At 66.1% G+C, this 54,492-nt stretch carries 61 protein-coding genes (1 of these 61 only partly in view); 32 read left to right on the top strand and 29 right to left on the bottom strand.

Features of this window, described 5'->3' with window-relative positions:
* Together CG716_RS15545 and CG716_RS15540 are read left to right on the top strand one after the other, a co-directional pair.
* On the top strand, positions 1-625 hold the 3' portion of the coding sequence (locus tag CG716_RS15545) for a glycosyltransferase (RefSeq protein ID WP_094481281.1). It extends 512 nt beyond the left edge of the window; 625 of the gene's 1,137 nt are visible here — the last part of the coding sequence; its start codon lies beyond the left edge, outside the window; its stop codon occupies positions 623-625.
* A 40-nt stretch (positions 626-665) separates the two neighbouring features.
* Entirely contained in the window at positions 666-1,025 is a 360-nt protein-coding gene (locus CG716_RS15540) for a hypothetical protein (RefSeq protein WP_094481111.1), read from the top strand.
* A 46-nt stretch (positions 1,026-1,071) separates the two neighbouring features.
* On the opposite strand, the gene CG716_RS15535 is transcribed toward CG716_RS15540, so the two are convergent.
* On the bottom strand, positions 1,072-2,403 hold the full coding sequence (locus tag CG716_RS15535; RefSeq protein ID WP_094481109.1) for a cytochrome P450: 1,332 nt from the start codon (positions 2,401-2,403) through the stop codon (positions 1,072-1,074).
* A 42-nt stretch (positions 2,404-2,445) separates the two neighbouring features.
* On the bottom strand, positions 2,446-3,726 hold the full coding sequence (locus CG716_RS15530; protein WP_094481107.1) for a cytochrome P450: 1,281 nt from the start codon (positions 3,724-3,726) through the stop codon (positions 2,446-2,448).
* A gap of 70 nt (positions 3,727-3,796) precedes the next feature.
* Between CG716_RS15530 and CG716_RS15525 the strand changes: the two genes are divergently transcribed.
* Positions 3,797-4,465, top strand: coding sequence for a YoaK family protein (locus CG716_RS15525; protein WP_094481105.1), 669 nt, complete (start codon positions 3,797-3,799; stop codon positions 4,463-4,465).
* Positions 4,462-5,523, top strand: a complete 1,062-nt coding sequence (locus CG716_RS15520; RefSeq protein ID WP_094481103.1) for a pyridoxal-phosphate dependent enzyme — start codon at positions 4,462-4,464, stop codon at positions 5,521-5,523. The genes CG716_RS15525 and CG716_RS15520 overlap by 4 nt, the downstream gene beginning before the upstream one ends.
* A gap of 11 nt (positions 5,524-5,534) precedes the next feature.
* Here CG716_RS15520 and CG716_RS15515 read toward each other — a convergent pair whose 3' ends face one another.
* From CG716_RS15515 to CG716_RS15505, 3 genes are all read right to left on the bottom strand, one after another.
* Positions 5,535-6,038 (bottom strand): nuclear transport factor 2 family protein, encoded by a 504-nt coding sequence (locus tag CG716_RS15515; protein ID WP_094481101.1) that lies wholly within the window; start codon positions 6,036-6,038, stop codon positions 5,535-5,537.
* Positions 6,039-6,079: 41 nt separating this feature from the next.
* The gene (locus tag CG716_RS15510; RefSeq protein ID WP_094481099.1) at positions 6,080-6,535 is read right to left on the bottom strand and encodes an SRPBCC family protein; all 456 of its coding nucleotides are present in this window, start codon (positions 6,533-6,535) and stop codon (positions 6,080-6,082) included.
* A gap of 84 nt (positions 6,536-6,619) precedes the next feature.
* Positions 6,620-7,444 carry a polysaccharide deacetylase family protein gene (locus CG716_RS15505; RefSeq protein WP_094481097.1) on the bottom strand — a complete coding sequence of 275 codons (825 nt, stop codon included), beginning with the start codon at positions 7,442-7,444 and terminating at the stop codon, positions 6,620-6,622.
* Positions 7,445-7,574: 130 nt separating this feature from the next.
* Between CG716_RS15505 and CG716_RS15500 the strand changes: the two genes are divergently transcribed.
* Complete coding sequence (locus CG716_RS15500; RefSeq protein ID WP_094481279.1) at positions 7,575-8,450, top strand: TIGR03854 family LLM class F420-dependent oxidoreductase; 876 nt, start codon at positions 7,575-7,577, stop codon at positions 8,448-8,450.
* A 75-nt stretch (positions 8,451-8,525) separates the two neighbouring features.
* Positions 8,526-9,536, top strand: a complete 1,011-nt coding sequence (locus CG716_RS15495) for a DUF4331 family protein (protein ID WP_094481095.1) — start codon at positions 8,526-8,528, stop codon at positions 9,534-9,536.
* Here CG716_RS15495 and CG716_RS15490 read toward each other — a convergent pair.
* A complete protein-coding gene (locus CG716_RS15490; RefSeq protein ID WP_094481277.1) occupies positions 9,533-10,102 on the bottom strand; it encodes a chorismate mutase in 570 nt (189 codons plus the stop codon). The genes CG716_RS15495 and CG716_RS15490 overlap by 4 nt on opposite strands.
* A gap of 53 nt (positions 10,103-10,155) precedes the next feature.
* Between CG716_RS15490 and CG716_RS15485 the strand changes: the two genes are divergently transcribed.
* The gene (locus CG716_RS15485) at positions 10,156-10,926 is read left to right on the top strand and encodes a class I SAM-dependent methyltransferase (protein WP_094481275.1); all 771 of its coding nucleotides are present in this window, start codon (positions 10,156-10,158) and stop codon (positions 10,924-10,926) included.
* 2 nt (positions 10,927-10,928) lie between these two features.
* On the opposite strand, the gene CG716_RS15480 is transcribed toward CG716_RS15485, so the two are convergent.
* Complete coding sequence (locus CG716_RS15480; protein ID WP_094481093.1) at positions 10,929-12,002, bottom strand: S1C family serine protease; 1,074 nt, start codon at positions 12,000-12,002, stop codon at positions 10,929-10,931.
* 186 nt (positions 12,003-12,188) lie between these two features.
* On the opposite strand from CG716_RS15480, the gene CG716_RS15475 reads away from it, so the two are divergent.
* The 6 genes from CG716_RS15475 (at position 12,189) to CG716_RS15450 (ending at position 17,010) form a co-directional block, all read left to right on the top strand.
* Positions 12,189-12,440, top strand: coding sequence for a hypothetical protein (locus CG716_RS15475; RefSeq protein ID WP_094481091.1), 252 nt, complete (start codon positions 12,189-12,191; stop codon positions 12,438-12,440).
* Positions 12,441-12,611: 171 nt separating this feature from the next.
* Complete coding sequence (locus CG716_RS15470; protein WP_094481089.1) at positions 12,612-13,466, top strand: cyclopropane mycolic acid synthase family methyltransferase; 855 nt, start codon at positions 12,612-12,614, stop codon at positions 13,464-13,466.
* Positions 13,467-13,756: 290 nt separating this feature from the next.
* On the top strand, positions 13,757-14,326 hold the full coding sequence (locus CG716_RS15465; RefSeq protein ID WP_133066951.1) for a lipoprotein LppJ family protein: 570 nt from the start codon (positions 13,757-13,759) through the stop codon (positions 14,324-14,326).
* 86 nt (positions 14,327-14,412) lie between these two features.
* Positions 14,413-14,754: a ferredoxin gene (fdxA, locus tag CG716_RS15460; RefSeq protein ID WP_094481085.1), complete on the top strand. Its 342-nt coding sequence runs from the start codon at positions 14,413-14,415 to the stop codon at positions 14,752-14,754.
* 242 nt (positions 14,755-14,996) lie between these two features.
* A complete protein-coding gene (locus CG716_RS15455) occupies positions 14,997-16,157 on the top strand; it encodes a DUF7159 family protein (protein WP_133066950.1) in 1,161 nt (386 codons plus the stop codon).
* A 97-nt stretch (positions 16,158-16,254) separates the two neighbouring features.
* Entirely contained in the window at positions 16,255-17,010 is a 756-nt protein-coding gene (locus CG716_RS15450) for a L,D-transpeptidase (protein WP_094481081.1), read from the top strand.
* On the opposite strand, the gene CG716_RS15445 is transcribed toward CG716_RS15450, so the two are convergent.
* From CG716_RS15445 to CG716_RS15425, 5 genes are all read right to left on the bottom strand, one after another.
* Positions 17,000-17,689 (bottom strand): sterol desaturase family protein, encoded by a 690-nt coding sequence (locus CG716_RS15445; protein WP_094481079.1) that lies wholly within the window; start codon positions 17,687-17,689, stop codon positions 17,000-17,002. The two genes, CG716_RS15450 and CG716_RS15445, sit on opposite strands and share 11 nt — an antisense overlap.
* Positions 17,686-18,408 carry a FadR/GntR family transcriptional regulator gene (locus tag CG716_RS15440; protein ID WP_094481077.1) on the bottom strand — a complete coding sequence of 241 codons (723 nt, stop codon included), beginning with the start codon at positions 18,406-18,408 and terminating at the stop codon, positions 17,686-17,688. Before CG716_RS15440 ends, CG716_RS15445 begins: the two co-directional genes overlap by 4 nt.
* A gap of 86 nt (positions 18,409-18,494) precedes the next feature.
* Positions 18,495-19,040, bottom strand: a complete 546-nt coding sequence (locus CG716_RS15435) for a YceI family protein (RefSeq protein WP_094481075.1) — start codon at positions 19,038-19,040, stop codon at positions 18,495-18,497.
* A 22-nt stretch (positions 19,041-19,062) separates the two neighbouring features.
* A complete protein-coding gene (locus tag CG716_RS15430) occupies positions 19,063-20,310 on the bottom strand; it encodes a cytochrome P450 (protein ID WP_094481073.1) in 1,248 nt (415 codons plus the stop codon).
* 107 nt (positions 20,311-20,417) lie between these two features.
* A complete protein-coding gene (locus CG716_RS15425; RefSeq protein ID WP_094481071.1) occupies positions 20,418-21,200 on the bottom strand; it encodes an MmyB family transcriptional regulator in 783 nt (260 codons plus the stop codon).
* Between the two features lie 75 nt (positions 21,201-21,275).
* On the opposite strand from CG716_RS15425, the gene CG716_RS15420 reads away from it, so the two are divergent.
* A complete protein-coding gene (locus CG716_RS15420) occupies positions 21,276-21,566 on the top strand; it encodes a hypothetical protein (RefSeq protein WP_094481273.1) in 291 nt (96 codons plus the stop codon).
* Here CG716_RS15420 and CG716_RS15415 read toward each other — a convergent pair.
* Together CG716_RS15415 and CG716_RS15410 are read right to left on the bottom strand one after the other, a co-directional pair.
* Positions 21,563-21,751 carry a ferredoxin gene (locus tag CG716_RS15415; protein WP_094481069.1) on the bottom strand — a complete coding sequence of 63 codons (189 nt, stop codon included), beginning with the start codon at positions 21,749-21,751 and terminating at the stop codon, positions 21,563-21,565. The genes CG716_RS15420 and CG716_RS15415 overlap by 4 nt on opposite strands.
* A complete protein-coding gene (locus tag CG716_RS15410) occupies positions 21,748-22,998 on the bottom strand; it encodes a cytochrome P450 (protein ID WP_094481271.1) in 1,251 nt (416 codons plus the stop codon). The genes CG716_RS15415 and CG716_RS15410 overlap by 4 nt, the downstream gene beginning before the upstream one ends.
* A 141-nt stretch (positions 22,999-23,139) precedes the next feature.
* On the opposite strand from CG716_RS15410, the gene CG716_RS15405 reads away from it, so the two are divergent.
* Positions 23,140-23,724 (top strand): TetR/AcrR family transcriptional regulator, encoded by a 585-nt coding sequence (locus CG716_RS15405; protein WP_094481067.1) that lies wholly within the window; start codon positions 23,140-23,142, stop codon positions 23,722-23,724.
* 54 nt (positions 23,725-23,778) lie between these two features.
* The gene (locus CG716_RS15400; RefSeq protein WP_094481065.1) at positions 23,779-24,489 is read left to right on the top strand and encodes an SDR family NAD(P)-dependent oxidoreductase; all 711 of its coding nucleotides are present in this window, start codon (positions 23,779-23,781) and stop codon (positions 24,487-24,489) included.
* 7 nt (positions 24,490-24,496) lie between these two features.
* On the opposite strand, the gene CG716_RS15395 is transcribed toward CG716_RS15400, so the two are convergent.
* From CG716_RS15395 to CG716_RS15385, 3 genes are all read right to left on the bottom strand, one after another.
* Positions 24,497-25,192, bottom strand: coding sequence for a hypothetical protein (locus CG716_RS15395; RefSeq protein WP_094481063.1), 696 nt, complete (start codon positions 25,190-25,192; stop codon positions 24,497-24,499).
* Between the two features lie 100 nt (positions 25,193-25,292).
* Positions 25,293-26,108, bottom strand: a complete 816-nt coding sequence (locus CG716_RS15390; RefSeq protein ID WP_094481061.1) for an ANTAR domain-containing protein — start codon at positions 26,106-26,108, stop codon at positions 25,293-25,295.
* 8 nt (positions 26,109-26,116) lie between these two features.
* On the bottom strand, positions 26,117-26,428 hold the full coding sequence (locus CG716_RS15385; RefSeq protein WP_094481059.1) for an STAS domain-containing protein: 312 nt from the start codon (positions 26,426-26,428) through the stop codon (positions 26,117-26,119).
* Between the two features lie 370 nt (positions 26,429-26,798).
* Here CG716_RS15385 and CG716_RS15380 point away from each other — a divergent pair, with 370 nt between their 5' ends.
* Positions 26,799-27,242 carry a hypothetical protein gene (locus tag CG716_RS15380; protein WP_094481057.1) on the top strand — a complete coding sequence of 148 codons (444 nt, stop codon included), beginning with the start codon at positions 26,799-26,801 and terminating at the stop codon, positions 27,240-27,242.
* A 53-nt stretch (positions 27,243-27,295) separates the two neighbouring features.
* Here the strand turns inward: CG716_RS15380 and CG716_RS15375 are convergent, their stop codons facing one another.
* Positions 27,296-28,429, bottom strand: coding sequence for a nitronate monooxygenase (locus CG716_RS15375; protein WP_094481055.1), 1,134 nt, complete (start codon positions 28,427-28,429; stop codon positions 27,296-27,298).
* A 203-nt stretch (positions 28,430-28,632) separates the two neighbouring features.
* On the opposite strand from CG716_RS15375, the gene CG716_RS15370 reads away from it, so the two are divergent.
* Entirely contained in the window at positions 28,633-28,932 is a 300-nt protein-coding gene (locus CG716_RS15370) for a hypothetical protein (protein WP_234817863.1), read from the top strand.
* On the opposite strand, the gene CG716_RS15365 is transcribed toward CG716_RS15370, so the two are convergent.
* Positions 28,929-29,273 carry an aminopeptidase gene (locus tag CG716_RS15365; protein WP_094481053.1) on the bottom strand — a complete coding sequence of 115 codons (345 nt, stop codon included), beginning with the start codon at positions 29,271-29,273 and terminating at the stop codon, positions 28,929-28,931. The genes CG716_RS15370 and CG716_RS15365 overlap by 4 nt on opposite strands.
* A gap of 119 nt (positions 29,274-29,392) precedes the next feature.
* On the bottom strand, positions 29,393-30,469 hold the full coding sequence (locus tag CG716_RS15360; protein ID WP_094481051.1) for an NAD(P)H-dependent amine dehydrogenase family protein: 1,077 nt from the start codon (positions 30,467-30,469) through the stop codon (positions 29,393-29,395).
* A gap of 107 nt (positions 30,470-30,576) precedes the next feature.
* Between CG716_RS15360 and CG716_RS15355 the strand changes: the two genes are divergently transcribed.
* Positions 30,577-31,320, top strand: coding sequence for a glucose 1-dehydrogenase (locus CG716_RS15355; protein WP_094481049.1), 744 nt, complete (start codon positions 30,577-30,579; stop codon positions 31,318-31,320).
* A 13-nt stretch (positions 31,321-31,333) separates the two neighbouring features.
* Here the strand turns inward: CG716_RS15355 and CG716_RS15350 are convergent, their stop codons facing one another.
* Positions 31,334-32,158, bottom strand: a complete 825-nt coding sequence (locus CG716_RS15350; RefSeq protein WP_094481047.1) for an HAD family hydrolase — start codon at positions 32,156-32,158, stop codon at positions 31,334-31,336.
* Positions 32,159-32,301: 143 nt separating this feature from the next.
* Here CG716_RS15350 and CG716_RS15345 point away from each other — a divergent pair, with 143 nt between their 5' ends.
* The 6 genes from CG716_RS15345 to CG716_RS15320 all read left to right on the top strand — a co-directional run bounded on the left by CG716_RS15345 (position 32,302) and on the right by CG716_RS15320 (position 39,288).
* Complete coding sequence (locus CG716_RS15345) at positions 32,302-33,090, top strand: DeoR/GlpR family DNA-binding transcription regulator (RefSeq protein ID WP_094481045.1); 789 nt, start codon at positions 32,302-32,304, stop codon at positions 33,088-33,090.
* Positions 33,091-33,192: 102 nt separating this feature from the next.
* A complete protein-coding gene (locus CG716_RS15340; protein WP_094481043.1) occupies positions 33,193-34,713 on the top strand; it encodes an amino acid permease in 1,521 nt (506 codons plus the stop codon).
* Positions 34,710-36,140 (top strand): FGGY family carbohydrate kinase, encoded by a 1,431-nt coding sequence (locus CG716_RS15335; RefSeq protein ID WP_094481041.1) that lies wholly within the window; start codon positions 34,710-34,712, stop codon positions 36,138-36,140. The genes CG716_RS15340 and CG716_RS15335 overlap by 4 nt, the downstream gene beginning before the upstream one ends.
* Positions 36,137-37,555, top strand: coding sequence for an NAD(P)/FAD-dependent oxidoreductase (locus CG716_RS15330; protein ID WP_094481039.1), 1,419 nt, complete (start codon positions 36,137-36,139; stop codon positions 37,553-37,555). Before CG716_RS15335 ends, CG716_RS15330 begins: the two co-directional genes overlap by 4 nt.
* Positions 37,552-38,805 carry an NAD(P)/FAD-dependent oxidoreductase gene (locus CG716_RS15325; RefSeq protein WP_094481037.1) on the top strand — a complete coding sequence of 418 codons (1,254 nt, stop codon included), beginning with the start codon at positions 37,552-37,554 and terminating at the stop codon, positions 38,803-38,805. Before CG716_RS15330 ends, CG716_RS15325 begins: the two co-directional genes overlap by 4 nt.
* 57 nt (positions 38,806-38,862) lie before the next feature.
* Positions 38,863-39,288 (top strand): PPOX class F420-dependent oxidoreductase, encoded by a 426-nt coding sequence (locus CG716_RS15320; RefSeq protein WP_094481035.1) that lies wholly within the window; start codon positions 38,863-38,865, stop codon positions 39,286-39,288.
* Here CG716_RS15320 and CG716_RS15315 read toward each other — a convergent pair.
* Both CG716_RS15315 and CG716_RS15310 read right to left on the bottom strand, forming a co-directional pair.
* Complete coding sequence (locus tag CG716_RS15315) at positions 39,285-40,181, bottom strand: DMT family transporter (RefSeq protein WP_094481033.1); 897 nt, start codon at positions 40,179-40,181, stop codon at positions 39,285-39,287. The two genes, CG716_RS15320 and CG716_RS15315, sit on opposite strands and share 4 nt — an antisense overlap.
* Before the next feature lie 94 nt (positions 40,182-40,275).
* Entirely contained in the window at positions 40,276-43,032 is a 2,757-nt protein-coding gene (locus tag CG716_RS15310) for a glycoside hydrolase family 2 protein (protein WP_094481031.1), read from the bottom strand.
* 242 nt (positions 43,033-43,274) lie between these two features.
* On the opposite strand from CG716_RS15310, the gene CG716_RS15305 reads away from it, so the two are divergent.
* A complete protein-coding gene (locus tag CG716_RS15305) occupies positions 43,275-43,940 on the top strand; it encodes a GNAT family N-acetyltransferase (protein WP_094481029.1) in 666 nt (221 codons plus the stop codon).
* A 34-nt stretch (positions 43,941-43,974) separates the two neighbouring features.
* Positions 43,975-45,243 (top strand): competence/damage-inducible protein A, encoded by a 1,269-nt coding sequence (locus tag CG716_RS15300; protein ID WP_094481027.1) that lies wholly within the window; start codon positions 43,975-43,977, stop codon positions 45,241-45,243.
* Here the strand turns inward: CG716_RS15300 and CG716_RS15295 are convergent.
* The gene (locus CG716_RS15295) at positions 45,240-45,473 is read right to left on the bottom strand and encodes a hypothetical protein (RefSeq protein ID WP_094481025.1); all 234 of its coding nucleotides are present in this window, start codon (positions 45,471-45,473) and stop codon (positions 45,240-45,242) included. The two genes, CG716_RS15300 and CG716_RS15295, sit on opposite strands and share 4 nt — an antisense overlap.
* 224 nt (positions 45,474-45,697) lie before the next feature.
* Between CG716_RS15295 and CG716_RS15290 the strand changes: the two genes are divergently transcribed.
* The gene (locus tag CG716_RS15290) at positions 45,698-45,925 is read left to right on the top strand and encodes a hypothetical protein (protein ID WP_094481023.1); all 228 of its coding nucleotides are present in this window, start codon (positions 45,698-45,700) and stop codon (positions 45,923-45,925) included.
* Positions 45,926-45,985: 60 nt separating this feature from the next.
* A complete protein-coding gene (locus tag CG716_RS15285) occupies positions 45,986-46,516 on the top strand; it encodes a hypothetical protein (RefSeq protein ID WP_094481021.1) in 531 nt (176 codons plus the stop codon).
* A 91-nt stretch (positions 46,517-46,607) separates the two neighbouring features.
* On the opposite strand, the gene CG716_RS15280 is transcribed toward CG716_RS15285, so the two are convergent.
* From CG716_RS15280 to CG716_RS15270, 3 genes are read right to left on the bottom strand one after another with little or no spacing between them, the layout of a single operon-like run.
* Positions 46,608-47,525, bottom strand: a complete 918-nt coding sequence (locus CG716_RS15280) for an alpha/beta fold hydrolase (RefSeq protein ID WP_094481019.1) — start codon at positions 47,523-47,525, stop codon at positions 46,608-46,610.
* A gap of 56 nt (positions 47,526-47,581) precedes the next feature.
* The gene (locus CG716_RS15275) at positions 47,582-49,051 is read right to left on the bottom strand and encodes an amidase (RefSeq protein ID WP_094481017.1); all 1,470 of its coding nucleotides are present in this window, start codon (positions 49,049-49,051) and stop codon (positions 47,582-47,584) included.
* A gap of 54 nt (positions 49,052-49,105) precedes the next feature.
* Positions 49,106-49,540, bottom strand: coding sequence for a hypothetical protein (locus CG716_RS15270; RefSeq protein WP_094481267.1), 435 nt, complete (start codon positions 49,538-49,540; stop codon positions 49,106-49,108).
* Between the two features lie 213 nt (positions 49,541-49,753).
* On the opposite strand from CG716_RS15270, the gene CG716_RS15265 reads away from it, so the two are divergent.
* Entirely contained in the window at positions 49,754-50,452 is a 699-nt protein-coding gene (locus CG716_RS15265) for a hypothetical protein (RefSeq protein ID WP_094481015.1), read from the top strand.
* A 200-nt stretch (positions 50,453-50,652) separates the two neighbouring features.
* On the opposite strand, the gene CG716_RS15260 is transcribed toward CG716_RS15265, so the two are convergent.
* Complete coding sequence (locus CG716_RS15260) at positions 50,653-51,513, bottom strand: AraC family transcriptional regulator (protein ID WP_094481013.1); 861 nt, start codon at positions 51,511-51,513, stop codon at positions 50,653-50,655.
* A 25-nt stretch (positions 51,514-51,538) separates the two neighbouring features.
* Here CG716_RS15260 and CG716_RS15255 point away from each other — a divergent pair, with 25 nt between their 5' ends.
* A complete protein-coding gene (locus CG716_RS15255) occupies positions 51,539-52,801 on the top strand; it encodes an amidohydrolase family protein (protein ID WP_094481011.1) in 1,263 nt (420 codons plus the stop codon).
* 56 nt (positions 52,802-52,857) lie between these two features.
* Here the strand turns inward: CG716_RS15255 and CG716_RS15250 are convergent, their stop codons facing one another.
* Positions 52,858-53,715, bottom strand: coding sequence for a type IV toxin-antitoxin system AbiEi family antitoxin (locus CG716_RS15250; RefSeq protein ID WP_094481009.1), 858 nt, complete (start codon positions 53,713-53,715; stop codon positions 52,858-52,860).
* Positions 53,716-53,911: 196 nt separating this feature from the next.
* Here CG716_RS15250 and CG716_RS15245 point away from each other — a divergent pair, with 196 nt between their 5' ends.
* Positions 53,912-54,409 (top strand): lipoprotein LpqH, encoded by a 498-nt coding sequence (locus CG716_RS15245; RefSeq protein WP_094481007.1) that lies wholly within the window; start codon positions 53,912-53,914, stop codon positions 54,407-54,409.
* Positions 54,410-54,492 lie beyond the last annotated feature (83 nt).

The raw sequence follows: 54,492 nt of genomic DNA, 5'->3' as shown, positions 1-54,492 counted from the left end.
GGTGCCGCTGGGCGTGGACCTGGACATGTTCCACCCCAACCGATTCTGCACGCGCACCCGCAACCTCTGGGCCGCACCGGAACAGGTTCTGCTGGTGCACTGTGGCCGGCTGTCGGTGGAGAAGCGCGCCGACCGCAGCATAGACGCCCTTGCTGCCCTGCGTGATTCGGGTGTCGACGCCCGGTTGGTGATTGCCGGTGACGGACCGATGCGCGCCCGCCTGCAGCGGCACGCCGCACGACTGCCAGTTGACTTCACAGGATTCATCGAGTCCCGCAACGCGGTCGCCACGCTGCTGGCCACCGCCGATGTAGCTTTGGCGCCCGGCCCCCACGAAACGTTCGGCCTGGCGGCGCTGGAAGCGCTGGCGTGCGGCACTCCGGCGGTCGTGTCACGCACGTCGGCATTGGCCGAGATCCTGACCTCAGACAGTGGCGCCTGCGCCGACAACGACCCGGCTGCCATCGCCGAGGCGGTCGCCGGCGTCATCGACCGCCCCGAGCAGCACAGGCGGTTCTGCGCACGGCGACGAGCCGAAACCTTCACCTGGCCGCGGTCGGCGGCAGGAATGCTGAGCGCGCTGAGCGGTTTGGCACACGGCAGGGACGGGAACGCCGTGAATTGACGGTGCCGTATCCGCGGCCCGCTCACTGAAGGAGCCAAGGATGGCCACGAACACTGTGTGGATCGTCATCGCCGTGATCGCCGCACTGATCGTCATCGCAGCGCTGGTCTGGGTCGGACGCAACCGCCAGGTCAAGCGCCGAACGGCGCAAGCCGAGGAACTTCGCGAGGAGGTCCGCAACGAACACGTCAAGGTGCAGCGCCGCGAAGCGCTGGCCGACGAAACCGCGGCGAAAGCCCGTGCGGCACAGGCTGAAGCCGAAGCCAAAGCTGCCGAGGCCGCACGCCTTGAGGAGAACGCCGCCAAGCATCGCACTGAGGCGACCGCCCGCCGCGAGGAGCTCGACGAGAAGTGGTCACACGCCGACGAGCTCGATCCTCACGTCGAGCACAAGGCCTAGTCTCGGTCGAAAACTCGCTCGAACTCGACGTTTTGCCGGGAACGACTCACACTGTTTCGGCGAAGTGTCGGTTTGGGCGACCGGGGGAGGCGGCCGAGCCGAGGCTGACCGGTAGCTCGGCCCAACCCCGCAGCACCCGGGTATCGCGGCGGTTGCCGAGGCCGGCCAGCTGGACGTCGGGGAAATGAGTGAAGAATCGCCGCAACCCGACCTCACCCTCCGCTCGGGCCAGCGCCGCACCCAAGCAGAAGTGCCTGCCACCCGAAAAGGCAAGGTGCTTACCGGAATTGGGCCGTCCAACATCGAAGCGATGCGGGTCGTCGAACACCGCGGGATCACAATTGGCCGCGGCGAGATAGATCACTACCATCTCACCGGCCTTGACCGATGTACCGGCGACCTCAGTGTCGCGCAACGCCAGTCGCGCGGACAGCTGCACTGGCGACTCCAAGCGCAGGATCTCCTCGACAGCGTTCGGCCACAGCGTCGGATCCTCGGCCAGCCGAGCCAGCTGGTCGGGGGAGTTCAGCAACAGTCGGATCCCGTTTCCCAGCAGGTTGACTGTCGTTTCGAAGCCCGCCGCGAGAACTAGGCCGGCCACCCCCTGCAGCTCAGTCTCGTCGAGGTGGGTGCCGTCCTCGGAGGCTTCGATCAGCTGGCTCATCAGGTCATCGCCGGGATGCTCGCGCAGGTGGCGCAGGTGCGCGGACAGCCACAGGTTGAACCCGGCCAGGCCCTGCTGCACCCGCCGGTACTGCGGCCAGGACAACCCGACATCGAGACTGGGCGCGGCGAGCTCCCCGAACTCCAATATCCGGGGCCGGTCGGCCTCGGGCACGCCGAGAATATCGCCGATTATCGCGACCGGCAGCTGCGAGCAGTACCGGTCGACGATGTCGACCACACCGGGGCCCGCGGCCAGCCCGTCGAGCAGGTCGGCCGCGCTGTCCTCGACCCGATCGCGCAGCGCGGCCACCGCACGGCTGGTGAACACCGACGACACCGTTTTGCGGTAGCGGGTGTGCTCAGGCGGCTCGACAGCCAGCAGCGACGGCGGGCGCAGGGGGTGCAGCAGATCGTCGCGGGTCTGCCGCTCCAGCCAGCGCACCGGCGCAGGCAGATTCGCGCCGAGCACGATCACCCGGAAGTCGTCGGAGCGCAATAACTCGTGGGCCACGGCGTGATCGACGGTGATATAGCCGACCCGGGTGCGGATCATCGGCCCCCGGGGCCGCAGCTCGGTATAGAACGGCACCGGGTCGGCACGCACCGCCGGATCGGCCACCATCCGGGCTTGCGGATCGCCACGTCGTGCCGCGACATTCGCGACCGTGCGAACCACCCCGTGCATCGCCAGCCAGTGCAGCCGTTGCCTCATGCTCACCAACGCTACGAGCGCGACACTTCTCGCGCCACCACCTCAGGCCGGGTTCCAACTGACCGGCAACCGTTTGATGCCATGGATGAACGCCGAGAGCAGCATCGACGGCTCCTCGGTCACGTGGAGATCCGGGATGCGACGGTGCAACTCCTCGAACACCACCGCGATCTCGCGGCGAGCGAGATTGGCGCCCAGGCAGAAGTGCGCGCCGCCGCCGCCGAACCCGACGTGGTGGTTGGGGGTCCGGGTCACGTCGAAGCGCCACGGGTCGACGAATTTGTCCTCGTCACGGTTCGCTGACGCGTACCACATCGTGACCTTGTCGCCTTCGGCCATTGTGACTCCGGACAGTTCGACGTCACGGGTCACGGTGCGCCGCATGTAGATCACCGGCGACGCCCACCGCACCACCTCCTCGACGGCGGTGTCCGTGACATTCTCGAAGTCGTCCCACCAGATGCGGCGCTGTTCGGGATAACGGGTCAGCGCCAGCACGCCGTGGCTGATCGCGTTGCGGGTGGTCTCATTTCCGGCGACGGCGAGCAGGATGAAGAACGACGCGATCTCCGCCGACGTCAGCCGCTCCCCGTCAACCTCGGCGGCCACCAGCGCGGTGGTCAGGTCCTCGCGGGGGTTGGTCCGCCGATCCTCGGCCAGCGCGGTGGCGTAGGCGCCGATATCGAACGCCACCTTGAGGAAGTCGTCGAAATCGGTGGTCAGGTCGGGGTCACCGAAGCCGAGGATGATGTTGGTCCAGTGAAAGATCCGGTCGTGATCATCTTCTGGGATGCCCATCATGTCGCAGATGACCTGCAGGGGCAGCGGCCCGGACAGCTCGGACACCAGTTCGGCGTTGCCGTCTGTGTGGTTCTCGAGCATCGCCGACACCAGCTGCTGCGCTCGGTCGCGCACCGACTCTTCGGTGCGGGCCACCACCTTCGGTGTGAAAGCGCTGCGCACGATGTTGCGCAGCCGCGAGTGCCGGGGATCGTCCAGGGCGATCATCGAGCCGAAGTATTCGGCGACCTCCGGGATCTGATCGCCGATCGTGATGTTCGGATACGAGCTGAAGATCTCGGGATGGCGGCTGGCGTAGAAGATGTCGTCGAGCTTCGTCAGGGCCCAGTGCCCCTTACCGTGGGGAACCCCCTCCATCTCGACCTCGTGGAAGAACTTGATCGGGGCTTCGCGGCGAAGCGTGGCGAAAGCCCCGTCGCGGACGGCGTCGTCGAAACCCCAGAACTCGAAGGTGCCGAGGTTGATCTCATCGAGCGCCATCTCGGGCGGGCGTTGACCGTTGACTCGAGTCGCGATTCCCATGCCGACGACAGTAGAGTCTCACCGCCCGCGGTCGTGATCGTTTCCGGATTCGGGCAAGCTGACTGACACGATGACGCGCACCTCGACGACACTGCGATTCGGCCTGCTGCTCACCATGGCCAATGGGTTCCTCGACGCCTACACCTACCTGGCCCGCGGCGGCGTATTCGCCAATGTGCAGACGGCCAACGTCATCTTCTTCGCGCTCAACATGAGTCAGGGCAAAGTCACCAGCGCCCTGGCCCATGTCTGGCCGCTCATGGCGTTCATCGCCGGCGTCGGCTTGGCCTCCCATCTGAAGTCCGGCCGGGTGGATCACATCCTGATACATCCGCTGCGCTGGACCATGCTGCTGCAAGCTGTCGTGCTGGTCGTGATCGGATTCGTGCCCACCACGGTCGCTCATACCTACGTGACGGTGCCCATTTCGTTCGTCGCCGCGATGCAGATCGGGCTGTTCCGCAACATCGGGGATTTCGTGTACCTGCCGGTGGCAACGACCGGAAACCTGATGCGACTGGTGGAATCGGGCTATACGGGGTTCGTGGACCACGACGCGAGGGCGCGACGCGCCTTCCGCATCTACGCCGCGCTCACGCTGTTCTTCACCTGCGGGGCACTGCTCGGCGCCTTCGCCACTCACGTCTGGACGGTGCACGCGATCTGGCTGCCGGCCGGGGTCCTGTTCGTCACGCTGATCTTGTTCATCGTCGACGAGCGAAAGGGCATTGAGCCGTGAGTCTTCCGCCGCTGAAATGCCGCTCGTGCGGACGCGAATTCGACGTCGCGGAGCTGGTGTGGCGTTGCCCCTGCGGCGGACTGTTCGACGTCGGCGGGCAGTGGCAGCCCGTGGTCGAACCGTCGATCGCCCTCGGCGAGGGCAACACCCCGATCATCTCCTCGCAGAGTTTGCCCGCGGCCCGGTTCAAGCTCGAATTCCAGAGTCCGACATTGTCTTTCAAAGATCGGGGTGCCGTAGTGCTGGCATCGCTGGCCGCCCGCCTCCAGGTCGGCACGGCAGTAGTCGACAGCAGCGGCAACGCCGGGACCGCGGCCGCGGCGTATTTCGCCAGGGCCGGCGTCGACTGTCAGGTGCTGGTCCCCGCGTCGACCTCACCGGAGAAGCTCGCCCAGATCCGGGCACACGGCGCGCAGCTGACCCTGGTGCCGGGGAGTCGTGCGGATACCGCCGCGGCCGCCGCGGAGATCGCGCAGCGCCCCGGCGTGTTCTATGCCAGTCACGTCTACCACCCGTACTTCATGCACGGCGTGAAGACCTACGGTTACGAGATCTGGCAGCAGAGCGGGCGCAGACTGCCCTCGGCGGTGTTGGTCCCTGTTGGCAACGGAACTCTGCTGCTGGGTTGCTATCTGGCGTTCTCCGAGCTCGTCGCCGCCGGCCTCGCCGACCGGATGCCGGCGCTGCTGGCTGTGCAGGCGGCGGGCTGCGCACCACTGGCGACGGCCTGGAACGGCGAACAATATCCCGCTGCGCCGACCGTGGCCGAGGGTATCGCGATCACCGCACCGCCGCGTGCCGAGCAGATCCTGGCGGCCGTGCGGGATTCCGGCGGGACGATCGTCGCGGTCGACGACGAAGCGGTTGTCACCGGCCGTCGCGCGCTGGCCGAGCGCGAGGGCCTGTTCGTGGAGCCGACGGCCGCGGTCTGTTACGCCGCCGCGGCCGGCGCCGCAAGCCGAACCGGATCGGGCTGGCAGCAGATGCGCGACCTGCTGGCCAACGGCGATGTGGTGATCCCGTTATGCGGCGCCGGACTCAAACATCCCGGTGAGTGAGACTTCCAGTCTCAGGCCAGATCCCAGCCCATGTTCTTGGCGAACGTGACCGCATCATCGGAGATGGTGCCCAGCTTTTTCGACGCCTCGATGTAGCCCTTCACCATCGGCATGAAGTTCATCGGGTTGTAGGCGTCTTCCTCGTAGCTCCACAGCCCGTCGCCGGCGTACTTGAGCACCGAGATATTGGGCTCCTCGTGGATGCTGCCGTCGCCAGGATCGCGCATACGGTTCTGGAATTCGCAGATCACCCAGCCCTTGTCCACGTCAATGGAATGCCAGGTCGCAGGGAAGAACGGCATCTCGGTGCCGGGAAAAGTGTTCATGGTGTTGACGATCCACTTGCGGATCGCTTCACGGCCCTGGAACGTGCCGTAGGAGTGCTCGACGTAGACGGCGTCTTCGGTGAACTGATCGGCGAACCGGGACCAGTCCCAGCTCTCGCCGATCCCGACGACGACCTGCTTGTGTTCTTCGAACGCCGACTCAAGTTCTTCGCGTGACCATTGACCCATGAACCGGTTCTATCAAACCGGTCGAGGGCCACGTCCGAAATTCACTCGTTCTCAACGACTTTCTTGATTCGTTCCAAAGTGGTGCGCATATCTCGCCGGTTGCGACGGCCCCGCAGATATCCACCGAACAACCAAAAGATCCGCATCGGCGCGGATTTGGCGAGCCGAAACGACTCTGTCACGTCGGTTCCGTCTCCGTTGGGATCGAGACGGTAGTGCCAGTTGTTCAGCGCACGATCGCCGGCCAGCACGGCGAACCCGAATTCACGGCCCGGTTCGCACGCGGTGACACGGCAGGTGGTCCAGTACACCGGGCCGATCTCGTTGCGGCGGACGTGGCCGCGGAATTTCGCCCCGAGCGCCGGTCCGGTGGCACCGCCGAGCCACTCGGACTCGAACACCTCCGGCGAGAATTCGCCCGTCTTGGTGATGTCGGCGATGAGATTCCAGATCTTGTCGGCCGGTGCGGCCATGTGCACTGTCACGGAGCCTTCCATGACGGTGATCCTAGATCCGGCGGGCCGGAGCGTAGCGACCCGGGGAACTAAATCCGGCGGGCCGGAGCGTAGCGACCCGGGGTATTAAGCCGAGGTGACGTGCGGTATCTCCGGCTGCAGGAATACGTCGTTCAGCGTGACCGTGCGTAGGTTGCGCGACCGGATGATGTCCACCAGAGCGGGGTAGACATGGGTGACCGGCAGATGGTTGAGATGGCCGATGACGATGTTCTGCTGGATGAAGTATTGGTCGGCCATCTTCACGATGAAGTCCTCGGCCACCGGTGTGGAATCGGCCAGCGATCCGGCCCACAGGGTGGGGACCCGGTACCCGAGATCGGCCGCGACGGCATCGACGTCGTCGTTGTGACTGCCGTAGGGCGGCCGGAAATAGGGTGTGGCGTCGGCACCGAACGTGGTGCGCAGGAATTGATCGTTACGCCGCAACTGGTCTGCGATCTGATCCTTGGGCAGCGTGGTCAGATCGGGGTGCGACCAGGTGTGGTTGCCGAGCTGGATCTGGCCGGAATCGACCAGAGGCCGCAACAGTGCGGCATTGTCGCGCCAGGAGTCGTAGACCCCGTTGACGAAGAAGGTGAGCCGGATCCCGGTGTCCTTGGCCAGCTGGGTGTAGAGCCGCACCACGTCCGAGTTCACGCCGTCGTCCACGGTGAGTGCCAGCAGGTCGCCCTTGCCGGGCAGCTTGGTCAGTTCACCGCCGCCGGGCAGCGGCACCCGGTCGATCGGCGGCGGCGGGGGCAACAACGGCGCCGCACCGACCGGCGGGGGCGGGCTCTTGGCGGCCGCCGGCGGGGGAGTCTGCGACATCGCGATCGCGCTGGATGTCCCCACCAGGCTGGCCGAGGCAAGTAGCCCGACGACGAACTGGCGCCGGGTTACCTCGGGCACTTGCCGGTCCCAGAAACCACATCCGTAACATCCGTCACAACCACAGATTAAGGTCCGCGAGTCTCGAAACGTGGCACATCCGTGGCTGTGTCGCGACATCCGGCAGGGTTACCGTGGCGGGATGGGCGACGTGAAGATCCGGTTCGGCATCAGCTTCGGCAACGCGATTCAGGACCTGCCTCACGTCGTCGACCGGCTGGAGTCGGCGGGCATCGACTCCCTGTGGTTCTCCGAACTCGTCTACACCCCGGCCGTCGACCCGTTCGCCGGTATGGCGTACACCCTGGGCCGCACCGAGCGCCTCAAGGTCGGCACCTCGGTGGCGGTGCTGCCCGGCCGTAATCCGGTTCTGGTCGCCAAGGCACTTGTATCGCTGGCCGCGCTCGGCCCCAAGCGGGTGCTGCCGGCGTTCGGACTGCGGCCCGCGTCACCGGCGGAGTGGGATCTGTTCCCGGTCCCCGACGGCCAGCGCGCCGCGGTGTTCGACGAAGCGCTGGAAGTGCTGCGTACATTGCTGACCGGTGACGAGGTGAGCTTTGCCGGCCGATTCTTTCAGCTCGCCGACGTGTCGCTGGGCATCCGGCCGCCCGTGCCAGTCGACATCTGGCTCGGCGGCTCGGCCCCGGCGGCATTCCGCCGGATCGGGCGCCTGGCCGACGGCTGGCTGGGCAGCTTCCTCACACCCGCTGAGGCTCACGTAGCGCGTGAAAGCATCGAGCGTGCGGCCGCCGAAGCCGGCCGTGTGATCGAACCGGATCACTTCGGCTTGAGCCTGGCCGTCGGCGACGGTGGCCTGCCTGCACAGGTGGTGGCCGGAGTCCGCGCGCGGCGGCCCGACGCGGATCCGGCCGATCTGCTGGCCGGCGACTGGCCGCAATTGCACAGGCAGCTCGACGGTTTCATCGCCGCGGGTCTGAGCAAGTTCGTCATCCGCCCGCTGGGTGGCACGCCGGCCGACGAGTTCATCGACCGTTTCATCGATGAGTTGTTGCCGCGACAGAATTGATCCGGCAAAGTGCAGTTGGCGGGTATTTGTGCCCACTGGTGTTTTTCCACAAGACCGCGTCTGAGGAGTTCTGCCATGTCGAATCATTTCACCGGTCTGAGCCTCGGCCCGCCTCTGGGAGACCAGCGTTTGGATCTCTGCGACCTGTACGCATTCCAGGCCCCGGCCGACCCGACCCGCACAGTGCTGATCCTCAACGCGAACCCCAACGCCGACGCGTTGCACCCCGACGCCATTTACCGGCTGGCTGTCGACAACAACGGCGATCTGCTCAACGACATCGCGTTCAGCTTCGTCTTCTCTGAGCCCGTCGACGGCCGTCAGACCGTCGACGTCTTCAAGGCAGTCGGGGACGAAGCGGAGTCTCCACTTCCGCTGGGCGAGAAGATCTTCGACGCGGTCGAGGTGTCATTTGGCACAGGCGCCAACGTTCACCGGTCGGGGGAGTACACCTTCGCCGCCGGTGCGCGCAGCGACGCGTTCTTCTTCGACTTCGACGGCATCAAGAACCTGTTCGACATCACTGGTGGACGCAACTTCACCGCGCCACACCTGGGTAGCACGTCGCCGTGGACCGGAGTGGACTCCAACCTCACGGCCAACGTGTTCTCGATCGCCATCGAACTGCCGACCACCGAACTCGGGGCCAACCCTGACATCCGGATCTGGGGCCGATGCAGCCTCAAACAAGACGGCGAGTTGCTGCACGTCGACCGCGCCGGCCATCCGTCGGTGAGCAGCTTCTTCAACACCGACGACACCAAGCTGGAGTACAACGCCAGCGTGCCGGTCAATGACAAGGCGCGCTGGACGGCGCAATTCGTCCACCTCATGGGGCACACCGGCGGCTACACCGAAAAGGAGGCCGTCGCGGAGATCGAGCGCGAGGGCACCCTGCCCGACATGCTGCACTTCGACCCGAGCAAGCCGGCGAAGTACCCCAACGGGCGGGTGACCACCGACGACGTCATCGACTACCGGCTGGCGTTCCTGACCAAGGGCGACTGCCCGCCGAGTGGTCTGGCTCCGCACACCGACACCCTCAGTGAGTTCCCGTACCTGGGCAACCCGCACCCGGCCAGTTAGCCTGCAGGACAATACGACCGGGTCGCGGTATCCAGCGCCGTGCGGTAGAGATCGTCGAACTGTCGCTCGCCGGCGACGACGGTCTTGGCGGCAGCCAGCGCGGGACCGCAGCCCGGTGAATTCAGCAGCGGCCACTGCACGGCGAATTGCTCGACAATCTGGTGGTTGAGCCCGTCGATGATTGATCGCGACGCCGACAGGTCCGGTGCCGAACTTGGTGCGCCCGCCCCGTCGAACTTCCAGCCGGCGAACCTGGCGTACTCGATCGCCTCGGTCGCGTTGATCTGATTGGTGAACGCACGGGTCGCGTAATCGGTTGTCACACCGCGAGATTCAGCATCTTTGGACACGGCGTCCAGCACGACCTTGACCCGGGCGGGATCGGTGATCGGGCCACCGGTCAGCCACTTGTTGGCAGCCACTGCATCGGCCGTCTGCAGGCGCTGAGCAGCGGCGTCGACCAGGCTGTACAACGGTTCTGCTGAATCGGCCTGCACCGGTGCGGCCGTCACCACGGCAAAAATCGTCATCATCGCTGCGGCGCCGCGCGCCCGGGCAGTGGTCATGGGTTCCATCCTCGCTATTGCCGCCGATATCACCGTTGACGTTAACTGTGTCGGTGGCGGACTGGAGTGGCCGGGACTACAGCCGGGTCAGCAGCCTGCAGCGGTCAGTGGCCGCCGAGACCCTGGCCGAACTCGTCGTCGACGGCGGTGAATGGGTGCTCGACATCGGCTGCGGCGACGGCTTCCTCACCCGAGAGGTCGCCGCTCGCCTTCCGCGCGGATACATCGTCGGCGTCGATGCCTCACCGCGGATGGTGGCCGCCGCGGGACAGACCGGCGCCACCGCGCCGGCCGGTCCGGTGTTCGTCTGCGCTGACGCGCGCCGATTGCCGTTCGGCCCCAGCTTCGACATGGTGATCTCGTTCAACGCGCTGCACTGGGTGCCGCGGCTCGGTGAAGCACTCCGCGGTATCGCTGCCGCGGTCCGCCCGGGCGGCAAAGCCCTGATCCAGATGGTCTGCGGAAGCGCCCGGCCGAGCATCGAATCCACTGCGATGCAGGTGACGCGCGGTCAGCGATGGGCACCGTACTTCGCCGCGTTCAGCGCGCCGTTCAGCCACCCCGACCCAGCGGATTTCCGCGAGCTGGCGCAGGACTGCGGCCTTCAGATCGATGCGCTGGCCGTGCGCGAGCGCGAATGGGATTTCGAGTCCACCGATCAGTTCACGGCATGGTGCACGGTGGGGTGCACAGCCTGGACCGACCTGCTACCCGAGTTCGAACGTGCCGCGTTCATCGACGAATTGGTCAGCACCTACCAATCGGTGGCGGGCCGGCCCGGCCTGTTTCGCTTCATGCAGCTACGAGCCGAACTGCACACCTGAGCTCAGCCGACCGGTCCGGCACCGAGCACCACGCTCGCGTTCTGTGGAGTGCCCTCCCGGTCGATCCAATTCAGCACAATGGTGTCACCGGGGCGGTGGGCGTCCATGACGTTGGACAGATCGGTGGCGGTGTTGATAGTGACACCGTCGACCCCGACGATGACGTCGCCGCTTGCGATGCCGATTCCGCCGGCTGGAGCGCCCGGAAGCACTTGGCGCACAACAGCTCCCGTGTTGCCACCGTCTTTCGCATCGGCAATGCCGACGCCGATGAAGGCGGTGTCACCCATGTGCACACCCGCGCCGCCACCGGATCGGATTGCGTTCGCCACGCCGAGCGCACGGTCGATCGGAATGGCGAAGCCCTCGCCGCCGCGCACATTGCCCATCCGGTAGGTGAGAGTGGCCGCCACATTCACGCCGATCACCTGACCGGCGGCGTTGACCAGTGGGCCGCCCGAGTCGCCGGGCCGCACATCGGCGGCCACCCGAATGAGGTCGGTGAGTTCGCGGGAACCGCCGCCGGACTCGTCAGAGGCCCGCACTGATGCACCCACCTGCGTGATGTTGCCCGGCGAGAAACTCGGTGCCCCGCCGGCCCCGCCGGCGTTGCCGATCGCCGCGATCTCGTCGCCCACGGCGATCGACGAGGAGGTGCCCAGCGCCGCGACCGGCAGATCGCTGGCGCCGCGCAACCGGACCAGGGCGATGTCGTTGGTGCGGTCATAGCCGATCACGTCGACGGGATAGGTACGTCCGTTGGCCAGGCTGGTGGCGGTGATGCTGGTCGCGCCCTCGATGACGTGGTTGTTGGTCAGCACCTCGCCGCCTGCGTCGAGCACGATGCCGGTGCCGGCGCCGACCGCGCTCTGATAGTTGAGCGTCGTGTTGATATCGACCAACCCCGGAGTGACCTGCCCCAGCACCGCGGACCGATCCAGCGGAGCCAAAGGCAGCGGCCCGGCGGCCGCCGGGGTGGCATGTGCGGGCCCGGCCAGCAGGCCCGGCACCAGCAACAGGGCCGCCAGCAGGGTCAAAAGCCGGCGGCCGTGGCGAAGCGGGAGCTTTGCGTCCATAGCTCAACTTTGCCTGAAAAGCGGTGAGGACGGTGCTCGGACGCTGTTTTGGCCACTCGTGTCGTTGCTCAGCGAAATGTCACTGTTTGGTGGGTCACACAACTGGGCAGTCCCTTGCACAGTGCGGCAAACCCTCGCCGACCACACCGTCACCATCGCCCTAACGGACGAGAAGGGAGCGCCCTCGTGAGCACTCCGGAACGCCCCGAAAGGCACTCTGAACAGGGATCACAGCAGCAAGGCCACACCGAGAAGCCGGAGCCGGACGAGAGTGCGCGGGCCAAGGCCAAAGAGATGATGAAGGCGTACGAGGACCGGCCCACCGCCGTTTTGCCCGGTTCCCACAACACCGTCACCGGCACCGCCGTCAACGACTGGCTCGACGACGACGGCCAGCCGATCTATGGCAAGGAGAAGGGTGCCGGAAATTCGTCCTGAGGTGACACTCAGCTGCCTCACAGTTTGCTCAAGTGGGGACTTATCAACCGGTCACGTACGCTACCGGGGTTACAGAACTCGGAGAGAGTGGTCGGTCTTGCGGGGGTGGGCCGTTGTGCGAATGCAAGAACAGGACTCAAATTGCTTAATTCAACGGCGAGGGCAGTAGCTATGGAACCGCACTTCGACGACGTGCAGCACCATTACGACCTGTCCGACGACTTCTATCGTCTCTTTCTCGACAGGACGCAGACCTATAGCTGCGCCTATTTCGAGCGCGAGGATATGACGCTCGAGGAAGCACAGATCGCCAAGATCGACCTATCGCTGGGCAAGTTGGGCCTGCAGCCCGGTATGACGCTGCTCGACGTTGGCTGCGGCTGGGGTGCGACGATGATGCGGGCCTTGGAGAAATACGACGTCAACGTCGTCGGGCTGACCCTGAGCAAGAATCAGGCGCTGCACGTCCAGCAACTCTTCGACGAATCGGACAGCCCGCGATCCAAGCGGGTACTGCTGGAGGGCTGGGAGCAGTTCGACGAACCGGTCGACCGGATCGTATCCATCGGCGCGTTCGAACACTTCGGATACGACCGTTACGACCCCTTCTTCACAATGGCTTACGAGGCGCTGCCCGCCGACGGAGTGATGTTGCTGCACACCATCGTCAAGCCGAGTGACGAAGAATTCGTCGCGCGCGAAATGCCAATCACAATGCGGCATCTGAAGTTTTTCAAGTTCATCATGGACGAGATCTTCCCCGGCGGTCGGCTGCCTAAGGTCACGGTCGTCGAAGAGCACGCCACCCAGGCCGGCTTCACCGTCAACCGGGTCCATCCGCTGCGGCTGCACTACGCGCGCACCCTGGACCAATGGGCCACCGCGCTAGAAGCCAATGAAGAAGAGGCCGTGGCCTTGCAGTCGCGCGAAGTCTACGACCGCTACATGCGGTACCTGACGGGCTGCGCTGAACTGTTCCGCGACGGCTACACCGACATCTGTCAGTTCACCCTGGCCAAGAGCTGACGGTCGCCGCCAGCCCTCGGCCTCACCGCCTGTGGGTGAACGGGCACACCTCCGACGCATCCCCCGGCGTGCGCCGCGTCATGATGTCGTGTTCGACGCTATGGGCTGCGCGCCGGTCGCGTCACGAGTCCAAGGCCCACATCTCGTAGGGTCTTTGGTCCTTCGCCGGTTGCTAACATGTGCGCGTCGTCGGCATCGGTGAGGAGACGCAATGGTGACGATCGGTGCCGCGACGCCGGGCGTGCACTTCTTCGACCAGCACCCCGACAACTGAACGCCGTTGTGATGTGATGCCTGCCGCGACCGGCCTCCGCTCCAGACCCGCAGTGCTGCTGATCGCGGCCGCACTGCTCGTCAGCCTGATACTTGGCTTGAGTTTTATTGCGCTGCACCAGTTTCGGGATCTTCGGGGAGCAGCCGTCGATCCGGTCGCGCAACCGTTGACCGACGAGCAGGCCCGGCTCCAGGTGCTGGCTCCGGCCCGGGAGATCGCCGGCGCCGGCAAGCTCACCGGTGTCACCGCCAACTATCTGCTGATGTCGTGCAAGAACGCCGACGAGCCGCCGTACCAAGGCGCGATCTACCTCAACTTCAACGTGCCCGCGGTGCTGGACACCCCGAAGTACTTCAGCTCGATCGCGGCGGCGATGACGGCGAACGGGTGGACGGAGGCGATGCCACCGAGCCGCCATCCCGGCGGCCGCACCTTCACCCGCAGCGGGGTGACCGTCATCTACTTCCGCAACACCGACGCCGGCGACCGGGGCACGATGCAGATCTACGGCGAATGCCGCGACACCGCCGACCACCGAAGCGACACCACCGGATGGGTCGACGTGACGGCCGCATTGCCCCGCTGAGTCCCTGCGGATCGGGACTTTGGTCCCCGGCGCCGCGGGCCTTCTGCCCGTGTCTGCGACGACTGGTCACACATAAGCTGTCGGTCATGACCTACGTGATCAGCAGTGCGTGTGTCGATATCAAACACAAGGCCTGCATGAAGGAATGCCCGGTCGACTGCATCTACGAGGGCGACCGGACCATGTACATCAATCCCACTGAGTGTGTGGAGTGCGGGGCCTGCAAAATCCTGTGCGAGGTCGACGCCATCTACTTCGAAGCAGATCTGCCCGACGGCGAAAAGAAGTTCCTCGCCGACAACGCGGCCTTCTTCAATGAGATCCTGCCAGGCCGGGCCGCCCCGATCGGGAATCCGGGCGGCGCCTACGAGCTCGGCCCGGTCGGCATAGACACCCCGATGGTCGCCACGCTGCCGCACCGGGGCTGACCACCAGACCTCCGCGCCGGGAGGAAGGTGTTCACCGTTATCACTTCGTCTCCATAGCGGGACCCCACGGTGCTCATTCGCCGGTATAGGCGACTGCGGGTAGGCTCCACGGAGATCGAAGACGACCACGCTGTCCCGGTTCGCTTCCGGCGCGTCCAGCGCGAAGTAACGCACCAGGCGTTTGTGCCTCGGTACGTGCTGCGTGACGCCGGCGAAGTCAGGACCGGAGAGGAGTGCTTCAGTTGGACACCGTCCTGGGGCTGTCGATGACGCCGACCACTGTCGGACTCGTCCTAGTCGAAGGTGATGGAATCGACGGCGCCACGAAGGGCCACGACGCATTCGAGGTACGCCGGGGCGGGTTCAGCCCCGTGACGACTTCGGAGTTCGTCGCCGAGGCGTTGTCGCGCACACAAGCCATTGCGGGTGGTCAGCGCCTGCAGTCCATCGGCGTGACCTGGAGCGACGACGCGTCGGTCGAGGCCTCGCTGCTGCTGGACTCGCTGGCCGACAGCGGATTCGACAACGTGATCCCCATCAGGCTGCCGGAAGCCACCGAAGCGTTCGCGCGCGGGATAGGGCAGGTGATCGGATCCGACGTCACCGCGGTATGTGTGGTGGAGCCCGAGGCCGTCGTCACCCTGATCGTCGACGCGCACGAAGGTGCGGTGCAAACCGCCATCAGTCACGAGCTGCAGACCGACCACGATCTGATCGGCTGGCTGTCCGACCTACTGGGCAATAGCGAATGGCAGCCCGACGGGCTGGTGTTGCTGGGTTCGGGCGACGGCCTCGAGTCGATCGCTCGCCGCCTCGAGCAGGTCGCGGGCATCCCGGTCTTCGCCCCGGCCGAGGCGGAGCTGGCCTTGGCCCGGGGTGCGGCCCTGGCCTCAGTGAACGGCATCGGCGCATTCGACGATCCACTGTTCGCCCTTCCCGCGCTGCCGGTCGCGGCGCGGCGCGAATCGAAGGCACTGCGCAGCGCCACAGTGCTACTGGCCGGCGGTGTGGTGGCGTTCGTGGCCTCGGCATCGGTGGCAGTGGGCCTGGAACTGCTGCCGGATCGCGGTTCCCAGGTTCAGCACCGCGACGTCGTGAACACCGCCGAAACGCCCGCGCTGCGACCAGAGACCGCGCCTGAGGCACCGGCACCTCAGGAGCTCACGGCTCCCGAAGGAGCGCAGACCTCGACAGCCCCGCAGCCGGAAGCCAAGCCGACCTTTGACTACGTTCCGGTGGTGGCGATGACGATGAATGTGCCGCCGCCACCCGCGGCCCCGCCTGCCGACGTGCCAATCGCCCCCGCCGACGCGCCGCAGCTTCCTGCCGTCACCGACCCGCCCGCCGTGCAGCCAAAGGAGTCGCTGCGCGAGCGCATCTGGGAGCGGTTGCACGGCGGATAACCCGCACTTGCGGCATGTCACCGCATGTTTGGCGAGCGCATCGGCGGCGACCATTTAGACTGGCGCTTTGCTGATCGCCCACGCTAGGACGGGATCCATGGCCAGAGCAGTTCGACGAGCATTTGCCGCCGCGGGGATCGCGATGCTGGCGATGGCAGCTTCGGTGCATACCAGTATGGCCTCCGTCGCCCCCTCGATCGACGGGGCGACAGTCGCTTCTGTGCAGCCCACCAACGGTCAGGTCGTCGGGGTGGCCCAGCCGATCACCGTGATGTTCACCAAGCCGATCGTGGATCGCTGGCAGGCCCAGCAGTCGATCAGCGTCGTATCACCGGCGAACGTCGCGGGGCGCTTCGAGTGGCTGGACGACAAGACGGTCCAGTTCGTCCCGGCCCAGTACTGGCCGGCGCACTCCGAGATCACCATGATGGCCGGCGGCATTCCGCGGACGTTCGACACCGGCTCCATTGTGCTTGGCGTGGCCAATATCTCGGCTCACACCTTCACCGTCAGCATCGACGGACAGGTGGTCCGTCAGATGCCGGCATCGATGGGCAAGCCCAAGCACCCGACTCCGGTGGGCAGTTTCAACGTCCTGGAGAAGCAGGCCTCGGTGGTGATGGACTCCCGGACCATCGGCATCCCGCTCAGTGATCCCGAGGGCTACAAGCTCACGGTGGCCGACGCCGTCCGCATCACCTGGGGCGGGGTGTATGTGCACTCCGCGCCCTGGTCGGTGGGTTCGCAGGGCAACGCGAATGTCAGCCACGGCTGCATCAATTTGAGCCCGGACAACGCCGCCTGGTACTTCGATCAGGTGCACGTCGGCGACCCGGTCGTCGTCAACGCCTAACTGCACCAGCACTTTTCGTATCGCCCATGGCGTGCAGGTTTTTCGCGGTCGGGGAGGCCGGCATGGTTGCCGGGTCCGGGTAGGTGCGCATCACTCGATCGGCGGTGCCCGGGGTGGTCACCCCGAACCAGTAGTGCTCGTTCTTGAAGTGATGCAACCGGTGGTCGCGCCAGATCACCCGGTAGACAACGGTTTTCGGCTTGTAATCGGTGTGCACCAGGTAGTGGCACCATTCGTAGGCCACGCCACACGTCAGCATCACCACCAGGAACGTCAACCCCATGCCCGTGCGGGGGAACAGCACCAGTGCGATCGCCACCGCTGCCACCACGGCACCGATCGCGGACTGCAGCGGGATGAACACCAGGTCCACGTCGCGTGGGGCGATGTGATGCTCGCGGTGCTTTCGAGCGAGCAGTGGGTCCAGGGTGACCCGGCCTAGCCGGCGCGGGCGCCAATGCAGCACGAAGACGTGAATAGTCCACTCCAGGAACGGAAACGCCGCCGCGATGGCGAAGGGCACCACGGCGTCACCGATCTGCCAGTCACCGATCATGATCCTGGCGACGACGGCTGCGGTTAGCGCTATGACGAACAGCCACGGGCTGGGATGCCGCCAGAACTCCCGGGCCGCATCGGCGAGCGTGAGTCCGCGGCGGGCGTTCGTCGATGCGCTCATTGCTGTCCCTCCAGCGCGGCCAATGCCGCAACCAGCGCGGTGGTCGCGGGCTCCAGGAGCTCGCGGGCGGCGGCGGACGCCGCTGCGGGTTTGCCGGCCACGATCGCACGGGCCAGCGTGCGGTATGCCTTCGGCTGCCCGACTTCGGCGGCCATCAGCGTGGCCAGCGCGGACAGCGCCGGCTCGTAGGCTGCCCGTAAGGTGTTGAACATCAACCGGAATGCGATGGAGTCGGCGCCGTCGACCACGTGATCCCAAAACGTCAGAGCGTGCCGCTGCTGCTCGACGGGATCTTCCGCGACGACCAGCGCGGCGATCGATTCCTCCAGCAGATCTCCCAGCCCCGCAGAATGACGCGCAGCGGCCAGCTCTGCCACCTTAGGCCCGTTGTGCAGGCGGGCCTCGAGGATGCTGCGGGCCACCGAGACGTCGAGTTGGCCGTTGCGCAGCAGCAATTGGGGGAGCAGATCGAGTCCGGCGTGGCGGCGGAAGTCGCGCACGGTGGTTGAGTCACCGTGGCGCACCTCGACCAGTCCGACGGCCGCGACCCGCTTGAGCGCCTCGCGGACCGCAGGGCGGGAAACGCCGAGCACCTCGGCGAGCCGACGCTCGCTGGGCAGCGGCTCACCGGGCTGCATCTCACCACTGAGCACATCGGCGAGGATCTGCTCGAAGACGTCTTCAGGTACGGAACGCCGGTTCACCGGCTGCAGCGCCATGTCCCCACCATGCCCACGCAGAGGGCAGAGGTCAAGTGGTCAGACCAATTCCGTGGGCACCCGGCCGGCAATCGACCGCACAGCGGCTACTTCGGGTAGCGCGCCGTGAACCGAATGTTCACTTCGTCGGCCACCTTCAGCGATCCCACGAACAAGGAATACGGCTTGATCCCGAACTGCGTCTGGCGCACCGGCGCTGAAGCGGTCAGCACCCACACGCCGCCGGTATCTTCGACCGCCAGGTCGACCGTCTGTGGCCGCGACGTGCCGTGGATGTTGACAGTGCCATCCAGCCGGTAGCCGCCGATGGCCTTGGTGATGTCGGTGGCAGTGAACGTGATCTGCGGGAACTTCTTGACTTCCAACGCTTTCAAGGCGTTGGACCGCACCACACCCTTCTCCGGCCCGGTCAGGGGCGTGACGCCACCCTCACCCTTGACCACCTGCAGCGAGTCGACGTCGACCACCAGCTCCGCCGCGGTGGGCTGCTTGCCACGCCACTGCACGTCGGCGCGCCACGATGCCATGGCAATGGTAAGCCGGTGGCCCATCATGGCGGCCGGACCCGCCACCCCGGTGAGTATCTGCAGTTCGCCTTCGGAGGCAGTCAGTGTCCAGCCGGTATCCGTCACACCTCGACTGTATCGACGGCTCCTACGCGCCGGCGCTGGCTCCGGTGTAGTCGACCTGCCAGTGCTTGATGCCATTGAGCCAGCCCGACCGCAACCGCTCCGGTTTGGCCAGCGCGGTCAGATCCGGCATGTGGTCGGCGATCGCGTTGAACATGAGATCGATCGTCATCCTGGCCAGGTTGGCGCCGAGGCAGTAGTGAGCACCGGTACCGCCGAAGCCGACATGCGGATTGGGGTCGCGAAAGATGTTGAAGCTGAACGGATCCTCGAAGACCTCTTCGTCGAAGTTTGCCGATCGGTAGGACATCACCACCCGCTGGCCCTTCTTGATCGTGACCCCACTGAGCTCGGTGTCTTCCAGGGCGGTGCGCTGGAATGACGTGACGGGGGTGGCCCACCGGACGATCTCGTCGACCGCGGTCTTCGGGCGCTGCGCTTTGTACAGCTCCCACTGGTCCGGGAAATCGGTGAAGGCCGTCATGCCGTGGGTGATCGAGTTGCGGGTGGTCTCGTTGCCGGCGACCGCCAACAAAATGACGAAGAAGCCGAACTCGTCGTCGGAGAGCTTGTGCCCGTCGACATCGGCCTGCACCAGCTTGGTCACCAGATCGTCGCCGGGGTTGGCAGTCCGGTCGGCGGCCATCTGCATGCCGTACATGATCAGCTCGCCGGCGGCGCCCTGTGGGTCGTTGCGGGCGAACTCGGGGTCCGCTTCGCCGACCATCTGATTGGACCAGTCGAAGAGCTTCTTGCGCTCGTCCTGCGGGACCCCCATGAGGTCGGCGATCGCCTGCAGGGGCAGCTCGCAGGAGACCTGTTCGACGAAGTCGCCGGAACCCTCCGCGGCGGCGGCCTTGGCAATCGCCTGGGCTCGCTCGGCCAGATCCGCGCGCAACGTCTCGATAGCCCGCGGGGTGAACGCCCGCGAGACGATCTGGCGCAAATGGGTGTGCCGCGGCGCGTCCATGTTCAGCAGGATGAACTGGCCGGTGTCCTTGTGTGACACAGCCGCATTGTCCGGGTAGCGGGGCAGGGCGGTGTTCTCCAGGCTGGAGAAGACGTCGCTGCGCCGCGAGATCTCCTTGACGTCCCTGTGCTTGCTGACGACCCAGTACCCGTCGTCGTCGAAGCCGCCGACATTTCTCGGTTGCTCGTTCCACCAGATCGGCTCGGTACGACGCAGCTCGGCGAGTTCCTCGACGGGCAGCCGCTCGTTGTTCAGATCCGGATCGGTGAAGTCGAAACCAGGGGGCAGGTTAGGGCTGGGCATGTACAGCGCACCTCCATATGACGTCATCTAGTGCCCGGTGATCCATGCCTACACCACGCACGGAGGCCTTGCTACCGGCTTCGGGAAACTCGCAACTGAAACGTGTTCTACACCGGCGCCAGCGGGAGCCTCAACGCCTCGGCGGTAGATTCGTCGGCGGGTAGGAATGCCTCGATACTCAGCTCCGCAGCAGTCAGGTCAAGGGCCGTCCCGAACGTTGTCACCATCGAGATGAAGCTCAGCAGTACCCCGTCGAGCCGGTAGAGCTCCAGCGGCACCGCGACGCCGCCGAGATCCCTCGCACCGTCCTCGCCACCGGGATAGGACTCGAGCTCGGCCAGCAGTTCGGCCGAACCGCTCGCCCCCGCCTCTCGCCGCAGCCGGCTCAGCAGATGGTGTCGCCATTGCCCGAGGTTGCGGATCCGCGGCGCCAGGCCGTCGGGGTGCAGCGCAATCCGCAGCGCGTTGGGCGACTCGAGCAGGTACTGCGCGACCCCGTCGAGCATCGTCGCAGTGCCCGGGTTCGCCTGCACCACATCCCAGTTGCGGTTCACCGCCAGACACGGGTACGGATCGTAGGCGGCCAGCACCCGGTCGATGCCGGCGCGCACCGCCGCCATCCCGGGATCCTCGACGGCGCGTTCGGCATAGGCCGGCGCCAATCCGGCAGCGAGCAGCAAGTGATTCTGCTCGCGGGGCGGCACCGTCAGGGCATCAGCCAACCGCAGCACCATGGCACGGCTCGGCGTCGACCGCCCGCTCTCGACGAAGCTGACGTGCCGGGCCGACACGTCGGCTGCCAACGCCAGATCGAGCTGGCTGAGCCGACGGCGGCGCCGCCAGTCTCGCAGTAGGTCACCGAACGTCGCGCCACTCACCTGAGCCAGCATCGCCCAAGTCGATACGCGATGCCATTACCCGGGAGGTAATTGCTTCGCCTACCTCTGTCGAGGACCGTGGACATCATGACGAACAGCGATCCATCCCCGGTCCCGAGCTGGCTTCGTTTCGTGCTGAAATCCGACCGCGCCGGCTCGGCGTGGTTCGTCGGCACCGGCTTCTTCCTGGCGCCACTGCTGGCGGTCGTGACGCCCTGGCCCGCGCTGACCGTTGCTATCTGGGTGGTCATCGGACTGGCCGGGCTGTGGCTCGGATTGCTCGGGGTGGCGATGGCCACCGGACTGGCGATGGTCATGCGCTCGAATGTCGAGATACCGGAGGACTTTTGGCGCTCGATCGTGAACTACCCGAGCTAGTCGAGAATCACCGCGTTCTCCGGGCAGGACTCGGCAGCCTCGCGGGCGCGGTCGGCAAGCTCTTCGGGCACCTCGTCGAGGATGGCCTCGGCGTAGCCGTCGTCGGTCATCGCGAAGACCTCCGAACAGATTGTCGTGCACACGCCGTGGCCACGGCAGCGTCCGTCATCGATGCTGGCTTTCATGACAGGTCGAACTCCAGGTGCAATTCGGTGAGCCCACGCAGGATGTAAGTGGGCACGTAGGTGTACCGGCGGGCATCGGCCGGCCCGTGATGCTCCTCGCTGATCCGGATATCGGTGGTGCGATCGAGCAGCCGCTCCAGCGCGACGCGTGCCTCGGCACGAGCCAGCGGGGCGCCGGGGCAGGTGTGGATGCCACGGCCGAATGCGATGTGCTGCCGGGCATTCGAGCGCGCCGGGTCGAACGTGTTCGGATCGGTGAAGCGGCGCGGGTCACGGTTGGCCGCGGCCTGGACCAGCATCAGTGTCGAGCCCGACGGCACATCCACCCCGCCGAGGGTCACCGGCACCTTCGATAACCGGAAGTCACCCTTGACCGGGCTCTCGAAGCGCAGCGCCTCCTCGATGAAGTTGGAGACTTTCGAGCGGTCTTCGCGCAGCGCCTGCTGGATATCGGGGCGATCGCCGAGGATCTGCAGGGCCGCACTGAGCAGCCGCACCGTGGTTTCCTGACCGGCGGAATACAGGTTGGCCGCGACGCGGGCCACGTCGCCGGGGTCGGGTACCGAGCCGTCCGGGAACGTGGCAGCGGCCATCTCCGAAAGCACGTCACCGCGGGGGTTGGCCCGGCGGTCTTCGATGTAAGCGATGAACTTGTCGTAGAGGTATTCCAGCGGAGACTTGGCCAGGGCTTCGCCCTTGACGCTGCCGATGCCGCCGCCGTGGTGCGCGCCGCGCTGCATCTCGGCGAGGAACTCGTCGCGATCGGTGTCGGGCACACCCAGCAGGTCGGCGATGATCACCAGCGTGAACGGCTGGGCGAAGCCCGAGATCAGCTCGCCACCCCCACCGACCAGGAAGTCGTCGAGGACGCGGTCCACCATCGTCCACATCCCGTCCTCGTTCTCTTTGAGGCGCTTGGGCGTGATGAGCCGCATGAGCAGCGCGCGGTGATCGGTGTGCACGGGCGGATCCAGCGCCGGCAGCTGATCGTTGAACGGCAGTTCATCGCGGTGTGCGGCAATGAGTTCGGCGACGTCGTCGCGGCCTTCGACGGGCACCGGGAAACCGGGGAAGGGACCCGTCACCGCGATGCAGGACGAGAACCGGTCGGCATCACCGGCGACCTCGGTGGCCTCTTCCCAGCCAGTGACCATCCACACGCCCTTGTGGGGCTCCCGCGACACGGGGCAGCGGGCCTGTAGCGCCTCGAGATAGGGGTAGGGATCAGCGACCACATCGCGATCCATGAAGAAGTTCACGCTATCCACATCAGTCACTGGGGAGTCCCTTCACGACGTTCACGCAGCCATACGATCGGCAAGGAGGATGCTAGTCGATCGTATGGTAGATTGCTAGCCGATCGTAAAGCCGGGTGAAGGGAGCCGACGATGAGCGCAGTCGCTGTGGCCACCACCTCACCCGCCCCGGACACCAGGCAGCGGCTTATCGACGCCGCCATCACCCTGTTCATCCGGCACAGCTTCGCCGGGACGTCGCTGCAGATGATCGCCGACGAGCTCGGTTTCACCAAAGCCGCTATCTACCACCACTTTCGGACCCGCGAACAACTGCTGACCGCGGTCTTGGAGCCGATCATCGACCGGTTGACCGCGGTGGTCGACGATGCGGAGCGGCAGCGCGGCGTGCACGCCCGCGCCGACCGGATGCTCAACGGCTACGCCAGGCTGGCGGTAGAGAGCCCCATGCTGATCTCGGTCCTGGCCTCCGACCCGAGCGTGCACACCGTGCTGAAGTCGAACCGCGAATGGACGCAGATGATCTCGCGTCAGATGACGCTGCTCGCCGATGTCCACCCCGGGCCGGGCGGGTTCATCCGGGCGCAGTTCGTGTTCGCCGGGATCGCCGGATCGGCCGATCCTAAACGCAACGCCGACGACGACTGGCTGCATCGTGAACTCGTCGACGCCGGCCGGCGCGCACTGGGATTGCGCACACCGCGACGAACGTCTTAATTCCACAACATTTTTCGTCCATCAGGCGGTTCGGCCGCGGGAAAGGGGAAGTTTGTGTCCACCACGAAGACGGCGTTGGTGACCGGTGGCGGTTCGGGAATCGGCTTGGCGGTGGCCAATCGGCTGCGCGCCGACGGCTACCACGTCGCCACGATCGACCTCAACGCCTCAGAGACCGACTTCTCCTACATCGCCGATGTCACCGACCGCGCCCAGATCGATGCCGCGCTCGCCGAGATCCATGCCGCCCTGGGACCCGTCACCATCCTGGTCAACGCCGCCGGCCGGGACTCCTTTCGCCGATTCACCGACATCAGCTTCGAAGACTGGAAGAAGATCGTCGACATCAACCTGCACGGCGTCTTCCACACCATCCAGGCCGTCCTGCCCGACATGATCGAGGCCGGCTGGGGCCGCATCGTCAACATCTCCTCATCGAGCACCCACTCCGGGGTCCCCTACATGTCGGCCTACGTCGCCGCCAAATCCGGCGTCAACGGCCTGACCAAAAGCCTTGCCCTGGAATACGGCCCCGCCGGCATCACCGTCAACGCCGTCCCACCCGGCTTCATCGACACCCCGATGCTGCGCAAAGCCGAAACCCGCGGCAACCTAGGCGATATCAACGCCACCATCAACGCCACACCGGTGCGCCGCATCGGCCGACCCGAAGACATCGCCGCGGCCTGCGCCTTCTTCATCTCCGAAGAAGCCGGCTACATCACCGGCCAAATCCTCGGCGTCAACGGCGGCCGCAACACGTAAACCGCTGTTAGCCGCCGGATCTCGTCGTCGTCGGGGTCACCGACGTCGTCACGGTCACGGTGGTGGTGCTCACCGTCGGTGTCGCGCTAGCGGACGTGGTCGCGCTCGACGAGGTGCTGCCCTGAGAGAAGCTCGCCTCCTTGAACTCGATCCACGAGTCCTTGTAGATCACCTCGCTACCCGAGGAGACCAGGATCTGGGTGGGCGAAACCGCATAGGTGACACCGTCGTTCGACGCGATCAGCGTGCCGTCAGAGGTGCGGGTGATTGGCAGGTGCAGGGGAGCGTTGTCGGACAGGCGCACGCCGCGGTACTCGAGCCCGCCGTCGGCGTTCACACAGATCACCACCAGTGACTTGGCGGTGCGGCCGTAGGCCATCAACGTCTGGTTCTCGTCGCAGCGGGCCCCGGTGTTGACGTAGCCCTTCGAGTCGGCCTGGAATGAGGTCGGCGCACCCGATGTCGTGGTGGTCGCGGTCGCGGTCGCCGATGTCGTGGCGGTCGCAGACGTCGCAGTGGAGGCGGTCGTCGACGTGGTGGGTGCCGCCTGCGCGACGGGCAGCGTGTCCGACGAGCCGGATGTCACGGTCACCCCGACCACCAGCCCGACCGCCGCGACTACCCCGCCGATCCCCAGCCAGGGCAACAATCGCGACGACGAACGGGGTGCGTCATCCCGCGGGAGCGGGTCGTGAGCGGACATGGCATAAGCGAACCATCTCAGCCCGCGATTGCCGCGCTGGTGCAGCGGCGTTTCCCCGAACAATCACCTTCAGATCCGCGTCACCGCGCCGGGCGAGGTGTCAGCTGGCCGGTTCGATCGGTGTCGAGTCGTGAGTCAGCACTGCCCACAGCAGGCCTGCGGCGTGCCGAGCCTGATCGGTGGGCACGATGGGGGAGCCCAGCGCCGGCTGTTCGGCCGGTGACCCACTGATGTGTTCGACCAGCGCCACCGCCAGGGATCGCAGCTTCACGTTGGATTCGTGGCTCGCTCGCCGCAGCGTCGCCCACGCGGTGTCGGCATCACACGCCAGGCGCCCCATGATCGCGCCCTTGGCCTGTTCGATAGCGCCCCGCGACTGCAGTACCGCCAGCATGTCGGCGATCGCGGTGCCATCCTCGGCACCTGCCGACACCATCGCCGCGCCGACCAGCTGTTCGTATCCGATCAGTGTGGTCACTGTGCCGGCACTCGCCGGCCGGTCGAGCACACATGACAACACCACAGTGCCGTCGGCCTTCCATACGCCGGGCACCGCGACCGAGCCGCGGACCTCCCGCCAGGCCGGGCCGTGCTCAGGTATCCGAGCTTCCATGGCCGGCAAGGTCAGCTCCGGCCAGCGCTCATCGGCCCACAGTTCCAGGCTCAACACCGGCACCTGATGGACGAACGCGTCGATCACCGGACCACCGAGGCCGGCCAGCTGCGCCTCGACGACTTCGCCGCCATACCCCCGGGCGGCCAGCACCGTCATCTCGTCCTCGTCGAGCTGTCGGTCGTGGACGGAGATCGCCAGTCCGACGGCATCCGGCAAATCCAGGTGGACACGTTCGAGGATCCGCTCGAACAACTCGCCCTGCTGGGTCAGGTCGCGCGGGTGGAACTCGGGCACGGGCATGGCGCGGCTTACTCCTCGGTGATGACGGTGGCTACCCGGTCCAGACCCGAGATTGCCAGCAATGTCCTGATCGGCCCTTCCGAGGCCACGATCATCGTGAGTGCGGTGGTGGCCGCCAGGGCGAACAGGGCGCGAACCGCCGCGCTGTCGCAGTAGGTGACCGCAGCCAAGTCGACGGTCAGCGCGGCGGACTCGGCCGACGCCTTGGCCATGATGTCCTGGAATTCGCCGACATTGGCCAGATCGATCTCGCCGGAAGCGACGACGCGGGCCGACTCCAGATCAGCGACAACCGCCACCCGGAACTGGGCCTCTGCCATCAGCGCAACTCCTCGAGCATCTCGACAGTGGTTCCGGTTACCGGCAATCTGGTCAGCATCACTTTATGCCCGAGCTGGTTTGCCGGTGGCGTCATTCTCGTCTCGACTACCCGAATGGCACTACATGGCCCACCCACAGAACGTCTCCCGTCGTCCTTCTTCACCCCCGACGACGCAATCGGGGCAGCTTAGCAAGCTTCGATGCGGGTGGTCTGCTTGGCAAAGGCCAAATCTGCACGCACGTCACAAACTCGCCGTGTCGTAACGCGCCTTTCCGGTTTCGCCCAAGACACACCCGCATCAGCCGTTAGGCTCAGCGCAGGCCGGCGGGGGCACAGGGCCTGGCGGTTGAGACCTAGAGGGTGGATAGATGCTCCGCGAATTCGTCATCGCAGCAGCCGTCGCCGGCACCGCGCTGTCAGCAGCGCCGGTCGCGGCCGCCGATGAGCCCCATGGGCCGTTCCCCGGCGATCCGCCGGGCATGAGTTACGACGCCTACCTCAACGCACCGTGCTATCGGTGGGACCGGTTCGTCTTCGGCCGCGGACCCGGCGGGGAGCCGTTGGCCTGCCACTGGATTCCCGGGCAGTCGCCGATCGGGATGGACCGCCCACCGGAGGACGTCGGCTTCTGGGTTCTGTCGCCCAAGATCTACGGCGTCCAGGCAGTCGGTGCGCCGTGCCCGGGATCGCAGGCCGCGGCCCAGTCGCCCGACGGCCTGCCGATGCTGTGCCTGGGCGCCCAGGGCTGGCAGCCGGGGTCCATGCATTCCGGTGACTGGGGCAATGGAAACGACTTCTACCCAGCCAGCTAGAAAATGAAATGTGCCGCCAGGGCGAAAACCCTGACGGCACATTCACATCTGTTCTAGACGCCCGCTGCCTCGTTGATCTCCTCGAGTCGACCGGTGGCTTCCAGGTACTCATTCACCCAGCGCTCGATCACCGTCGAGGTTTTCTCCACCTTGGTGAACTGACCCACGACCTGACCGACGGGGTTGAACGCGACGTCGACGGTCTCGTTCGGATATTTGTTGGTCGCCGATACCGCGAGCCCGGAAACCATGTACTGCAACGGCATTCCGAGCGGCTTCGGGTTGTCCGGGTTCTCCCAGGCCTCGGTCCAATCGTTGCGCAGCATTCGCGCCGGCTTGCCGGTGAAGGAGCGGCTGCGGACGGTGTCGCGGCTGCCGGCCTTGATGTAGGCCGCCTGCTGGACGGGGGTGTTGTGGGCCTCCTCGACCATCAACCACTGCGAGCCGGTCCAGGCGCCCTGCGCGCCGAGGGCGAGCGCGGCAGCGATCTGCTGACCACTGCCGATACCGCCGGCTGCCAGGACCGGCACCGGGGCAACTTCCTTGACCACCTGCGGCCACAGCACGATCGAGCCGACCTCGCCGCTATGGCCGCCGGCCTCACCGCCCTGGGCGATGATGATGTCGACGCCGGCGGCGGCGTGCTTTTTCGCTTGTGACGGCGATCCACAGAGCGCGGCGACCTTGCGGCCCTCGGCGTGGATGTGCTCGATCATGTCCTTCGGCGGAGTGCCCAGCGCATTGGCGATCATGGTCATCTTGGGGTGCTTGAGCGCGACCTCGACCTGCGGGGTGGCGGTGGCCTCGGTCCAGCCGAGCAACTGGAGGGTGCTCTCGTTATCCTCCGCCGTCAGCGGAACGCCGTGGTCGGTCAAGATCTTGCGGGCGAAGTCGAGATGCTCCTGGGGCACCATGTCGACGAGCGTTTTGGCCAGCTCGTCGGCGGACAGCCCGGAGTCCATGCCCTCGTATTTGTTGGGGATCACGATGTCGACGCCGTAGTGATGGTCGCCGATGTTCTCATCGATCCACTTCAGCTCGATCTCGAGCTGTTCTGGTGTGAAGCCCACCGCACCGAGGACACCGAAGCCGCCGGCCTTGCTGACGGCGACGACGACGTCACGACAATGGGTGAACGCGAAGATAGGGAACTCGATACCGAGCTCGTCGCAGAGGGCAGTGTGCATGGACCGGCTCCTTTAAGCGGGGGCGTAAGCAGACTGGAACGTGTTCTAGTTTAGTACGTCGGTGACTCGGCAGTTCCAGGTATCCGCTATCAGCGGGGGAACTACTGGCTATCGGTGCAGTCCGCCCTCGATGCCCGCTGCGAGGAGTACCGTTTGTGGTGGCTGTTACCAGCCAGGCATGGATCAAAGATGGAGGGTCCGCCATGGTTACTCCGAGGCTTCGAATCCGACGAGGACGCGTAGCGCTGACCGTCGTAGTCGCGCTGACTCTCACACTGCTACCCGTCAGCGCGCCGTCGGCCACCGCCGAGACAGGCTGCACCAATGGCGTCGTCCCGCTGAACCCCTACGTGGTGAACTGCAACCTGCCGTCGCGAGGCAGTCAGGTGATCGGGGCGGCACCCGACGCCGGGGCGATCATCGCCTGCCGGCACAGCCCGATCTGCCTCTCGTACTACGTGAACTACCCGGGCTCGCTAGTCGTCCCGGGGTACCGGCCCTAGGCCTTCGAGCCGACCCCGCTGCGTCCGCCGACCACGAGGGAACCGCCGGCCACGAGCAGGCCGACCACAGCCAGCGGGATGGACCAGGCTCGCCGTGAGGACACCGACGACTGGCACTGGGCCACGAAGTCGGGGTGCTGGATGATCTGGTTGAGGATCGGCACATTGGCGATGCCCTTGCTGTTGGCTTCGCGCGCCGAGGCGAGGTCTTCAGAGATCGCGTTACCGCAGCCAATGCTGCCGCCGTTGCCGTCCGGCGTGGATACCGGCACCAAGAGTGCGATCACTCCGGCGACCAGAAGTACCGCACCCAGCAGAAGGACCAAGCGCCGAACAGCCATGTCCGTGTCTCCTTTACGCATCCGTCGAACAGTGCAGCGGGACTACCCAGGCACCGAGACGGCCAAACGCGGGCACGTGCGTCGGCTGAGCATCACTGTGGCGTGACATTCGGCGGAAATCACGGCTTGGTGAACAGCTCCACTTCCGACACCAGCGGCAGGTTCAGCGTGGTGCGGATGCCCGGCGGGGCTGCGATCACCGCGGGGATGGCGTTGACGATGCGGCCCGCGCCCGCCGCGATGGCGGCGTAGTTGTGGTCGCCCTTCTTGCTCGTCGGGCAGATGTCGACGACGTAGGACGGCTCGCCTGTGATCTCCACCCGGTAGGAGCCGCCGGCCTGGGCCGGTTGCGCCCAGTCCGGGCGCAGATCCTCGCGCAGCCTGGTGACGTGCTCGACGACGATCGCGGCGTGGTCGCCGACCATGCCCTTGATCTCGAAGCGCACCGCGGCCACGCCGCCCTTGGGGATGTGGCCGGCAGCGACGTCGAAAGCCTCTGGGGCAGGCTCACGTTCGTAGCTCTCGGCGATCGAGTCCAGTTCGATGTTCAACCCGGCGGCCAGCTGGCGGATGCCGCAGCCCCAGGCGATACCGAGGACACCGGGCAGGAACAGCATCGGCACCTCGTCGAGCGGCTTTCCGAACCCCATGACGTCGAACATCACGGTGGCACCGTCATAAGTGGCGTAGTCGGCAATCTCCATACAGCGCACCTGCTGGATGTTCTGACAGGTGCTGGCGAACGCCAGCGGGATCAGGTCGGTGACGAAACCCGGGTCGACGCCATTGATGTAGATGCTCGAATTGCCAAGGCGTCCAGCTTCTTCCAGCGGCTCGATGTACTTGTCCGGCATCGACTGCCACGGGAACTGCAACACCACCGGAGCCGACCCGACGACATTGATGCCGGCGGCCAGGATCTTGCGGACGTCTTCCATGGCCTCGGGCATCCGGGTGTCGCCCATCGCGCAATAGACGGCGCATTCGGGTTCGGTCGCCAGCACGGCGTCGAGGTCCTTGGTGGCGAGAATCCCGGTCTTCACGTCGAGGCCGGCCAGCTCGCCCGCGTCCTTGCCCACCTTGTCGTCAGCGGATACGCACAACGCGGTGAGCTCGAACGCCGGGTTCTCGATCAGCTCGGATAGCGCTATCCGGCCGACGTTTCCGGTGCCGATGTGGGCAACGCGGATGGCCATGAGTTCTCCTGACGCTCGGGTCTTCGGTGGGATCAGTATGCGCATTCGGCGCCGAAACTGGAACAGGTTCTACCTCGCGGGGCGCGCTACCGGTAGCCTGACGCCTCATGGGACGCGTAGACGACAAAGTGGCCATCATCACCGGCGGCGCTCAGGGGATGGGAGCCGCTGACGCGCGGATGCTCGTCGCCGAGGGCGCCAAGGTTGTGATCGGGGACATCCTCGACGACAAGGGCAAAGAACTGGCCGACGAGCTGGGCGACGCCGCCCGCTACGTGCACCTCGACGTGACAGAAGCCGATCAGTGGGAGGCCGCCGTCGAGACCGCGATTTCCGAGTTCGGCAAGGTCAACGTGTTGGTGAACAACGCGGGCATCGTCCAGGTGGCGCCGCTGAAGTCACTGGACGTGGAGCGCTGGAAGAAGGTCCTCGACGTCAACCTGACCGGTGCGCTGCTGGGCATCAAGGCCGTCCTGGCACCGATGAAAGAGGCCGGCGGTGGCTCGATCATCAACGTCTCGTCCATCGAGGGCATGCGCGGCGCCTCCTGGGTGCACGCCTATGTCGCATCCAAGTGGGGTCTGCGCGGGCTGACGAAATCGGCCGCGCTGGAGCTGGCGTCGGACAACATCCGGGTCAACTCGGTGCACCCCGGCTTCATCCGCACGCCGATGACCAAACACCTGCCCGAGGACATGGTCAGCGCCCCGCTGGGCCGTCCCGGCAAGCCGGAGGAAGTGGCCACCTTCATCGTCTTCCTGGCCAGCGACGAGTCGTCGTTCTCCACCGGTTCGGAGTTTGTGGTCGACGGCGGCCTGATCACGGATGTCCCGCACCGCGCAATGCCGTAGTGGGGGACGGGCCTCAGTCGCGTCGGCGGGCCCGTAGCGCCAGGGACGCGAACGCCGCGCCCAGGGCGGCTCGGCCCAATGCGGGGAAGTGCCCGACTACATTCGCCGTGCTGCTGCGCCGGCCGGGGATGGTCAGGTGCAGCACCGGCCAGTCGTTGGCGGCGGCCTTCGCCGCCAGGCCGGGCCGGGGATTGACCGGCCGAGGGTGGCCGACCAGCGCCATCAGTGCGCCGTCCTCGTCGCCGTCGGCATAGAAGTAGCTGCCCGCCAGGTCGATCTCGTTTGCGACGCAAAACCGTTGCACCGCAGCGGCTTTCTGCCGCCCCCACACGATGGGCTTGTTGATGGCTCCGGTCAGCCGACCGGCATCGTCGAGCTCGAAGGTGTTGCACACCACGTGGTCGATCCCCAGCGCGCGAGCCACCGGCTCGGCGTGGATGGTCAGCGCCGACGAGCTGAGCACCACGGTGTGTCCGCGGGATTGGTGGGCCGCCACGACCTCACGCATCAGCGGATAGACCCGGGCCGCGATCTGTTCGGCGTATAGCCGCTCGCCGATATCGTCGAGTTCGGCCAGCGACTCGCCGCGCAGGTAGCCCGCGGCACGGACCAGCAGCCGTTCGAACTGCATGCGGCCCAGTTTGTAGCGCAGCGAAGCCTCGATGACGCCCATGACCTCGCCGATTCTGGCCTGCCCGCGGCGGACCCGGTCGCTGGCGTGCGCGGTCGCGGTGAACCCGGCGACCAAGGTGCCGTCCAGGTCGAAGAACGCGCCGACGGCCGCCCCCTCAGGGCTATGGGCGATCTGCGTAAGCGGATCCGATGACAGCGTCACCACACCATCATGCCGATCCGGCGCGCGAGCCACGTCTCCAGAGAAGCGATGGACATGTCCCCACCAGCTTGGGTTGACGTGATTAGCACAACACTCCACACTTACAGTCATGCACAGTCAGAAACCCACAATTCCGGTCATCTGACATGCTCCCCGTCGAGCGGCACGAAGCGATCGTCGAAGCAGTCAGCACTGGTCAGGTCATCAGCACCGACGAATTGGTGCGGCGGCTCAGTGTCTCTGCCGAGACCGTACGTCGAGATCTGGCGCTGCTGGAAGAAAAGGGAGCCATCCGCCGGGTCCACGGCGGCGCGGCATCGGTGGCGGATCACCGCGGCGCAGAGCCGTCGTTCACCGAGCGCTCGATGATCGGCCATCAGGCCAAAGCCCAGATGGCCAAGGTCGCGGTCCGCCTGCTGAAAAACGGCCAGACGATCGTCATCGACATCGGCACCACCGCCGTCGCGGTGGCGCGCGCGATCCCGCGAGATTTCACCGGCACAGTCATTACGCCGTCGCTGCCTGTCGCTGTGGAACTGGCTGATCGCCCCGGCATCGAGGTTTTGATGGCCGGCGGCCGCGTCCGGCCCGGCGACTTGGCCTGCTCGAACTCACACACCAAGGCGTTCTTTGCCGACATCTATGCCGACATCGCCCTGCTCGGCTCCGGCGGCGTCGATGCCCGAGTCGGGCTCACCGACTTCCATCTCAGTGAAATCGACGTCCGGCGCACCATCATCGCCAACAGCGCCCGCAGTTACATCCTGGCCGATTCCGCGAAACTCGGTCAGGTCGCGCCCTACCGGGTCTGCACCCTCGGCGAGGTCGACGGCCTGATCACCGACCAACACGCCCCGCCGTCGCTTGCGGCTGCCTTCGAAGAGACAGGAGGTGTGGTCCTGTCAGCCAGACCCGCGACGCACAGCGTCAGCTGACCTGAATTCCTTCGCGAACGGGTGCGGGCGGCGTTGCAGCGCCGCCCGCAGGACCGAACCGCTCTTCCGAAACACTCAATTCCAGTCAGAAAGCCCGATCCAATGACAGATTCTTCCACACCGTCGGCTAAACCCCTGGTAAGCGCCGGGGAGTACACCGACACTCTCGAGCGTTCCACGGGACGCTTCGCATCATTCGCTGTCGCGTTTGCGTTCGTCTCTATCGCGACCGGCATCTTCACCACCTATGGCAGCGTCCTGAAAAGCTCTGGCCCCCTGGGCATCTGGACGTGGCCCATCGTCATTGTGGGTCAACTCGCGGTGGCCCTGCTGCTCGGCTCACTTGCCGCGCGAATCCCGGTGACCGGCTACGCATATCAGTGGGTCTCGCGGCTGGCCAACCCCATACTTGGCTGGATCACCGGGTGGATCTCGTTCACCTTCCTGGCGATCGTCGCGGTGGCCGTGGACTACACGGTGGCCGCCACCGTGGTGCCCGCCCTGTTCGACTTCACCGGAACCGCGTTGACGTCGTGCCTGATTACCGCCGGCGTTCTCGTCCTCCAGGGCATACTGGTCGGACTATCCACCAAATGGACTGAGCGCGTGAACAATTTCGCAGTCACCGCCGAACTCGTCTGCATGGTCGCACTGGTGGTGCTGCTGTTTGTCGTCGGTGTCATCGCCCACAAGCTGTCGATGGGCAACCTGTTCTCCCGGGGCGACATCCCAGCCGAAGGCTACTGGAGCTTGGGGACCACAACATCAGTCGGCCCATGGATGCTCGGCTTCCTGCTCGGCGCTTTCACCATCGTGGGCTTCGAGTCGGCGGCGAACCTCGCTGAGGAAACCAAGAAGCCGGAAATCGTTGTCCCCAGGGCAATGTGGCAGGCCGTACTCGCCTCGGGGGTACTCGGATTCCTCTTCCTGCTCGTCGTCACCGCAGCGGTCAACGATCCAACCGCGCTGGCCGAATCCGGTACGCCGGTCGCTGATGTCATCCAGGACATCCTCGGCTCGTTCGTGGGTACCGCGTTGCTGGTACTGGTGGCGATCGCCATTTTCGCGTGCGGTCTGGTCATCGTGATGAGCGGAGTGCGGTTGGTCTGGGCGATGTCGCGCGATCAGCGGTTCCCCGGCTGGCAGGCCCTTCACAAGGTGTCGCCTCGGTTCAAGACGCCACTGAATGCGACGATCGCCATGACCACGATCTCAGCGGTGATCCTGGCGTTGTTCTCCAGCAGCACCGACGCCCTGTTCATTCTGTTCTCGGCGGCCACGCTGTTGCCCGCAATCATCTACACCATCACCGTCGGCCTCTACATCGCCACCAGGCGACGACTTCCGGCGAGTTCCGGATTCAGCCTGGGCCGCTGGGAGGTGCCGGTCATGGTCGTCGCCGTCATCTGGCTGGTGCTCGCCTTGTCCCTGTTCCGGGACTCCTCTTTCAAGGAGCCGTGGCTCTATGTGGCAGTCATGGTCGGGATCGGTGCGATCTATCTGGCGTACCTGCTGGTCACGCGGGGAGTGCACGGGCTCAAGATGCCCGAATTGCGTTCGATCGACGCCGAACTCGACCAGACTGCTGTTGGCGATGACGACACGAGGGCGGTGACCCAGTGACAGTGCTGGCGGTCGACCAGGGCACGTCGGGCACAAAAGCCATCGTGGTCGACCCCGCGGACGGGATCGTCGGCCTGGCCGAGGTTTCCGTGCATTCGAGCTACGTGAACGGCGGCGGCGTCGAACAAGACCCCGATGAACTACTCGAGTCCGTTCTCAGTGCCGGCCGCGCCGCCGTCGCCCAGGCTGGTCGCCCCATTCACGCTGTCTCGCTTGCCAATCAGGGCGAGACGGTGCTGGCCTGGGACCCCGAGACCGGACGCCCGCTGACACAAGCGATCGTCTGGCAGGACCGGCGAGCCGGCGAAGTTTGTGACGCGCTCAGCGAGCACGCCGAACAACTGGCCGAATGTACCGGATTGGTGCTCGATCCCTATTTCTCGGCGCCGAAAATGGCGTGGTTACGCCGCAACGTCGAAACCGGCGGGGTGGTCACGACATCGGACAGCTGGCTGTTGCACCGGCTTACCGGCGCCTTCGTCACCGACGCCACGACAGCGAGTCGATCTCTGGCCGTCGAACTCGGCGGTCAGGATTGGAGCCCGGAGCTGCTCGCGCTTTTCGGGCTCGACGACGAGCGGCTCCCTACGATTGTTGCCAACGACGAAATAATCGGCAGCACTGCAGAATTCGGCCCCGATATACCCGTTGGCGGCGTAGTCGTCGACCAACAGGCTGCACTCCTGGCGGAAGGGTGCTTCGAGCAGGGGATGGCCAAATGCACGTTCGGTACCGGCGCCTTTCTCTTGGCCAACACCGGCGCCACCGGAGTGCGTTCAGCAAGCGGCTTGACCTCGTCCCTGGCGTGGCGGGTGGCCGGCACCGACACCTTCTGCGTCGACGGTCAGGTCTACACCGCCGCATCGGCGATCCGATGGCTGTCCTCGCTCGGCGTCATCAACGGCGCCGAAGAAATGGACGGCGTGGCCGCCCAGGACAGCGGTGGGGTCATGTGCGTCCCGGCCTTTGCCGGGTTGGCCGCGCCGCGGTGGAAACCAAATGCCACAGCGTCGATTTCAGGTATGACGCTGTCCACCGGCCGCGGGCATATCGTGCTGGCGATGCTGCAGGGCATCGCCGCACAGATCGCCGAACTGGTCAGTGCCATCAACGCCGACACCGCCAGCCCCTTGACGACGCTTCGGGCTGACGGCGGATTGACGCATTCGAAGGTGCTCATGCAAGCCTGCGCTGACATCGTTCAGTTGCCCGTCGAAATCTATCCATCAGCGCACGCCACCGCGCTCGGCGCCGCGGCACTGGCCCGGCTCAGCCTTCAACCACAGCAGTCGGTACGCGAGGTCGTCTTCGATTGGCAACCCTCGGCGACGTACGAGCCGAGCTGGACGCCAGCCCGCGCAGCCGAATTCCGCGACCGTTGGCGGCAATTGGCCACCACCACCTACTCCCACGGGGGCCTGGAATGACCGCCGTCTACGACGTGGCCGTGATCGGTGGCGGCATCGTCGGCTCTGCGATCGCGCGTGAGTTGGCAGGCCACGAGCTGTCGGTCGCGCTGATCGAAGCGCGCGACGATGTCGGCGATGGCACCAGCAAAGCCAACACCGCAATCCTGCACACCGGATACGACACCAAGCCCGGCACCCTGGAGTCGATGTTGGTCAACCGCGGCTACCACCTGTTGTTCGACTATGCGGGACGCACCGGCATTCCGATCGAACCCACCGGCGCGATCCTGGTGGCCTGGGACCAGGAGCAGCTCGATGCACTGCCGGGTCTACTGGAGAAGGCCCGAGCCAACGGCTACCAACGATGCGAAATCGTCAGTGCGGAAGCCGTATACGCCGAATTGCCGAACCTAGGCGTCGGCGCCCTCGGTGGTCTGACCGTTCCCGACGAATCGATCATCTGCACCTGGACCGTCAATCTCGCGTTAGCCACTGATGCCGTGAACCGGGGCGTGACACTGCTGACCAATCATCGCGTCGTCGGCGTCGACGTGGGCTCGGCGACCACGTCGGCTCACACCAACCACGGGACCGTCAACGCCAGATGGATTGTCAACGCCGCGGGGCTTGGCGCCGACCACCTCGATGCTCTGTTCGGTCACCACAGATTCACGGTCACCCCCCGGCGCGGGGAACTCATCGTCTACGACAAGCTCGCCCGCCCACTGGTGGACAAGATCGTGCTCCCCGTTCCGACCGCGCGCGGCAAAGGTGTTCTCATCAGCCCCACCATCTATGGCAATGTCATGTTGGGGCCCACCTCCGAGGATCTGCAGGACCGTACTGCCACCGGCACCTCCGAAGCCGGCTTCGACTTCCTGCTCGGCAAGGGTCGTCAGCTCATGCCGAAGCTACTCGACGAAGAAGTCACCGCCACCTACGCCGGGTTGCGAGCGGCGATCGATCGTACGGATTACCTCATCGAGGCCGACCCGGCTCAGCGGTATCTGCTGGTGGCCGGTATTCGATCGACCGGTCTCACCGCGGGGATGGCCGTCGCCGAATACGTCCGCGACCAACTCAGCGCGGCCGGACTGATCCTCACGCCGCGCCGCGCACTGCCTGATCCGCCCCGGATGCCCAACCTCGGTGAGGCGTTTCCGCGCCCGTATCAGCAGGCCGACATGATTGCTGCCGAGGCGGCGTACGGCCGCATCGTCTGCTTCTGCGAACGGGTCACGCACGGCGAGATTCGCGACGCATGCCAGTCGGTGATTCCACCAGCCGGGCTCGATGGGCTGCGGCGACGCACGAGGGCGATGAATGGCCGCTGCCAAGCGTTCTACTGCGGGGCGGAAGTGCAGGACCTCTTCGACACATGCTCAGCCAGGCCGCCGGCCACTTCGACCACATCTGCAGAAAGCCAGCGATGACCACCACCGACACCGCAGACGTCGCCGTCATCGGCGCCGGCCCCGCCGGGCTCACCGCCGCCGCTATTCTCGCCAACGACGGACTCAAAGTCGTTGTTGCCGAACGGGAATCCGAACCCGGCGGCATCCCGCGGCACAGCGACCACCCCGGCTACGGCATCCGCGACATGAAGACGTTCATCAGCGGACCGGCCTATGCACGGCGGCTCGCCGGACGTGCGATCAAGGCGGGCGCCACGATCCAGACCAACACCATGGTCACCGGCTGGGCCGGCGAGATGACACTGGAAACAACCTCGCCCAGAGGGCGGAATCACCTGCTAGCCCGGGCCATCATCTTGGCCACCGGCGCACGGGAGCGAGCCAGACCGGCGCGCCTGATCCCCGGCGACCGTGCCGCCGGCGTCTACACCACGGGACAGTTGCAGAACCTGGTGCACCTCAAACACCGTGCCGTCGGGCAACGAGCCGTCGTCGTGGGTGCTGAATTGGTCAGCTATTCGGCGGTCCTCACGCTCAAGCACGCGGGCTGCCGGACCGAACTGATGACGACCGAGTATCCGTCGCCCGAGTCCTACGGTCTGTTCAATCTTGCGGGCAAGACGCCACTGATGGATGTGACGATCGCCCGCCGGACGCGTGTCACCCGCATCATCGGAAAGCCCGTCGTCAGCGGCGTCGAGATCGAGAATCTCGACACCGGCGGACGCCGCGTCGTGCCGTGCGACACCGTCGTGTTCACCGGGGATTGGATCCCCGACCATGAGCTCGCCAGGGCAGCTGGACTGGAGATCGATCCCGGCACATTGGGTCCCGTGGTCGACACCGCCCTGCGCACCAGCAGGCCCGGCGTCTTCGCCGTCGGCAACCTTCTGCATCCGGTGGACACCGCCGACATCGCCGCCCTCGACGGCCGCCACGTCGCCACGCAGGTGCGGGCTCACCTCAACGGCAACCGTCCGGCCCAATCGGGCGTGCACATCCAGGCAGCGGACCCGCTGCGCTGGGTCGCACCGAACATCCTGCGGCCGGGCGATCCCGCACCGGCCCGGCATCGACTGCTGTTGTGGACCGACCGCTTGGTCCGCACGCCCAAAGTCGTTGCGCAACAGGATGGTAGGACCGTCGGCAGGAAAATCTTGCCCTGGCCGGCGTCGCCGGGGCGGGTCTTCCGGGTCCCATCGAGCATCCTCGACGGCGTCGACCCACGGGGTTCAGAGGTGACAATTTCCCTCGCCAACGCGCCGTGACGCCGAATGAACCGGCGGCGGGGGAATGCCTCACGCCACGAGGCGTTGGACCCGCACATGAAGCTCAACGACGAGGCACGCGCACTGATCGGATCGGGCGCGGACGCGACATTGGTCACCCTCAACCCCGACGGCAGCCCTCAGGTGTCGGTGGTGTGGGTGGCGCTGCAGTCCGGCGAGGACGGCGACGAACTGGTGACCGCTCACCTGGGCGAGCACAAGAAGGTCCGTAACGTGCGCCGCGACGGCCGCGTTGCGCTGACGATCGTCTCGACCGAGCCGGGCGAGGTCATGCGGCCGTATCTGTCGGTGACCGGAACCGCCCGCATCGTCGAGGGCGGTGCCCCCGAACTCCTGCGGGAGCTCGCGAAGGTGATGATCACGGCCGAGGGGGTGCCGTTCCCGCCCGACGACGCGCCACCGGGTTACCTCACCCGGATCCGGATTGACTCGGTCGGCGGCATCGGACCCTGGGCGGGCTAGCTGCCCCGCCGGGTCTTGGCCGTCGCTTCCAGTTCCTCTTCCCACGCTCCCTCGTCGCGCCCGAGGGCGATGGTCGCGGCGGCCATGGCCCCGACGGCGATCGCCAGCACCACGGCGACGGGCTTGGTGACCGCCAGGTGTTCGCCCAGCACCACCTCGCCGAGCAACACGGCGACCACCGGTTCCAGCACCAGCATCGCCGGGACCGAGGCCCGCAGTGACCCGGCGTGGAAGGCCGACTGCTGCAACAGGGTGGCGATGACCCCGACGGCGATCACCACGTACAGCACCGGGGTGGTGAGCAGCCGCAGCATGCTGCCCTCGCGCACGATGTGCATGACGAGTTTGGTCAGCACCGCCACCACACCGAAAAGCACGCCCACGCCGACCGCCAGCAGGATCGCGCGCCGCCAGTTCGACAGCCGCATCGCCACCAGCAGACAGCCCGCCACGAACAGCAGACTGATGCCGGCCACGATCACGGCAGGTAGTTCCGAGCCCTCGTAGTCACCGGGCTTGGTGCGGGCCAGTGCCACGAAGACCCCGAGGGCGACGGTCAGCACGACGGCCCAACCCCACTCCGCGCGGGAGACCCGACGATGGGCCAGCCGCGCACTCAGCGGCAGCGCGAACAGCAGCGCCGACACCATGAGCGGGGCGACCAGAAGCAGTGACCCGTAGGCCAGTGCGACCGCCTGAAACGCGTACCCCGTCACCGCGGAGGCGGTGCCGGCCCACCAGAGCCGGCGGCGCAGCAGCGTGGAGATCATCACGGTACTGACGCCCTGATCCCGCGGCACGTCCATGGTGGCCCGCTGGCGCACCACGATGCCGATGGCCGCAAACACCGCACCGGCAAGGGCGGCTGCCACGACGACCGCGTGCTGCAGCAAGATCCGTCCCTTCCGATGTCTCCGGGGTGTCGACGCTAGAACCGAATGTAGGGCACGCGAGCATCGATGAGCTGTCCGAGGCCCGCCGTGCGTGTCAGCGAACCTGGACGACCACCGGAGTGCTGTTGTACCCGGTGACTCTGACCCACGACGGGGTGGGCCCCGCGCCGGGCACGTGGCCCTTGATGTCGACAGTCTCACCGGGGAACACGGTGACGTAGTTTTCGTCGTACTCGATCGGCAGGATCTCGTCGGCCAGCGGACTGGGCAGCAGTTCGGCGCGCTCGAAGAAGGCGATCTGCTGAGTCGGGTTGTGCAGGCTGATGGTGACCTCACGCCCGGCGTCCGAGCCGGCGCTGGCGGTGATCTCCAACGGCACCTTGGGCATCGTGTTCAGTGCCGTCATGTCGGCCCAGCTGACCTGGTTGGAGTTGAAGGCCAGGTCGTTGGCCGGCGGCCCGACATCGTCGACCTGCCGGGACTGCCAGTACACGTTGTTGGCAATGACGTTGCCGCCCGGGTCGAGCAACTCGCAGCGCACGAAGAACACCGGGGAGTCCGGCGGGCCGGGCGGCAGGGTGATCGCCTGGACCGCGCCGCCCGGGTCGACGTGGATGCCGTCGGCGGCCCGGTCGTCACGTAGTGCGCCGCTCAGGTCGTAGGTGCGCACCCGGACACGCAGGTTCTCGCGGGAGTCCTGGGTCTGGTTGACGACGGTCACCTTCGCCTGGCGGTGGTTGCCGGTGGCGTAGGAGTCGAACACCACCGACAGCGGCTGCAGACCCTTCTTGGCGCCGTAGTACGCGCCGCCTGGACGCAGGTAGTAGTCGAAGATGTTGCCGAAGAACGACGGCCAGTGACTGTTGAGCATCCAGTAGATCGTCATCTTGTGCCCGTCCCAGCCGTTGGCGGCGAACGATTCGAACTGGGCGCGGGTGGCCTCGTAGTGCGCCAGCTGCGCCTTGTCTGCGAACATCCGCGCGTTGGCCGACGGGCCGTACCGGCGGTCGATGACGCGCTGGACGTTGGTCAGCCGCGAGTTCTGCGGATCCGAGCCGGCGTGGAAGAACCACGTGTCGTTGATCGGCCACAGCTTGTCGGGCGGGATGAATTTCCGCAGGCTTGCGAACGGCGGGATGTGTTCGTTATCGCCCTGTTCGGCCGACGCCCCGCGCGCCGCCCCGTATTGGCCGCTGAACCAGTAGGACGGCGGACGCCAGGTGTAGGGGCCGGCCATCTGGATGCCATCCCACAACGGCTGGCCGGCGGCGTCGTGATTCAGCTGCGACACCGTGTCGACGGTGGCGTTCTGCCAGTGCAGGTCGGACAGGATCTGGTGGTACTCGGTGAGCACTGCGTCGGGAGGCCGGCCGTCACTGCCGTTGGCCCACACGAACACCGAAGGGTGTGAGCGGAGCATCGCGATCTGCGAGCGCAGGCTCTCCTGCGAGACACGGTGGTCCTCGTCGTCCCACTGCTGCCACTTCTCCCACTGGTTGCAGCACATCCAGCCGTACATCAGCGGAATTCCCAGCTCGTCGGCCATCTCGACGAACCGTTGGGAGGAGATCTTGGACTCCAGCCGCAGCATGTTCAGCCCGAGATCCTTGACGTAGCCCAGGATCGCGGCGTCGCGGTCGGGGTCGTACTTGTAGAGCAGGTCGGGCGTGTAGGTGGCACCGCGGACCAGGAAGTTCTTGCCGTTGACCTGCAGGTAGAAATTCCCGCCGGTGCCCAGGTCGGCGAAGGTGTCGTCGGTGTCGCGGCCCTGAGTGATGGTGCGGATACCGAACTTCAGCGTGGACACCTCGGTCGCCTTGCCGCCCTGGACGAACTCCAGCTTCAGGTCGTAGAGATCGGGCCGCCCCATCGTGTAGGGCCACCACAGGTCGGGGTGGTCGACCACCAGCGCCGCGAAAGTGTCAGGGCTCAGGGTGATCTCACGTTCTTCGCCAGGCATCAGTGACACCGGCTGGTCGACGTGGATGGGCGCCTTACCGTCCCGGGTGATGGTGGCGCGCAGCACGCCGCGCACCTTGTCGGCGGAGTAGTTGCGCAGCGGCGCGTAGACCGTCAGACGGGCACTGTCGGTGTCAGGCAACGGCAGCTCGGTGTTGACGGTGGCTTCGCCGATCGAGACGGGTCCGGATGTTTTGAGGTACACCGGCTTCCAGATCCCGGCGTTGCGGTCGGGCACGAACGAGTTTCCGTTGGCGGGATTCTTGTCCGGCCCCTGGTAGCCCAGGTAGCGCCAGTTGATCCAGTCGTACCAGCTGTCGGCGAGTTCCACGCCGTTGACGTCCTGGATGGCACGTTCCGGGGTGACCCTGACGGCCAGGGTGTTGGGCTGGCCCGGTACGACCCAGCGTGTGACGTCGAGTTCGTGGTCGTTGTACATGCCGACGATCTGCGAGCTGTCGGCGACGCGGCGGCCGTTGAGCCAGATCTCGGCGCGGTAATTGATGCCGGGGAAGTCCAGGACATAGTTCGGGTAGTCGGCGGGCGCGGTGAACGTGGTGCGGTACCACCAGTCCTGCTTGTAGAGATCCTGAGGAACCTCCTCCAGCAGGTTCTTGCCGTAGTAGAGGTTCGGGTAGACGCCGTCGTCCTGCAGGGTCTCCAACACGGTGGCCGGCATGCGTCGCACCGGGTGCCACGCCGCGGCGTCGTAGTTGTTCGCCGAGATCCTCGCGCCATCGTCGGGCAGCCCCTGCGCGGAGGTGAGCCGCCAGCCGTCGGTCAGTTCGATGTCTTGCGCGGGGTGCGGTTGCGGACCGCTGAACACCCGCAGATCACCGGCGCAGGCGAGTAGAAGCAGGATGACGAAGATCGTCCCGAAGGTCTTCGCCACCGTCCCCAAACTCCTCGTATCAAGATCTGCGACAGGACACCCCAGCGCAACCGGTCATCTGCCGCGCGTTCATCTTTGCAGAGGGAACCCCCGCGCGCCGCATCCGCCAGGGCACCGGCGCCAACCCCTCCATGATGCGCACAACATGACAGGCACGGCACCTCGGCGGCGATCCCTGCACGTCGGCGGCAGAGTTGGCACGGACCCCGCCGAACTCAGCCCGCCGAACTACGCTTACCCCCATGACCGACCACGACCGCGCTGCCGCCCGCCGCGAGATTGCCGATGCTCTGCTGAAGGCGCTCGAGCGCCGCCACGAAGTGCTCGACGCTATCGTCGACTCGGATGACCGGGCCGCGGCGGTGGAAGCCATCTCCGCGCTGCTAGGCACGTCCCACGTGGGCGGTGAAGCCGTCCTGGGGTTGTCCTTCGCCCAGGTGACCAAGGCATCCCGCGACCGCATCGCCGAAGAGATCAACGACCTCAACAGCCAGCTGTCGTTCACTCTGGGGGAGCGGCCGGCGAGCTTGGACGAGAGCCTGCAGCTTCGGCCGTTCTCCGACGAGTCCGACCGCGACATCTTCGCCACCCGCACCCAGGAAATCGGCGCCGCGGGCGACGGTTCTGGTGCGCCCGCCGGCAACCTGGACGACGAAATTCGTTCGGCGCGCAGCCGATTGAGCGCCGAAGAGGCGGCCTGGTTCGTTGCCATCGACGGCGACGACAAGGTTGGCATGGTGTTCGGCGAGCTGGTCGGCGGCGAGGTCAACGTCCGCATCTGGATTCATCCCGACCATCGGAAGAAGGGCTACGGCACCTCGGCGTTGCGTAAGTCGCGCGCGGAACTCGCTGCCGCGTTCCCCGCCGTGCCGCTGGTGGTCCGAGCTCCCGGCGCGGCGCCGCACTGATCGGGGCATCGCACCCTGCGTAGTCTCGCTCGGTATGAGCGTGCGCGCGGGAATCGTGATCACCGGCACCGAGGTTCTCACCGGACGCGTGGCCGATCGCAACGGTCCGTGGCTCGCTGATCGCCTGCTGGAATTGGGCGTCGAACTGGCCCACATCACCATATGCGGCGACCGGCCCGCCGACATCGAGGCGCAGCTGCGGTTCCTGGCCGCCGAGGGTGTCGACCTGATCGTCACCACCGGTGGTCTCGGGCCGACGGCCGACGATATGACGGTGGAAATGGTGGCCGGCTTCTGCGGTCGCGACCTGACGCTCGACGCCGAGCTGGAAGCCAAGATCGCCGCGATCCTGAAGAACCTGATGGCCCGGTTCACGGGTGTCGATTTCGACGCCGTCCTCGCCGCCAACCGCAAGCAGGCGATGGTGCCGGTGGGCGCCCACGTCCTCGACCCGGTCGGCACCGCGCCTGGTGTCGTGGTCCCCGGGACGCCGACGGTTGTGGTGCTGCCCGGGCCGCCGCGCGAACTGCAGGCCATGTGGCCGGCAGCCATCGCCGACGAGGGCGTCCGGCAGGCGATCGCCGGCCGGACCGTCTACCGGCAGGACATGGTCCGGATGTTCGGCCTGGCCGAGTCCGGGCTCGCCGAGACATTGCGCGAAGCCGAAAGCCTTCCCGGCTTCGCCGACCTGGAGATCACCACGTGCCTGCGCCGCGGCGAGATCGAGATGGTCACCCGTTACGAGCCGCAGAGCGCCGAGGCTTATGAGCAGCTGATGAACCTGGTGCGAGCCCGGCACGGGGAAATGGTGTTCTCCGAGGATGGTTCGCTGATCGACGATCTGGTCGCCCGGCTTCTGGCGGGCCGGCGCATAGCGACGGCCGAGTCCTGCACCGCAGGCCTGCTCGCGGCCCGCCTCACCGACCAGCCGGGGTCGTCGGCCTACGTGGCCGGTGCGGTTGTGGCCTACGCGAACGAGGCGAAGGTCGAGGTTCTGGGTGTCGATCCGGCGCTGATCGACACGCACGGAGCGGTGTCGCGGGAAGTGGCAGAGGCGATGGCCGTCGGCGCACTGCGCCGCTTCGGCGCCGATACCGCGGTCGCTATCACCGGGATCGCCGGACCGGGTGGCGGCACGGAGGCCAAACCCGTTGGGACAGTGTGGTTTTGCGTGATGCTGGCTGACGGCACCACGGTCAGCCGGCCGGTGCGGCTGCCGGGCGAGCGCGCCGATATCCGCGAGCGCTCAACGACCGTGGCTATGCACCTGTTGCAGCGCACCCTGCTTGGACTGACCGATTAGGCCGGGCAGGATTCGCCCTCGACCAGTTGCGGATTGCACAGCGCGAACATCCGCGCTGCGAGATCGGCCAATTCAACGATGATCTCCGACCGACCCAGTCCGGCATCGAGCGCCTCACTGAGGACGGTCACAATGTCGGCACCGTCGGCGTGCGCCGCGGTGGTTTGCGACAGACGCGCAGTTCGGATCATTCGCCATGCGTAATTCCGCTCGGCGAGGGCTTCATTCATAGCTCGACCTTTCGATGACGGTGATTTCGCCAATCAGCTTCTCCTGCGGCCATGCCCGGCCGACAGGGACTTCTGGCCCTCCTCGATGGGGGCATTGGGCACCACCGACAAATGCGAGAGCCGAAAAGTCTGTGAACAAACCGTCCGAATTACCGCTTGCGGCTCATCGCCTGTCGTAACGTAGGCAAGTCCTATTGAGCGACCCGAATTGGGGGAGAGATTTCATGCGTAAATTTGTCATGGGTATTGCTACCGCAGCCATGATTGCCGGCTCGCTATCCGGTGCAGTGACTGCCAATGCGGCATCCACCACCAACGCCACGCCATCCGGTCCGAGTAATTCGCCCATCATCACCGCACTGGACTGCCAAGGGGGCACCGGCAATATGGGTTGCGGCGCAGGCTTTTTCTGGCGCGACGGATGGCACGGCTGGGCCTGCTACCCCTGCTGATCACGCACCTCGAACGAATTGACTTGCCAGTAGATATATCCTCGAACGGAAGCCTTAGTAATGAACTCTCGTCACCTCGGCGGCCTGACCGCCGCCGCACTGCTGTCGGCCGGAATAACACTCGGCACCGGCCTGGCTGCAGCCGACCCCGGTAACTACACCGTATTGCTGATCGACCCCAATGTGGTGACCGATTCCATGGCCTACACCGCGGCCCCGCCGGTCCTCAATCCCGGTGGCACGCCCGGCGCCACGACCGTCTACACGCATCGCGACGGACGCACGATCACTGACACCGTATGGGTACTGGGCGATCCCGGCGCTGCTGCCGGTGCGATCAGCTCGGCGCAGGCCGCCACTCCGGTCGCAAACTCAAAGACGCTCTCCGTTCCGGTGGGACAGAACGGACAGCTGATCACCGGGAAGACACCGGACGGCACGAAGTCGTTGAGTGTCCTCTACTTCACCGAGGGCAACGCGGCCTCGGCGTTGGAATTCACCGGCCCGCTCGGTGACCCGATCCCCAAGGACCTGGCAACCCAGTTCGGTCAGCAGCAGGACACGCTGATCAAGAGTCAGCTCGGCGCGTAGCACCACCCGCTGCCCGCGCCGCGCCGGATAACCCAGCGCGGCGCGGGACAGACGGTTCAGATCGGTTGTCCGCGAAGCGAATCCACCGCAATTAGGTTACGGATTCGTCGCGATCCCAGAGTTCCATCATGGTCCGCAGGATGTCCTCGGCGCGACCCAGGCCGGCCAGGTGACTTTCACCGGGCAGTTCGTGGAGCTCGGCATCGGGCAGCCTGGCCACCACATGCTGGCCGTGCGCGAACGGCACAATGTGGTCGCGGTCGCCATGCCACCACCGGACCGGCACCTTGACCTCGTCGAGCCGGAAACCCCAGTCCCGGGCGAACACCACGACGTCGGCGAACGGCGCCGCCAGCTGCTTGCGACTGCCGTTGAGCAGGTCGTCGAGGAACATGGCCTTGAATTCGGGGCGGACGAGCATCTTGCGGTCGCCTTCGGGGGAGATCCCGGCGTAGATGTAGAGGGCGGGCTCGGCCACCGGCTTGATCAACCGGATCAGACTGACCGCCGCCAGTCGCAGCGGCGCTCCCGCCAGCTCGATGAGCGGAGCAGCGGCTGTGCCTATCTTCATCAACCCGCCGCCGATTGCGTCCGGACCGACGGTAGGTGCCACCCCTCCCAGCACCGCCGCCGCCACGATCCGGTCGGGCATTGCCGTCGCGCAGCCCAGCGTGTACGGGCCGCCGCCGGACAACCCGACGACGGCCATCTTGTCGACGCCGAGGGTGTCCGCGATGATCGCCAGGTCGCTGGCGAAGGCCAGCACATTGTCGTATTGGAACGGGGTCGAGGCTCCGATTCCCGGCCGGTCGACACCGATGAGCCGGATGTCGTTCTGTTCGGCGAACACTCGGGCTTCCATCGGAATCTGGCGTCGGGCGCCCGGTGTGCCGTGCAGCCAGAACACGGCCCGGCCTTGGGCGCTGCCGAATTCGGCGAAGCCGATCTGGCGGTCCTCGCCGACAGCGATATTGCCTTCCAGCTTCGGACGAGCGATAGAGACAACCATGGGCACAGTGTGTCACGCGGGCGACGGCCACTGTGCGGTTCGCCCAGGCGCACTAGTCAGGACGCCGGCGCGCCCAGCCAGCCCGGCGGACGCCGCTGCGCCCAGGGCACGGCCTGCTCGAGCTGGGCGGCCAACTGCAGCAGGATCGCTTCATCGGGTGCCATCAGCTGAACCCCGATCGGCAGGCCGTCCTCGGTGACGGCCAGCGGGAGCGAGATCGCCGCCCAGCCGGTCACATTGCCCATGGTGGTCCACCCGGTGTGCGCGAACTCGACGTCGAAGAAAGCCCGGGTGGTGCCTCGGGGTTGGTCCAGGATGCCGAAGCCTGGCGGCGGTGCCAGCAGGGTCGGCACCAGCAGCACATCGTGGGCGCCCATTCCCTCGACGAATTGGCGAGTTTGGCTGTGAATGGTGTCGATGGCGTCGGCATGGTCGACGCCGGTCGTGGTGAAGCCTTCGCGCATCATCACCCAACTGCTGGGCTCGAATTCGTCCTCGCGTGGGTCGCGGCCGAGGTGTGATGTGGCGAAGTTGTACAACTGCACATTGCTGACGTTGTGCAGTACCGAGATCGCGTCGGCCACGGCGCCGGCGTCGAAACCTGGCGCTCCCGGCTCGATGTGATGTCCGATGGATTCCAGTGTGCGCCCGGCAGATTCGACGGCCGCCGCCACCCGTGGATCGGTCGGGGGCGCCGGGAACGGTGAGTGTGTGGCGATCATGATCCGCTGCGGTGCCGGTGGCCGGCCGATGGCGTCCAGGAACGTTGTTTCCGGCAACGGTGCGTTGTACGGGTCACCGGGCGCGCCGCCCGTCACCGCGTCGAGCAGGGCGGCGCTGTCGCGGACAGTGCGGGTCAGTGCATGCTCGACGGCCAGACCCTCCAGTAGGTGCCCGGACGGCGAGAATGACGTACGGGCACGCCGGGGTTTGAGCCCGACCAGTCCGCAGCAAGCCGCGGGCACACGGATCGAGCCGGTTCCGTCGCCGCCTGACGCGGCAGGCACGATCCCCGCGGCCACCGCAGCGGCCGAACCGCCGCTGGACCCTCCCGGGGTGATGTCGGGCGACCACGGATTGGTGGTGCGGCCGAACAGTGCGGGCTCGGTGGTGCAGTGGTTGCCCCACTCAGGCGTGTTTGTCTTGCCGAACACCACGAGACCGGCCGCCAGGTAGCGCTCGACGATCCACGCGGTGTGGGACGCGACGTGGTTTTGCAGCGCCCGCGAACCCATCGCCTCGCGTGCGCCGGCCAGCGACGCGCCAAGATCCTTGAGCAGGAACGGAACTCCGGCCAGCGGGCCGGCCGCACCGCTGCGCAGCGTGCCCGATTCGTCGAGCGCGACGGCTTGTTCGCGCCCGCGTTCGAAAAGATCGGTGATGACGGCGTTGAGCCCGCGAGCGGCTTCGGTGCGGGCGATGGCCGCGTCGAGCAGTTCTAGGGCTGAAAGATCACCGGCAGCGGCCAGTGCGGCTTGTCCGATGGCATCGAGATCGGCGAGTTCAGCGGCGTGTCGTGCATTCATTGCCACGGATCTTTGCCGCCAACAGTCGTGGCGGCAAGCCGACGCGCGAGGTCGTCAGTTGCCGCCGGGGGTGGCGAGCTCGCTCGACTGGCTCTGCTGGGCGGCCGCCTGCTGGGCGGCCTGCTGATCCTCGGCGGCCTTTTCGGCCGCGCCTTCAGGACTGGCCAGCGAGTTGCCGGACTGACCGGCGGTAGCAAGCTTGGCATTGCAGTTCAGGTACAGCAGCACCGTGTCGGTGACCGGGGAGAAGTTGTCACCTTTGAGCCACGGCGCGGACTGCGAGCGGGTCACCACGCAGTCGCCCTGGCTCAGGGCATTACCGACAGAGGTCGCAATCACGGGCTTCTTGCCGGCGCCGCTGATGGCCGAGGAGGCAGCCGAGTAGGTCTGGCCGGCATAGTCGTCGGCGAGCGCGACCCCAGATCCGAGGGTCAGCGACATGGCACCGACGAGTCCGAGTCCTAGTCCGAGACGAGTGAGCTTTGTCAAAGCGATGACCTCCAGCGCAAGCACCGACGTGGCGCGTCACAATCGCCGGGACGCGGAAGCTGAGAATAAAACCCATTGCTGGCAAACTGCTGTATGAAAGCTTGGGCCAGGCTGGTAGCCGCTGAAAGTCGGCTGCCTTCTCTTCGCCTGCCGGAGCCCCGCCCGTCACTTCGGCGATATCGCCCGGTAGGCCCGGACGGGTTGACTGGCACCATGCCTGAATCCACGACCGAGTCCGAAACAGTCGACGCCGTTCCGACCATCGACGATGTTATAGCGCCCGCAATCACCGTAGAGCCCGATGAGGCGCTCCTGCCGGGCGAGACGGTCGGCGACGGCGAGCGGGAACCGCGGACGAACATCGTCATCCGCCAGGTCTTCGAACGCCAGATCGCCGTCGGCCAGGCAGTCAGCAGCCAATTAGTCGATGCGGCAACCGATGTCACCACCGCGATCGCTCACGCACCCGCGACGTTCGCCGGTGCCATTCAGGACGGTGCGACCATCGCCTCAGCCTGGGAACGCACCGGCACGGGCGTTCAGGAAGTGCTCAGCGAGGCCGGCGGCCGCCTCCGCGCGGCCGTCATCAGCTACATCGGCCATCAGGCGACCCTGCCGGTGGCGGTCCTCGGATATGCCGGCGAGGTCGCCGGTTCGCTGGCCTCCGCCCAGGGCACTGTGGCCGGCTCGGCCCTCGACGGCGCCTTCGCGGTGGCGACGGCCGCCTCCCAGGGCGACAATGTTCGGGAAGCGCTGGGCCGCAACATCGAAGAATTGCGCGCGACCGCCGTCGCTGCCCGTGGTGACGTCACCGAGTCGGCCAAGCGGGCCGGCCGAGAAATTCGTGGCGCCGCCGGTGGCGAACTAGGCGTGCTGGTCGCGGCGATCTCGGGCACCGACGAGGATTCTTGACAGACAACGAACTTCAGGTGACAACCACCACATCGGGCCGTGTGGCGCGGCGGCCGGTGTCTGCCGGCTGGCACAGTGGAGTGGTGACACAGACACGGCGATCACGATCGGGCCCTTGGCGACACCCGTTGTCGCTGGGGTTCGAGGCGCACCGCGGGTTGTTGTTGTTGCGTCTGCGCTGGCACGAACGCAGGGTCGGATCAGGGACTGGTGCAGGTGACGCGTCGTCGGTATGACGACGGGGTTTCCCCGCAGAACTGACTGAAGGCCCGGGTGAATGAGCCGACGCTGTCGAAGCCGACCGCCGTCGCGGTCTGTTGAACCGTCTGCAGGGGAGCGGCCAGCAGGGCCATCGCCCGGAGCATCCTGGCGTGTAATAAATAAGTGCGCCAAGATATCTCGGCTTCACTCTGAAACTGACGCCGCAGTGTGCGCTCCGACACCGCGACGGCCCGGCACACCTCCGCAAGGGTGACCGACTGCAAGTGTTCCTTGGTGTAAGCCATCGCTGCCGCGACAACAGGGTCGTGAGAACTCGGAAGACTCAGCGGCGCTTCGTGATCCAGCGCTTCGGCGACCAGATTGGCCAGTGTGCGGAAGAACGCGTCAGAGGTGTCATCACCGCCGCCCCGGTAGATCGGCCAACGCAATGCGTACAGCATCATCTCCCGGATCAGCGGGGAGACGGCCAGGATTCGGGCCCGGTCACCGGCGGCGGGGATGAGCTCCGGGTCGAACATCACGGCGAGCGTCTTCACCGACGGGTTCATGGTGGCCTGGTGTTCCAGCCCGGCCGGGATCCAGGCCGCCTGTTGGGGCGGCAGCAGATAGTGCCCCGAGTCCGTCTCGACCTCGACCACCCCGCCGATCGCGTACTCGATCTGGTGCACATCATGGAAATGCCAGCCGGTGACCAGCAGTTCGCCCTCGTAGAGATAGCTGCCGGCCAGGACCCGCCCGCCACGGCGCAGCTCCACCTGGCCGATGTTGGCCGGTTGAGCGCCCGGACGAATTTTGGCCGTTCCGGCCAAGTCTCTGGCCGAATGTGCGGAGACGGTCACGAATATCGAGGGTACAACTAAAGCCATGAACGTCGACGACCTGATCCTGGTGAGCATTGACGACCACGTGGTCGAGCCCCCGGACATGTTCCTCAACCATGTCCCCGCCAAGTACAAGCCCGAGGCGCCCATCGTCGTCACCGACGACAAGGGTGTCGACCAGTGGATGTATCAGGGTCGCCCGCAGGGCGTCAGCGGCCTCAATGCCGTGGTGTCGTGGCCGGCCGAGGAGTGGGGCCGCGACCCTGCCGGCTTCGCCGAGATGCGCCCCGGGGTCTACGACGTGCACGAGCGGGTTCGGGACATGAACCGCAACGGGATTCTGGCCTCGATGTGCTTCCCGACGTTCACCGGGTTCTCCGCCCGCCACCTGAACATGACGCGCGAGAACATCACCCTGGTGATGGTGTCGGCATACAACGACTGGCACATCGATGAGTGGGCCGGCTCCTACCCGGACCGCTTCATCCCGATCGCCATCCTGCCGACCTGGAATCCCGAGGCGATGTGCGACGAGATCCGCCGTGTCGCGGCCAAGGGCTGTCGGGCGGTGACCATGCCCGAGCTTCCGCATCTGGAGGGCCTGCCGAGCTACCACGATGACGACTACTGGGGTCCGGTGTTCCGGACGCTGTCCGAGGAGAACGTGGTGATGTGCCTGCACATCGGCACCGGCTTCGGCGCGATCAGCATGGCGCCCAACGCACCGATCGACAACATGATCATCCTGGCCACCCAGGTGTCGGCCATGTGTGCACAGGACCTGTTGTGGGGCCCGGCGATGCGCAACTATCCCGATTTGAAGTTCGCGTTCTCCGAGGGCGGCATCGGCTGGATCCCGTTCTATCTGGATCGCAGCGACCGGCACTACACCAACCAGAAGTGGCTGCGCCGCGACTTCGGCGACAAGCTGCCCAGCGATGTCTTCCGCGAGCATTCGCTGGCCTGCTACGTCACCGACAAGACGTCGTTGAAACTGCGGCACGAGATCGGCATCGACATTATCGCCTGGGAGTGCGACTACCCGCACTCGGACTGCTTCTGGCCCGACGCACCCGAGCAGGTCCTCGCGGAGCTGAACGCGGCGGGCGCCGACGATTCCGACATCAACAAGATCACGTGGGAGAACTCCTGCCGGTTCTTCGGATGGGATCCGTTCGCGCGCAAGGCACGTGAGGAGACGACGGTGGCCGCGCTGCGCGCGACGGCGACCGATGTCGACACCACGATCCGTCCGCGCAAGGAATGGGCTGCCCGCTACGCCGAAAAGCAGCTCACCAAGGCATAAGTCCTCGTCCCTGAGTCCCCGAGATCGACGCTGGCGCGTGAAAGTGCACGTAGACCTCACGCCACCGTCGATCTCGGTGAGGTTCGACGTCGGAATGCTTCACGTACCTGTCTGAGGATGTCGTTTGGGCGGTCCTCGTCGATCACGCGAATCACAATCCAGCCCAGCTCCTCGAGACGGCGTAGCCGACGCCGATCCTTGACGTACTGGGCTCGGATTGATCGGTGGTGATCGCCGTCGTACTCGGCGGCGACTTTGATGTCCTCCCAGCCCATGTCGAGGACGGCCAGCAGACGCCAGCCGTCCGCGACAGGTATCTGTGTGGTTGGCGACGGAAAGCCCGCTTCTACGAGCAACATTCGCAGCCAGGTCTCTTTCGGCGATGCTGCACCACCGTCAACAAGCGGGAGAACGGCTCTTAGTTGTCGTACTCCACGTGCGCCCGGATGGCGTAGCGCCAGCTGTGTGACCTGGTCGACCGAGAACGAAGTGGCGCGCATCAGTGCGTCGAGCCGCGCGGTGACAGTCGTCGCAGGCAGATGACGGCCAAGATCGAAAGCTGTTCGTGCCGGCGTGGTAACCGGCACTCCGCCCACGCTGGTGACCTCGCCGTCCGCGAGCGTCTCGTTCCTCACAATCAATCCCTGATGGCGTCTGGCGCTCGGAGCGATCAACTCGATTGGCTCGTTCGCGTCAATCCAGTTCGAGCCATGCAATGCCGCTGCGGCAACGCCGGCGACGACCGCACGTCGCTTCGACCATAACCAGGCAGCCCACGCCCGGTCGCGCAGAGACAGATCGGCGGACTTCGGCACGTATACGTCGGGGTAGACGCAGCGATGCCAGCGGCGCAACTCGTGCTCGGTGAGCTGCCCCGACGCGATGGCTTCGGTACCGAGGAACACTCGATTCATACCTGGATGCTGACGCACACCACCGACAAGTCACCGAGATCCACGCTAGCGCGTGAAAATGGGAGTAGACCGCACGCTGATGTCGATCTCGACGACATCCAGGCCGCGAAAAGTTTGGAATCGGTAGCCACGACCACCATCTGTACTTGGCTCGTGACGGTGCCACCGAGGCGCCGCGCGAACGAAGGGAACACAGGTGAAGCGAATTCTCGCGGTCGGTGTCGGCGTCGTTGGCTGCAGCATGCTGCTGATGGCTTGCTCCGACAACAACAGCAGCAGCAAGGGCACCAGCTCGGCGACGGGTTCCGCGCCCACCAGCGTCGCGGTGGCCTCCGCTGGGAAGACCTCGGTCAAGGTCGACGGAAGCGATCTGCAGGGCCTGGATCTGAACTCCGTGACGTGCGTCAAGCAGGGCAGCACGATCAACATCGCCAGTGCGGCCGTGGGTGGTCAGCAGGGGCTGGGTGTGGTGATGGCCGACGGTCAGCCGCCGAAAGTCCAGTCGCTTGGGATGGTCGTCGACGGCAACGCCCTCGCGGTGAGCGACAACATGGGCATGAAGACCGGTTCTGCGGACGTGAAAGTGGACGGCAACACCTACACGATCACCGGTCAGGCAGCCGGCGCGGACATGAAGAACCCCATGGCAGGCATGATCAGCAAGAACTTCGAAATCACCGTCACCTGCAAGTGACGTGACCATCAGGCCGGGCCAGGGGCGGGGGGGATGGAGAACCCCCGCCCCAGCGAAACCGGAACCCCCGGGGGGGCGCCCCC

This window comes from Mycolicibacterium sphagni (assembly GCF_002250655.1).
GTDB classification, from domain to species: Bacteria; Actinomycetota; Actinomycetes; order Mycobacteriales; family Mycobacteriaceae; genus Mycobacterium; species Mycobacterium sphagni.
This window is presented reverse-complemented; position numbering and strand designations above follow the sequence as displayed.

What these genes read in the sequence shown, in the direction of transcription:
- CG716_RS15540 (WP_094481111.1), top strand. Translation starts at nt 666, where the DNA reads ATGGCCACGAACACTGTGTGGATCGTCATCGCCGTGATCGCCGCACTG.
- CG716_RS15535 (WP_094481109.1), bottom strand. Translation starts at nt 2,403, where the DNA reads ATGAGGCAACGGCTGCACTGGCTGGCGATGCACGGGGTGGTTCGCACG.
- CG716_RS15530 (WP_094481107.1), bottom strand. Translation starts at nt 3,726, where the DNA reads ATGGGAATCGCGACTCGAGTCAACGGTCAACGCCCGCCCGAGATGGCG.
- CG716_RS15525 (WP_094481105.1), top strand. Translation starts at nt 3,797, where the DNA reads ATGACGCGCACCTCGACGACACTGCGATTCGGCCTGCTGCTCACCATG.
- CG716_RS15515 (WP_094481101.1), bottom strand. Translation starts at nt 6,038, where the DNA reads ATGGGTCAATGGTCACGCGAAGAACTTGAGTCGGCGTTCGAAGAACAC.
- CG716_RS15510 (WP_094481099.1), bottom strand. Translation starts at nt 6,535, where the DNA reads ATGGAAGGCTCCGTGACAGTGCACATGGCCGCACCGGCCGACAAGATC.
- CG716_RS15495 (WP_094481095.1), top strand. Translation starts at nt 8,526, where the DNA reads ATGTCGAATCATTTCACCGGTCTGAGCCTCGGCCCGCCTCTGGGAGAC.
- CG716_RS15490 (WP_094481277.1), bottom strand. Translation starts at nt 10,102, where the DNA reads ATGACCACTGCCCGGGCGCGCGGCGCCGCAGCGATGATGACGATTTTT.
- CG716_RS15480 (WP_094481093.1), bottom strand. Translation starts at nt 12,002, where the DNA reads ATGGACGCAAAGCTCCCGCTTCGCCACGGCCGCCGGCTTTTGACCCTG.
- CG716_RS15470 (WP_094481089.1), top strand. Translation starts at nt 12,612, where the DNA reads ATGGAACCGCACTTCGACGACGTGCAGCACCATTACGACCTGTCCGAC.
- CG716_RS15465 (WP_133066951.1), top strand. Translation starts at nt 13,757, where the DNA reads ATGCCTGCCGCGACCGGCCTCCGCTCCAGACCCGCAGTGCTGCTGATC.
- fdxA (WP_094481085.1), top strand. Translation starts at nt 14,413, where the DNA reads ATGACCTACGTGATCAGCAGTGCGTGTGTCGATATCAAACACAAGGCC.
- CG716_RS15450 (WP_094481081.1), top strand. Translation starts at nt 16,255, where the DNA reads ATGGCCAGAGCAGTTCGACGAGCATTTGCCGCCGCGGGGATCGCGATG.
- CG716_RS15445 (WP_094481079.1), bottom strand. Translation starts at nt 17,689, where the DNA reads ATGAGCGCATCGACGAACGCCCGCCGCGGACTCACGCTCGCCGATGCG.
- CG716_RS15440 (WP_094481077.1), bottom strand. Translation starts at nt 18,408, where the DNA reads ATGGCGCTGCAGCCGGTGAACCGGCGTTCCGTACCTGAAGACGTCTTC.
- CG716_RS15430 (WP_094481073.1), bottom strand. Translation starts at nt 20,310, where the DNA reads ATGCCCAGCCCTAACCTGCCCCCTGGTTTCGACTTCACCGATCCGGAT.
- CG716_RS15425 (WP_094481071.1), bottom strand. Translation starts at nt 21,200, where the DNA reads ATGCTGGCTCAGGTGAGTGGCGCGACGTTCGGTGACCTACTGCGAGAC.
- CG716_RS15420 (WP_094481273.1), top strand. Translation starts at nt 21,276, where the DNA reads ATGACGAACAGCGATCCATCCCCGGTCCCGAGCTGGCTTCGTTTCGTG.
- CG716_RS15415 (WP_094481069.1), bottom strand. Translation starts at nt 21,751, where the DNA reads ATGAAAGCCAGCATCGATGACGGACGCTGCCGTGGCCACGGCGTGTGC.
- CG716_RS15410 (WP_094481271.1), bottom strand. Translation starts at nt 22,998, where the DNA reads ATGGATCGCGATGTGGTCGCTGATCCCTACCCCTATCTCGAGGCGCTA.
- CG716_RS15405 (WP_094481067.1), top strand. Translation starts at nt 23,140, where the DNA reads ATGAGCGCAGTCGCTGTGGCCACCACCTCACCCGCCCCGGACACCAGG.
- CG716_RS15395 (WP_094481063.1), bottom strand. Translation starts at nt 25,192, where the DNA reads ATGTCCGCTCACGACCCGCTCCCGCGGGATGACGCACCCCGTTCGTCG.
- CG716_RS15390 (WP_094481061.1), bottom strand. Translation starts at nt 26,108, where the DNA reads ATGCCCGTGCCCGAGTTCCACCCGCGCGACCTGACCCAGCAGGGCGAG.
- CG716_RS15385 (WP_094481059.1), bottom strand. Translation starts at nt 26,428, where the DNA reads ATGGCAGAGGCCCAGTTCCGGGTGGCGGTTGTCGCTGATCTGGAGTCG.
- CG716_RS15380 (WP_094481057.1), top strand. Translation starts at nt 26,799, where the DNA reads ATGCTCCGCGAATTCGTCATCGCAGCAGCCGTCGCCGGCACCGCGCTG.
- CG716_RS15375 (WP_094481055.1), bottom strand. Translation starts at nt 28,429, where the DNA reads ATGCACACTGCCCTCTGCGACGAGCTCGGTATCGAGTTCCCTATCTTC.
- CG716_RS15370 (WP_234817863.1), top strand. Translation starts at nt 28,633, where the DNA reads ATGGTTACTCCGAGGCTTCGAATCCGACGAGGACGCGTAGCGCTGACC.
- CG716_RS15365 (WP_094481053.1), bottom strand. Translation starts at nt 29,273, where the DNA reads ATGGCTGTTCGGCGCTTGGTCCTTCTGCTGGGTGCGGTACTTCTGGTC.
- CG716_RS15360 (WP_094481051.1), bottom strand. Translation starts at nt 30,469, where the DNA reads ATGGCCATCCGCGTTGCCCACATCGGCACCGGAAACGTCGGCCGGATA.
- CG716_RS15355 (WP_094481049.1), top strand. Translation starts at nt 30,577, where the DNA reads ATGGGACGCGTAGACGACAAAGTGGCCATCATCACCGGCGGCGCTCAG.
- CG716_RS15345 (WP_094481045.1), top strand. Translation starts at nt 32,302, where the DNA reads ATGCTCCCCGTCGAGCGGCACGAAGCGATCGTCGAAGCAGTCAGCACT.
- CG716_RS15340 (WP_094481043.1), top strand. Translation starts at nt 33,193, where the DNA reads ATGACAGATTCTTCCACACCGTCGGCTAAACCCCTGGTAAGCGCCGGG.
- CG716_RS15330 (WP_094481039.1), top strand. Translation starts at nt 36,137, where the DNA reads ATGACCGCCGTCTACGACGTGGCCGTGATCGGTGGCGGCATCGTCGGC.
- CG716_RS15325 (WP_094481037.1), top strand. Translation starts at nt 37,552, where the DNA reads ATGACCACCACCGACACCGCAGACGTCGCCGTCATCGGCGCCGGCCCC.
- CG716_RS15320 (WP_094481035.1), top strand. Translation starts at nt 38,863, where the DNA reads ATGAAGCTCAACGACGAGGCACGCGCACTGATCGGATCGGGCGCGGAC.
- CG716_RS15305 (WP_094481029.1), top strand. Translation starts at nt 43,275, where the DNA reads ATGACCGACCACGACCGCGCTGCCGCCCGCCGCGAGATTGCCGATGCT.
- CG716_RS15300 (WP_094481027.1), top strand. Translation starts at nt 43,975, where the DNA reads ATGAGCGTGCGCGCGGGAATCGTGATCACCGGCACCGAGGTTCTCACC.
- CG716_RS15295 (WP_094481025.1), bottom strand. Translation starts at nt 45,473, where the DNA reads ATGAATGAAGCCCTCGCCGAGCGGAATTACGCATGGCGAATGATCCGA.
- CG716_RS15290 (WP_094481023.1), top strand. Translation starts at nt 45,698, where the DNA reads ATGCGTAAATTTGTCATGGGTATTGCTACCGCAGCCATGATTGCCGGC.
- CG716_RS15285 (WP_094481021.1), top strand. Translation starts at nt 45,986, where the DNA reads ATGAACTCTCGTCACCTCGGCGGCCTGACCGCCGCCGCACTGCTGTCG.
- CG716_RS15280 (WP_094481019.1), bottom strand. Translation starts at nt 47,525, where the DNA reads ATGGTTGTCTCTATCGCTCGTCCGAAGCTGGAAGGCAATATCGCTGTC.
- CG716_RS15275 (WP_094481017.1), bottom strand. Translation starts at nt 49,051, where the DNA reads ATGAATGCACGACACGCCGCTGAACTCGCCGATCTCGATGCCATCGGA.
- CG716_RS15265 (WP_094481015.1), top strand. Translation starts at nt 49,754, where the DNA reads ATGCCTGAATCCACGACCGAGTCCGAAACAGTCGACGCCGTTCCGACC.
- CG716_RS15255 (WP_094481011.1), top strand. Translation starts at nt 51,539, where the DNA reads ATGAACGTCGACGACCTGATCCTGGTGAGCATTGACGACCACGTGGTC.
- CG716_RS15250 (WP_094481009.1), bottom strand. Translation starts at nt 53,715, where the DNA reads ATGAATCGAGTGTTCCTCGGTACCGAAGCCATCGCGTCGGGGCAGCTC.